Source organism: Kerstersia gyiorum, from assembly GCF_004216755.1.
Taxonomy (GTDB): Bacteria; Pseudomonadota; Gammaproteobacteria; order Burkholderiales; family Burkholderiaceae_B; genus Kerstersia; species Kerstersia gyiorum.
In genome coordinates, this window is record NZ_SGWZ01000004.1 from 148,158 (window position 1) to 205,828 (window position 57,671).

A 57,671-nucleotide genomic window follows, 5' to 3' on the forward strand; every position below is an offset into this window, starting at 1 on the left:
CAAGACGACGGCTGCCAACGGCATCGAGATCGAACTGGCGAAGAACCTGGACCTGGGCAGCGCCGGCAGCATCAAGCTGGGTGATACGACGGTCAACAATGGCGGCCTGAGCATCGTTGGCGGCCCGAGCGTGACCAAGACCGGCATCAACGCCGGTGGCGCGAAGATCACGAATGTGGCTGCCGGTTCGGACGACACCGATGCCGTGAACGTGAGCCAGCTCAATGATGTTGCCGCCGTGGCCAACAGTGGCTGGAACCTGAGCGCGGAAGGCGGCAATCAGTCGAACGTGGCGCCGGGTGCAAGCGTGGATCTGTCGTCCTCGGACGGCAACATCGACATCACCAAGGGGGCAGCCGACGGGAACGTGACGTTCGCATTGGCGGATACGCTGGAGCTGGGCACGGTCAATGTCAGCAACAACCTGACGGTGGCAGGCACGACGAACCTGGGCGACAGCACGCTGGTGGTGAACAAGGGCAATGTGACCTACGCACCGAACACCACGATCAACATGGGTGGCAACAAGATCACCAATGTGGCCGAAGGAACGGATGGCACGGATGCCGTGAACAAGGACCAGCTGGACCGCCTGGCGGATACCCCGCTGACCTTCGTGGCGGACTCCGGCACGCCGCTGGACCGCAAGCTGGGCCAGCAGGTGGCCTTTACCGGTTCGAACGCCAATCTCAGCACGACGACCACCGCCAACGGCGTGGAAATCGCGCTGGCTGACGACCTGGACCTGAATAGCGTCAAGACGGGCAATACGCTGATCAACAACAGTGGCGTGCAGGTGGGCCAGAACGTGCACCTGGGCAATACCGGCCTGGTGATCGCGAATGGCCCGAGCGTGACGAACAGCGGCATAGACGCTGGCGACAAGATCATCCAGAACGTGAAGGCCGGCGTGGCCGACACCGACGGGGTGAACGTGAGCCAGTTGAAGGGCGTGGAAAACGTGGCCAATATGGGCTGGAAACTGTCGGCTAATGGCGCGGACACGACCAATGTCAAGCCGGGCGATACGGTAGACCTGACTGACGCCGATGGCAACATCGTGGTGAAGAAGGGTAGCGCGACCGATCCGCATCAGGTGACGTTCGGCCTGTCCGACACCCTGAACCTGGGCACGGTCAACGTCAGCAATAACCTGACGGTGGGCGGTACGACCAACCTGGGTAACAGCACCCTCATCGTCAAGGAAGGCGATATCAAGGTGGCAGGCGGCACGACGGTCAACATGGGTGGCAACAAGATCACCAATGTGGCCAAGGGCACGGATGGTTCGGACGCAGTCAACAAGGACCAGCTGGATGAACTGGCTAACACGCCGCTGACCTTCGTGGCGGAATCGGGCGCACCGCTGGATCGCAAGTTGGGTCAGCAAGTGGCCTTCACGGGGTCGAACGCCAATATCAGCACGAAGACCACCGCCAATGGCGTGGAAATCGCACTGGCCGACAACCTGGACCTGGGCGCCAATGGCAGCGTGACGACGGGTGATACCGTTGTGAACAACGCCGGCGTGAAGGTGGGCGGCGATGTGACCTTGAACAATACCGGTCTCATCATTGCTGGCGGCCCGAGCGTGACCACTGGCGGCATCAATGCCGGCGACCTGCAGATCACCAATGTGGCAGCCGGTACGGAGAACCACCATGCGGTCAACCTGGGGCAGCTGAAGGACGTCGAAACCATTGCCAACACCGGCTGGCAACTGTCGGTCAATGGCGATGCACGCCAGGATCAGAGCCAGGTCAAGCCGGGTGATGTGGTCGACTTCTCGACCGATGACGATGGCAACATCATCATCGACAAGACGGGTAACAACGTCGTCGTGAAGATGAGCCGCGACCTGGACCTGGATTCGGTGACTACCGGCCAGACCGTCATGAACAATGACGGCGTGAAGGTGGGCAACGATGTGTTCCTGAGCAGTGATGGCCTGCGTGCCGGTAATGTGATCATCTCTGCAGCAACCGGCATCAATGCCGGCGGCATGAAGATCACCAACGTCGCGGCAGGTACGGACCTGACAGACGCGGTGAACGTCAGTCAGCTGAAGGACGTCGAGCAGCAGGTCGGCAACCTGGATGATCGTGCAGTGAAGTATGACGGTAACGTCGGCGATCCGAAGAGCAAGATCACCCTGGAAGGCGATGTGTCGACGGACGGCGGCAAGACCGGCGGTACCACCATCACTAACGTGGCGCGTGGCGAAATTTCCGAGAACAGCACGGATGCTGTCAACGGCAGCCAGATCAAGGAAATGGGCGACAGCATCGCGGAAGGCATGGGCGGTAACTCGAAGTTCGAGGACGGCAAGCTGGTGACCGAGCTGAACGTGGGCGGCAACACCTACAACAATGTCAATGATGCGTTGAACGGCGTGAACAACGAGCTCAACACGAAGATCGACAATGTTGCGGAAGTGGCCAATGCCGGCTGGCAGATCGACACCAACGGTGAGGGTTCCAGCAAGGTTGCTCCGGGCAAGACGGTCAACTTCGTTGGCGGCAGCAATATCGAGATCTCTCGTGAAACCACGGCTGACGGCAACAACAATGTGACCGTGGGCCTGGCCAAGGACATCACTGTGGATTCCGTGACGGCCACGACCGTGACGGCGGATACGGTGAATGCCAAGGAAGTGGTGATCGAGAACGGTCCGGTCCTGAACCAGAACGGCATCGACATGCGTGACCAGCGCATCGTCAACGTCGCGGCTGGCCAGGCGCCCAACGACGCAGTGAACGTGAGTCAGTTGGAAGCGGCAACCGGCAATCTGCAGAACCAGGTCAACAGCGTGCGCGGCGACCTGCACAAGCTCGACAACAAGCTGAGCGCAGGTGTCGCGGCCGCCATGGCGACCGCAGGCCTGCCGCAGGCTTACCTGCCGGGCAAGAGCATGGCTGCGATTGCTGGTGGTACCTGGAATGGGGAATCCGGCTTTGCCATCGGTGTCTCGACGATTTCCGACAATGGCAAGTGGGTGATGAAGCTGTCTGGCAATACCAGCTCGCGCGGTGACTTCGGTGGCGCGGTTGGTGTGGGTTACCAGTGGTAATCACTGCCGGTTGAGCTTCGAGTGCTCCCGGCTGCGGCCGGGAGCATGCACCGGCAGGCGAGCATGCCTGCCGGTGGATCACCTCCAGACTTCCCGAATTTCAAAGGATATTTTTCATGAAGATCGTTTCTAACCGCCGTGCGCTGTGGGCAGCGCCCCTGGCCGCCGCCGTGCTGCTGGCCGGCTGCGGCACCTTGAGTAACGTCGATCGCGATGGCAAGACCGACGAACCGGTATTCCCGGAAGCAGAGAAGGTAACGCTTCATACCGGCACTTTTCCCAACCTGGCCGACTTGAACCAGGTGCAGGATGGCGTGACGCGCGACCAGATCTATGACTTGCTGGGCCGCCCGCATTTCGCCGAAGGTTTCCAGGTGCGTGAGTGGGATTATCTGTTCCACTTCCGTACCGCCGAAGGCATCAAAACCTGCCAATTCAAGATTCTGTTTGATTCTGACAAGGTGGCGCGCAGCTTCTACTGGGCGCCTGAGGATTGCCGTCCCCAGGCTGACGCGACGCCGTCGCCTGCGCCTGTCGTCGTGGCGCCGCAGAAGTATTCGCTGGGCAGCGACGTCGGTTTTGCCTTCGGCAGCGCGACGCTGACGGCGGCCGGCAGCAGCCGCATCGCGGAAATCGCCCGTGAGCTGAAGCAACAGAAAACCATTGATCAGCTGGAAGTGGTGGGTCATACCGATCGTATTGGCAGCGTGGCCTCCAATGACCTGCTGTCGCAGCGCCGTGCGGACGCGGTGCGCCACGAATTGGTCGCCAACGGCATTCCGGCCGTCAATATCCGTGCCTACGGCTATGGTCCGCGCCAACCGCTGGTGCAGTGCGATCAGGACAACCGTGCAGAACTGATCTCTTGCCTGGCGCCGAACCGCCGAGTGGATATCCAGGCCAGCGGTATCCGTTGAGGCCGCGAAGCGCAGCCGGCGCAGCCATGATGGTCTGCAGCCGCGCCGGCTGTCCTGCTGGAATCAACAGAAAACAGTCTCAGTGATGTATGGGCGGAAGCAACGGCATCGAGCAGGTCGCCGGTGGCTTCCGTTTCTTTTTTCCGGCAACGGAATTGAACAGAATTTTTTGCGGCTCGCGTTGAGGCGCCTGCCGTGTCAATCAGTGGAGTCTAGCGATGACGATGGCGATGAAAACGATTTTTTCCAAGCGAGCGGCCTGCCGTGGCCTGACGGTGCTGGGTGCTGTGTTGCTGGCCGCCTGCCAGCAGACCGCTCCGGTGCGTCAGGACGCGCAGCCGGATGCCGCCCAGCAGGCGGCAGCACAGCAACAACAGCAGCAGGCTGCCAGGGCAGCGGCCCAGGCGCCGGCAGCCAATAGCGCGCCTGCCGTCAGCTTCTTCCTGGCACAGGCCCAGCCTGCGGAAGGGCTGTCCGAGGTCGTGCTGAACCCGAATACCCGCCTGTATGCCTTGCCGCAACCAGTGTTTACACAGCAAGATCTGCAGCAGGTCCTGCCGGTGCGCAACAATCAGGGCCAGGTGTTTCTGCGTTTCGACTTCAATGAGCAGGGCGCGCAGAAGCTGGCAACGGTGACCAGCCGGGCGCAAGGCAACTACCTGATCCTCAGCATGCGCGACCAGATTGTGGCAGTGCCGCAGATCAATGCCGTTTACGACCAGGGATTCCTGCCGGTTCCGGTGCAGAGCGCCGAAGCTGCGCAGGCCATGCTGCAACTGCTGCGTCCCGCAGCGGCCCAGCAGTAAGCCGTTGCTGCGCTGACGGGGGAAATCTTGCCTATTCGCGTGTGCTGGGGCTCCAGAAGGCCTGGCGCACGCCGTGCACCGCAGCCAGGCGCTGCACCAGTGTATCGAGGATTTTTCCGTCTACCGAAGTCGAGGCCAGCGTGGCCTCGATTTTGACTTCATCCTGCCCGAAAGGCTCGATTTCCAGTTCCTGCTTCGGGAAGCTGCAGCGTGCCAGTTCATCCTTGAGATGCTGCATGACGTGCTTCTGGTGGGCACGGTCGACGATCATTTGTAGCGAATTGGTGACTTCCACGGATTCGGTATCGAGCGGCTGCCGGTTGATGGAGTCGACGACCGGGCGCAACAGTGTGTTGGCCGCCAGGACGAAGACCGTGCCCAAGATCGCTTCGATCAGCAGGTCCGAGCCTGCAGCTGCGCCGACGGCGGCCGAACCCCACAATGTTGCCGCGGTATTGAGCCCGCGTACATTGCCTTCTTCGCGCATGATGACGCCTGCGCCCAGGAAACCGACACCCGAAACCACGTAGGCGATGACGCGTACTGCGCCGTCCGCGTCGTGCAGCCGGAACGCCACGTCAACGAATAATGCCGCGCCGACCGCAACCAGGACATTGGTGCGCAATCCGGCGGTGCGCTGGCGGTACTGGCGTTCGATCCCTATGATGCTGCCCAGGATGAAGGCAGCACTCAGGCTGACCAGGGTATCGAGCAGGGAAGGCAGGTTGATATTCTGAATGGCGTTCATGGTTTCCGTCTGGGGCTCTCTTTACGGCGCCTGCTCAGGTGCCTGTTGGGGCGCACTTGCTGGCAAGCATGGCGCGATTCTAGCCGCAGCGCATGTTGCCCATGTTGCAGCCGGCTGACATCCTCCATCTAGGCCTGCGGAGTGCGCTCGGTTGTGCCGGCGCTGCCTTGCGGCGGGATATGGAAGCGGTCGTTGCCGTTGTCAGGGCAAACCAGCTGGCGCAAGGTCGGCAGCAATGGCGACGGGTTGTTTGCCCGATACGCCATGATCAGGTCGATTTCCGGGGCATTGTTTTCGAACTGGCGCACGCACACGGAATGTCCGGCCATTGTGGCGGCATAGGCGGGCAGCAGGGCATAGCCTATCCCGGCACCCACGAGATTCACGTTCAACAGAATGTTGGAGGCCTGCTGGACGATGGGGCTCCTGACGCCATGACGTTCCAGAAAGGTTTCCACCAGGTCGTACAGCGGCCGGGTGAATGCCGGATCGGAAGCAATGCGCGGCTCGCCGTCCAGCATCTGCGGCGTGATCCGGCGCATGGCGGAAAGTGGATGGCTGGCGGGCAGAAAGACCTGCAGCGGTTCGGTATAGACCAGATGAGTGACCAGTTCGCTGGATTGCAGCGGCGGGCGCAGGAAGGCGACGTCGATATCGCCGCGTAGCAGCGCCGGTTCCTGTTCGTCGTTGATCAGGCTGTGCAGGCTGATGTTCAAGGTCGGATAGTGCATGCGCAGCTCTGGCAGGATGGACGGAAAGATCCGGATCTCTGCTGATGGCACAAAACATATCTTCAGGGTCTGTTCGGTGTGCCGGCCAGCGCGGCGGGCGCGGGTGACGGCATTGTCTACCTGCATCAGCGCCTGGCGCGCCTCGGTCAGGAAAACTTTGCCGACCTCGGTCAGTTCGACGCGCCGTTTAGTGCGCTCGAGCAGTGGGAATCCGATCTCTTCTTCCAGGTGGATGATTTGCTGGCTCAGTGAAGGCTGGGAGGTGTGTAGTCGTTGTGCGGCGCGAGTGAAGCTCAATTCCTCAGCCACGGCAATGAAATATCTTAGATGTCTTAGTTCCATGGCTGTATTAATAGGTTATGCGTCTTAATAGAGATGAAACAACTATTTTACAGAGACTGCAGCTTTGCTGACAATTTGCCCTCAAGTGCTGCACAGATCAGCACTGGGAACCATGCAGAACAAGGAGACAAAGCATGTCCAATAGCACGCTGCGGGATATAGAGGCCTTGGTAGATGCGCAAAACGGCCGCGTCACCCCGTCCATCTATACCGATCCCGAGATCTATGAACTGGAATTGGAAAGGATTTTCGGGCGCTGCTGGCTGTTCCTGGCGCATGAAAGCCAGATTCCCAAGGCCGGCGATTTCTTCAATACCTATATGGGGGAAGACCCGATTGTCGTGGTGCGCCAGAAGGATGGCTCCATCAAGGCCTTCCTGAACCAGTGCCGCCATCGGTCCATGCGCGTCAGCTTCGCGGATTCCGGCAATACCCGCGCCTTTACCTGTCCGTACCATGGCTGGTCCTATGGTGTCGATGGTGCCTTGGTGGAAGTGCCGCTGGAATCCCGTGCCTATCCGCAGGGCCTGTGCAAGGAAAAGTGGGGATTGCAGGAAGTGACCCGCATCGAGACCTACAAGGGCCTGATCTTCGGCAACTGGGACGCGAGCGCGCCCGGCCTGCGGGAGTACATGGGCGATATCGCCTGGTACCTGGATGGGGTGCTGGATCGCCGCGAAGGCGGCACCGAGATCATCGGCGGTCCGCACAAGTGGGTGATCGACTGCAACTGGAAATTCCCGGCAGAGCAATTCGCCAGCGATCAATACCACGCATTGTTCAGCCATGCCTCGGCCGTCCAGGTGCTGGGCGCCAAAAGCGAGGCCGACAAGGCGCTGGGTGCAGGCCAGACGGCCAGGCCGGTCTGGGAAACCGCCAAGGATGCGGTGCAGTTCGGCCAGGATGGACATGGTTGCGGCTTTTTCTTCACGGAAAAGCCGGATGCCAATGTCTGGGTCGACGGCGAAGTGTCGCAGTACTTCCGTGATACCTACCCGGAAGCGCTGGCGCGCCTGGGCGAGGTGCGTGCCCTGCGCCTGGCCGGCCACAACAACATGTTCCCCACGCTCTCCTGGCTCAACGGCACGGCAACGCTGCGGGTCTGGCACCCGAGAGGCCCGAACCAGGTGGAAGTCTGGGCTTTCTGTATCGCCGACAAGGCGGCGCCGGACGACGTGAAGGCTGCGTTCGAACGCAGCGCAACGCGCGCCTTCGGCCCGGCGGGTTTCCTGGAGCAGGATGATTCCGAAAACTGGGTGGAAGTACAGAAAGTCCTGCGCGGCAAGCGTGCCCGCAACAGCAAGCTTTGCCTGGAAATGGGGCTGGGACGCGAACGCCTGCGGGAAGATGGCATTCCCGGGGTAACCAACTACATTTTTTCGGAAACCGCAGCGCGAGGCATGTACCGCCGTTGGGCCGACCTGCTGTTGTCGGCAAACTGGGAAGAAGTCCAGGAGCGCACCCGCCAATACACCGAGGAGCTGGTGAAATGAGCACAACCGTGGAAACCATGGAACAAGGCAAGGTGGCCTCGCTGGCGTTGCACCATGAGATCGGGCAGTTCCTCTACCTGGAAGCGGAATTGCTGGACGACTGGGAGTTTCGCGACTGGCTCGATCTGCTGGCCGAAGACATCGAATACACCATGCGCACGACAGTCAATGCACAGACGCGTGATCGTCGCCGCAGTGTCCAGCCGCCTACAACCTGGATATTCAATGACACCAAGTTCCAGCTGGAGCGACGCATCGCCCGCCTGGAGACCGGCATGGCCTGGGCCGAGGAGCCACCGTCGCGCACGCGCCATTTGATTACCAACTTGCGGGTGCGGGAATCGGCACTGCCCGACGAGTACGAGGTGAGGCTGAACTTCATCCTGTACCGGGCGCAGAAGGAGCGCGACGAGGTGTTCTACGCCGGCATGCGGCAAGACCGGGTGCGCAGGGCGCCGCATGCCGCCGGCTGGCAGCTGTGCCGTCGCCATATCACCCTGGACCAGGTTGTGATGACTTCCCATAACCTCAGCGTTCTGTTCTGAACTGTGCGGGCCCGGCGTGCAAGTGCAAGCCGGGGCCGGCCGGATCTGTGACGCATTCTGGCGCCGCTGGCCTGCCGGGCGGCTGGCGCCATATTCTTCAAGACGAGATTGCCTCATGCCACGTATTGCCGTTTGTCCTGACGACGCCTTGCCCGAAGGGGAGGCCGTCAAGATAGATTCGCCAGTCAGCCATATTGCCGTGATCCGTTCCGCCGGCGAGCTGTATGCGGTGACGGACCGCTGCAGCCATGGCAATGCCTCCATGTCGGAAGGCTATATCGAAGACGATGGGACCGTGGAATGTCCGCTGCACGCGGCGCGTTTCTGTCTCAAGACCGGCGTGGCGCTGTGCCAGCCCGCGACGGAGCCCTTGAATACCTATCCCGTGGTCGTTGATGCAGGCACGATCTACGTGGAAATTCCGGAGACGGCGTGATGGGCTGGTTGAAGAATGAATCCATCCTGGTGACAGGCGGCGGCTCAGGCCTGGGGCTGGCGCTGGTACAGCGCTTCGTGGACGAAGGCGCGCAGGTCACGGTGCTGGAACTGAATGCCGACAAGGTGGCTGCCCTGCAGTCCTGTTTTGGCACGGCGGTCGTGGCAGTGCAGGGCAATGTGTGTTCCGGAGCCGATAACCAGAGAGCGGTGGAGGCGGCCATGGCGCGCTGGGGCAAGCTGGATTGCTTTGTCGGCAACGCGGCCATCTGGGACCACGGCCTGAGTCTGATGGGCATGACGCAGGAGCAGCTGGAAAAGGGCTTCGACGAGTTGTTCTCGGTCAATCTCAAGGGCTACCTGCTGGGTGCCAGGGCAGCGGCACCGGCCTTGCTGGCTTCCGGCGGAAGCATGATCTTCACGTTGTCCAACTCGGCCTTCTATCCGGAAGGCGGCGGGCCGCTCTATACCGCCAGCAAGCATGCCGCAGTGGGCTTGATCCGCCAACTGGCCTTTGAACTGGCACCCAAAGTGCGCGTCAACGGCGTCGGGCCGTGTGGCATGGCCAGTGACTTGCGCGGGCCTGCGGCCCTGGGGCAGCAGGAAATGCGCATCATGGATTCGCGGACGCCGGACGCCATCGCCGCCATCCTGCCGCTGCAGTTTTTTCCGCAAGCCGAGGACTTCACCGGCCCGTATGTATTGCTGGCATCGCGCGCCAACAACCGGGTGCTCAGCGGGGTCATGATACAGGCCGACGCCGGCCTGGGCATACGGGGCATACGTCACGTGGCCGGCGGGTTGGATCTGTAGAGGCAGCTTGTCGGTACAGGCGTGTGCCGCAGAGGCAGGGCGGGTACCGAAAATGCGGGCCTGCAGGATGGCAGTAGCCGATGCCCCAGAGGCCGGCACCAATACAAGAAAAACAGGGACAGGAGACAAAAATCATGAAAGAAACAGGCATCATCATTATCGGTGCGGGGCAGGCCGGCGCGATGGTTGCGGCGCAGTTGCGCCAGCTCGGCCATACCGGGCGGATCACGCTGGTGGGCGATGAACCGCATGTGCCTTACGAACGCCCGCCACTTTCCAAGGACATGTTGCTCCAACCGGCGTCAACGCCTTGCGCTATCCATGCAGACGGCTTTTATCGGCAACATGGCATCGAGCTGCGCCTGGGAGTTGCCGTCAAGTCGCTGGATATCCAGGCAAAGACGGTCAGCCTGGATGATGGCGAGACGCTGGCATACGACCAATTGGTACTTGCAACAGGCGCCAGGGCGCGGCGCCTGCCTGTGCTGGATGCGCTGGGCGAAGGTGTGCACACCCTGCGCACACTGGAAGATGCTGCCGCGCTGCAAGCCGCATTGCAGGCTGGCCGGCGCCTGATCCTGGTGGGCGCTGGCGTGATCGGCCTGGAGCTGGCCTCGACAGCCGTGGATCTCGGGGTGAAGGTAGCGCTGGTAGACCCGGCCGAGCTGCCTATGATGCGCGCCACTCCTCGCTTGCTGGCCGAGTTCCTGTGCGAAACCCACCGAGAGCGCGGCGTGGCCCTGCACATGCGAGCGCAGGTGGTGTCGGCCGAACGCACGGCCGTCGGCCTGCGGTTGGCCTTGTCTGACGGCACCTGCCTGGAGGGTGACGTGATTGCCTATGGCGTAGGTGTTGAGCCAAACGTCGAATTGGCCTGTGCCGCCGGCCTAGCGGTCGAGAACGGCATTCTGGTTGACCGGGCTTGCCGCAGTTCTCATGCGGATGTTTATGCCATCGGTGACGTGGCAGCACGCCAGGCGCAAGCCGGGCTGCCATACCTGCGCCGCGAAACCTGGGAGAACGCCAACTGGCAGGCAGAGCTGGCAGCACGCGGCATTCTCGGCCTGGCGCTGCCCGAGGATATCGTGCCCTGGTACTGGACGGACCAATGTGGGCTGAATATTCAGCTGGCCGGCGATATGCACGCCGAGCGTTGGGTCGTGCGCGGCGCCCTGGGCGCCGGGCCCTGCATGTTGCTGGGCCTGCGTGGCGATGAGCTGGTGGCTGCGATTACGGTCAACCAGGGCAGGGAGATGCGTAGCGCCAGGGAACTGATTGCGCGGCGTGCCTGCATCGAGCCGGCGGTATTGGCCGATACCCAGCAAAGCCTGCGCAATCTGAGTCGGGCCTTGCCCGCCTGATACGCGCCGTGCCTGCCTCTGGCGGTAGCCGGAAAGGCCATTTCCACCATTCATCCCGTTCATTGTCCTGAAATTGACGCTGCCGCCGCGCTGTGGTGTGGCGGCTAGCCCTGGCCATGTGGCCGGTATCGGCTCGCCTGATTGTTGCCTGCGCGCTTGCCATGCTGGCCCAGCGCTACGGGTGGTGCGCGGCATAAGGACCGATGCACAAGCCTGCCTTGCGGCCGTGCGGGCTCCTCTTCTGTAAGGGGCCGCGTAGTTCAAGGCAACGGCAGTCCGGCGGAAGGGGGGAGGGCGTCCGGTGTCGCCATGGCCGGCATGGTTCAACAACGACGATTTCTTTGCAGCGACTGACAGTTCGCATCGCCATGGCTGGTGGCAGTCCGGGCGTGCAGGCTGCCAGCCCAGGTGTCTGCGTATGCCGGCCGGTTGCCGGCAGCCATGCCATGCACGGCCCAAGTTGTTCAAGCCTTCATAACGAAAACCGTTTCAACGGGAGACATTCCTATCATGCAAGCACGAGTGCAATGCCTGTCCCATACGCCGCTGGTTGGCCATGTCGATCCGCCGGTCTGCGTCCTGGACGAAGTCCAGGGCGTCATCGCCCAGGCGCGCGAGGCGATCGCTAGTTTCGACCCGGAACTGGTCGTGTTGTTTTCGCCTGATCACTTCAATGGTTTTTTCTACGACGCCATGCCGCCCTTCTGCATCGGCATGCAAGCCCATGCCATTGGGGATTTCGTCACCCCTGCAGGGCCGTTTGACGTGCCCCAGGCATTGGCGCTCGACTGTGCCCAGGCCGTGCTGGAGGCAGGCGTGGATGTGGCCATGTCCTATTCCATGCAGGTGGATCATGGCTTTTCCCAGCCACTCGATTATCTGCTGGGGGGCATTGCGGTGCGTCCGGTCATTCCAGTGTTCATCAACGCCGTAGCAGCGCCTTTGCCGACTTTCGCCCGTGCGCGGGCCTTGGGTGCTGCGGTGGGACGTTTCATCCGCGATACCGGCAAAAGGACGCTTTTCATCGGCTCTGGCGGTTTGTCGCACCAGCCGCCGGTGCCGGAATTGGCGACGGCCGACGCCCACATCCGCGATCGTCTGTTGGGCAGCGGCCGGCATTTGCCGGCAGCGGAGCGTGCCGCGCGCCAGCAAAGGGTGATAGACGCGGCCCTGAGGTTCGTCGAAGACCAGAGCAGCCTGCATCCGCTCAATCCGGCGTGGGACCGTGCGTTCATCGACACGCTGGCGCAGGGCAGGGCGGCCGAGCTCGACGGGCTGAGCAATGCGGATGTCTCGCGCCAGGCCGGGAAATCCACCCATGAGGTGAAAACCTGGGTGGCTGCCTTTGCCGCGTTGTCCGCCTATGGCGGTTACGAGGCGCTGGATGCCTATTACCGACCCATCCCGGAGTGGATTGCCGGCTTCGGCGCCCTGGCGGCCCGGCCGATGGCAGCCTGATTTTTCCCCTTGCTGTTTTTCCATCCGTTTTTATGTTTCTTCCCCCGGGGTTTGCCCATGAGGTCCCGGGGTGGAACACCTAGGCCCTCGGCCGACATTCTTCACTGGAAAGGAGTACCGAACATGATGGCTTCCGCAACGAACTACACCGAAGCATCCAGTAGCCGTTTTGCCCGCATTCAGGACGAGGGTACTGCGCTGCAGATCCATTACAACGATATCGGCCAGGGAGCCGAAACCGTCGTGATGCTGCATGGCTCGGGTCCGGGCGCGACTGGCTGGGCCAACTTCAGCCGGAATATCGACCCACTGGTGGCTGCCGGCTACCGCGTCATCCTGATGGACTGTCCGGGGTGGGGCAAAAGTGATTCGGTGGTCTGTACCGGGTCGCGCTCGGATCTCAATGCCCGTGTGCTGGACCGCCTGCTGGAAGCGCTGGGACTGGAGCAGGTGCATATCCTGGGCAATTCCATGGGTGGACACAGCGCGGTGGCGTTGGCGCTACAGAACCCGCAGCGGGTCGGCAAACTGGTGTTGATGGGAGGCGGCACTGGTGGCATCAGTTCCTTCGTGCCCATGCCGGCCGAAGGCATCAAGCTGCTGCAGGGGCTGTACCGCGAGCCCACGCTGGAGAACCTCAGGAAGATGATGGCGGTATTCGTCTTCGATTCCAGCGACCTGACCGAAGAACTGTTCCAGCAGCGCCTGGAGAACATGCTGCGCCGGCGCGACCACCTGGAGAACTTCGTGGCCAGCCTGGATGCCAATCCGCGCCAGTTTCCAGATGTCGGCCCGCGCCTGGGCAGTATCGAGTCGCACACGCTGATCGTCTGGGGCCGCAATGACCGTTTCGTCCCTCTGGATACCGGGCTGCGGCTTGTGGCGGGCATTCCCCATTCGGAACTTCACATCTTCAATCACTGCGGCCACTGGGCGCAATGGGAGCACGCCGAGCGATTCAACCGCCTGGTGCTGGATTTCCTGCGCGATTGAGTCGCCCGAACCCGGTTTCCCTGCTGTTCATATCCATAACAACCCGCTGAAGCGGGAAGGAGACAAACCTTGAATCCACAACAATTGCGGATATACCGCAACCCCAAGCTCGCGCAACTGGTGCGCAGCCGCCAGCGTCTGGCGTGGACGCTGACGCTGCTGGTGCTGGGCAGCTTCTTCTGCTACCTGATGGCCGGCATCTTGCGGCCGCACTGGCTCGCCAGGCCGCTGTATGACGGCACGCTGCTCAATGTCGGAGGCCTGCTGGGCGCCGGCATCATCGTCATGGCATGGCTGGCGACCGGCGTCTACGCCTGGTTCGCCAACACCCGGTTCGATCGCCTGAGCCAGGAAATCCTGCAGGAGTCCGTGCAATGAAACCCGCCAAGCTTGCTATTCCTGCCGCGCTGGCGGCGCTGCTGCTGCCAGGGGCCGCGCTGGCCGCTGCCGGAAGTCCCGGCCCCAATGCCTCGGCGATCGCCATCTTCCTGGCGTTCGTGGGCATTACATTGCTGATCACCTGGTGGGCTGCCCGCCGCACCAGCAGCGCATCGGATTTCTACACCGCTGGCGGTGGCCTGTCGGGCTTTCAGAACGGGCTGGCGATCGCAGGCGACTATATGTCCGCGGCGACGCTGCTGGGGATCTCCAGCATTGCCTATTTCCGGGGCTATGACGCGCTGCCTTTTGCCGTTGGCTTTTTCATCGGCTGGCCCATCGTGCTGTTCCTGCTGGCCGAGCGCCTGCGCAATCTCGGGCGCTTCACTGTCGCGGACATTATTTCCTACCGGCTGGACGAAACCCGCATGCGCATCCTGACGGCGCTGGGTTCACTGACGGTGGTGCTGTTCTACATGATCGTGCAGGTGGTCGGGGCCGGGCAACTGATCCAGTTGCTGTTCGGGCTGGACTACAAGTACGCGGTATTCATCGTCGGGGCGCTGATGGTGGTCTATGTCATGTTCGGCGGCATGATTGCGACAAGCTGGGTGCAGATCATCAAGGCAACACTGCTGCTGGCCGGGGGAACTGTCATGCTGCTGCTGACCATGCAGCATTTCGATTTCAGCCTGGGCCAGATGTTGCGCGACGTCGTGACTGCCAGCAAGCAGGGCGCCGCGATCCTGGAGCCGGGGCGCATGCTGTCCGATCCGATTTCCACGATTTCGCTGTCCCTGGGCATGATGTTCGGCATTGCGGGCCTGCCGCATATCCTGATGCGCTTCTTTACCGTGACCAACGCCAAGGAAGCCCGCCGTTCGGTGTTCTATGCCACGGGCTTCGTGGGCTATTTCTTCCTGATTGTCGTCGTCATGGGGCTGGCTGCCATCGTGATCGTCGGCGGCAATCCGGTCTATTTCGTGGATGGCAATCTGTCGGGCGCGCTGCTTGGGGGCAGCAACATGGTGATCATGCATCTGGCCAACGCGGTCGGCGGAAATCTGCTGTTGGGTTTCATGTCTGCGGTGGCTTTTGCCACTATCCTGGCGGTGGTCTCCGGCCTGGCACTGGCGGGAGCGTCGGCGATATCGCACGATCTGTATGCGATGGTATTGCGCCGGGGCAGGGCCAATGAGCAGAGCGAAATCCGGGTATCGAAAATCGCCACGCTGTGCATAGGCCTGGCGGCCATCGTGCTCGGGCTGGTATTCGAGAACATCAATGTTGCGTTCATGACGGCGCTGGCCTTCGGCGTTGCGGCTTCATCCAACTTCCCGGTATTGATCCTTGCCATGAGCTGGAAGGGCCTAACAACGCGTGGGGCGCTGTGGGGCGGGCTGACGGGCCTGGTGGTGGCGGTGGCACTGGTCATTCTGTCGCCCGCCGTGTGGCAGAGCGTGCTGGGCTTCCCCGCGGCTATCTTCCCCTATGAGCACCCGGCGCTATTCTCCATGCCGCTGGCTTTCCTCGTGTGCTATGTGGTGTCCAGGCTGGACCGCAGTGCCGGTATCGCCAGGGAACGCGAAGGGTTCGAGCGCCGGTTCATTCAGGCCCAGACCGGATTCGGCATCAACGAAGCGGCGCGGCATTGACTGGCCGGTGGCCGTAGCTGCCATCCGTACCGCCCTTGCGGGGCGGTGACGGGTGATAATCGAAGCTTGTACCCGGGCCTGTGCCGTACGGGTCGAATCAGGGCGGTGGCTCCATCGGGCGCCGCCGGCCCGCGCTCAGGAGAGAAACATGGACGCGCTGCTTTGCTACAAAACCCTGCCGGTCTGGGACGCCGGGACCTTGCCCGAAGCGTTTCAGCGGAATCACAATACCAAGGCGGGAACCTGGGCGAAGCTGACGATCCTGCGCGGCTCGCTGGATTTTGCCCTGACGGATGGGCAGGGTGAGCTGTTGGAAACCCTGCACTGCACGCAGGACGCCCAGCTGCCGCTGATCGAACCACAACAATGGCACAGGATTGCCGGCTTCAGCCCGGACATCCAGTGCCAGTTGGCATTCCTGTGCGAGCCTGCGGACTACCTGTCCAAGAAACATGGGTGGACCCGCACGCATTCCGAGGTGCTGGAAGCCGCGCAACACCTTCCCGCTCGTGCCTGCAAGGTATTGGACCTGGGGTGTGGCAAAGGGCGCAATACCTTGTACCTGGCCATGCAAGGGCATGAGGTTACAGCCTGGGACAAAGATGCAGGCAGCATTGCACAGTTGCGCGAAGTTGCCGGGCAGGAAGGCTGGGGTGGCGTAACGGCGGATGTCGCGAATCTGGACGAGCCGGGGCTGGCGCTGGGCGGTGCGTACGACTTCATCCTGTCCACCGTTGTGATGATGTTCCTGCAACCCGAAACCGTGCATCCGCTGATTGCCCGAATGCGTGAGGCGACTGCTCCTGGCGGTTTGAACCTGATCGTCGCGGCGATGGATACTCAGGATTGCCCGTGCCCGGTGCCGTTTCCCTTCACCTTCCGGGAAGGCGAACTGGCGGGGCTATACGCAGATTGGGAAATTCTGAAATCGAATGAGGATCTGGGTACGCTGCATCGGAAGGATGCGGAGGGCAAGCGCATTCAACTGCGCTTTGCCACTTTGCTGGCTCGCCGTCCGGCCTGAGGGCCCGGACGGCGGCAGCTTGCCTGTTGCTGCCTCAGGCGCCGGAGGCGCGGGCGTTGCCTTGGGGGGCCGGACGTATCGAGAGGGTGTAGCGGCTGTCACGCGAGGAGGAACCGAATTGGCCCGCGTGCAGCTGATATTGACCGGCTTCGAGATACAGCGTGATCTGCGCATCCAGGTTGCCGCCGCTGTCATCGTCTTCCGCGATCAGGATGCCATTCTGGTAGAGCCAGAGATAGGTGTCCAGGGAAGGCGACTTCATGTCGATGACGTAGGTACCCGTGCGCGTGATCGTGAAGTTATAGGTGTCGTAATCCAGGCCACCTAGCAGTACTGCGGGGCGCGGCTCGTTCACGGCCAGGGTGCCGCCGCCTGCATTGGCCGGAACTGCCTGGCTGCGTGCGTCCAGAACGAACAGGCCGCTCTGGCTGCCGCCGTCGACACCGACGGTGTAATTGCCTGCCTGCAGGATGGTGCGTATGCGTTTCTTGCCGTTGTCGCTGTTGGACAGCATCAGGTTCTGGCCGGTCAGGCTGAGGTTACCTTCAAAGCTCTGGGTATTCAGTTCCAGTGTGACCAGGGCAGGAGCCTCGAGTGAGAGCGGATATTGCAATTGGTCGCCCGTATAAATGCCGCTGGCGGGCTTGCTGTTGAGCGTCAGTGGGGTGCCGCTGGGCAGGCGGTTTTCGTCCAGGCGGCTTAGCTGCTTGATTTCCAGGTCGAAACTGCCTTGGAAGGAACTGGTGTCCATGGCGGAGTCGGCGCGCAGGGTGTATTCACCAGCGGCCAGGGGAATCTGGATACGGGCATCGAGGTTGTTGCCGCCGTCGTCATCGCTGGCCAGCTCCATACCATTGCTGTCGAGCAAGGTCAGGTATGGATCCAGATCGCTATGCGTGGCGATCATGTCGATGCGGTAGAGGCCATCGGTGTCGATATGCACGCTGTAATCCAGCGTTTCGCCTGTGCCCCAGTCAGAAATACGCTGATTGCTGCCGATAGGCTCGCCGGAATAGGCCTCCTGGATTTCAGCAGAAAGGCGGAATGGGCCATAGGCGCGGGCGTCGGTGCCGCTGACGGCGACCAGGTAGCTGCCGGTTTCACTGGCCTTGAAGGTCAGGGAGGTGTCATTTGCCCTGCGCGAACCGCAACTGTTGCAATCGTCCTGGCTGCGAGCAAGCAGCTGGCCATCCCGGTAGACGCTGATTTGCGAACGCAGCGCACCGTTGACGGCCAGTTTGATGATCTTGTCCTTATCCGCATTCAGCGAGAACAGGGTGCTGCGCACGCCGCTGTTGTAGTTCAGCAGACTGGTGCTGGTTAGCTCGCCGTTGGCGTTCTGGCCTGGAACCAGGGGGGCTGCTTGGGGCAGCGGAACGTTGGGCGTATCGTGAACCGTGAAATAAACGGCAGCACCTGCCACGACTGCGCCAGCAATGGCGGCAAGCGGGGTAGAGAGATTCATGGGGTCAGGACCTTTTCAATGCAAACAAATAACGGTCAACCACTGCTTGCAGCGCGGATGGCTGCATCTGTTCAGGGGCAGATAGGGGCTGGCTTGCGGGAGGTTATACCCCGCAAAGCCTGGCAACGCAGCAAAGGGTTTCCGATGCTAACGATTTAGTGGAAATTTCATCCTATGAAAATAGCCTTCAATTTCTTTCATCAACGTTCAATTTTCATCAATTAAGACTCAATTTGAGTCATCTATATTTTTGTGTTTCAATAAAAGCGTCTGGCCTACGGCCATTCTTCCGGTTGCGCAGCATAAATGCCTTGCTGCGCAGCTTGCGTCTTTCGGAGTCTCGCTGGCTATTTCGGCGGGCTCCGCATGCCGGGCCTGGGCTACCTGCAGGTGGCCCAGGCCTTCCGTCCGCTTCGGGCGGAACCAGATTGTGCCGGCTTTCCGCCGCGCTCAATCGGGGTGATCATCCGGACATTTGCTCAGGCCCTGATTGGCTCTACGCTGATCATTGCCAGTGCTTTTGTCCGTCCATCAACGACATGAGAAAAGAGGAGCAATCCATGACGATGCGCATTGGCATTATTGGCGCGGGCCCGAGCGGCCTGGCGCAACTACGCGCTTTCGAGTCCGCCTTCAAACAGGTATCCGAGCCTATCGAACTCGTATGTTTCGAAAAGCAGGATAACTGGGGCGGCTTGTGGAATTACACGTGGAGGACCGGTCTGGATGAATACGGGGAGCCGGTGCATGGCAGCATGTACCGCTACCTGTGGTCCAACGGACCGAAAGAAGCCCTGGAGTTTGCGGACTATTCCTTCGATGAGCACTTTGGCCGGCCGATTCCGTCCTACCCGCCACGCGAGGTCCTGTTCGACTACATCCAGGGACGCATGCGACGCAACAACCTGCGCCAATACATCCGTTTCCAGACGGTTGCCCGCTGGATCGAGTTCGATGAGCAGGAGAACATTTTCCGCGTCACCGTGGAAAACCTGGAAAAGCAGGAAACCTATACCGAGGAGTTCGATTATCTGGTTGTCGCGTGCGGCCATTTCTCGACGCCCAATGTGCCGCACTTCGAAGGCCTGGAGCAATTCCCCGGTACCGTGATGCACGCCCATGACTTTCGTGGCGCCGACCAGTTCATCGGCAAGGATCTGCTGCTGGTCGGTGGCAGCTACTCGGCGGAGGACATAGGCGTGCAGTGCCACAAGCATGGTGCTGCTTCCGTGACGATCAGCTATCGCAGCCGCCCGCATGGTTTCGGCTGGCCGGAGGGCATCAGCGAAGTGCCGCTGCTGCTGCGTTTCGATGGGGAAATCGCCTATTTTGCCGATGGCTCGACGCGCCGCTTCGATGCCGTCATCCTGTGCACCGGTTATCAGCACAAGTTCCCATTCCTGGCGGACAACCTGCGTCTGTCCACGCACAACCGCCTGTATCCGGGCGGCCTGTACAAGGGCGTCGCATGGATAGAGCAGCCCCGCCTGTTCTATCTGGGCATGCAGGACCAGTACTACACCTTCAATATGTTCGATGCGCAAGCCTGGTTTGCGCGTGACGTGATGCTGGGACGCATCAGGCTGCCGGGCAAGGAAGACATGGTGGCGGACAGCCTGGCCTGGCAGGAGCGCGAGGCCACGGTGCAGGATGGTTTCGATGCGGTCGATTTCCAGACGGCATACGTGCGCGACCTGATGGACCGTACCGACTATCCGGGGTTCGAGGCGGAGCAGGTGGCGGTGCTGCTCAAGCAATGGCTGCGAGACAAGCAGAAGAACATCCTGACCTACCGCGACCGTTGCTATGTGTCAGTTGTGACAGGAACCAAGGCACCCGCGCACCACACGCCATGGATGGAAGAACTTGATGACAGCATGGAACGTTTTCTTTCTATTGAAGTAGAAGAAAACTCACCGATTTAGATTAAAATTGCATCTAATCGTGACATAAGTTGCCGTCCCTTATGTGCGTCATGAGGGACGGCAATTTTTATATATGTCATTTTGAATGCTTGTCATTTTCACGGCCTTTACGCTTGGGTGCGTCCAGGGTGCGGGCTCTAGGGGAACACAGATAATGCAGTCCGGAATTTGGTCTTGGTTGTTGGGGCTGGTGGCGATGCTGGTGGTACCCGTCGCGCTGGGCGAGATACTGTGGCGGCGCTTTTCCGATAGCATCCGCAATCCGGAACGCAAGCCGGGCGTCCTGCCGTTTTCCCTGCTGTTCGGCTTTGTCGGCCCTCCGGTCGGCATGGCGGCATTTCTGATGGTGGCCTCATGGCTTGAGCGGGACATGCCCAATTCCCGTCCGGCCAACGATATGCTGATCGTGCTGTTTTTCTTTTCATATGTTGCTGGTGGAATCCCTGCGCTTATTTGCGGCGGCGTCATGGGGGGCTTGCGCAAACGCTTCAAAGGTTGGGCAGGTATTGGGGGCGCGGTGCTCCTGGGCGGGCTTCTGGCGTTCATCTTCTTCACCATGACCGGCCTGTATGCAGACTTCCAGGAAGGCTGGCGTGCCATCGTGTGCGGTGCAGTCGGCGGGCTGGGCAGTGCCTCCATTGCCTATGGTGTCTGGCGGCGCGAGATCAGCGACTGAAATACGGGGCTGCCCCGTTGCGATACGGTTTTTTGCGAGGAGCCTGGATGTTGCCGATGGGGCACTATTCCAGGCCGGGGGCTCAGCGGCGTGATGCCGAGCGAGTACAAGTTGTCGCGGCTGGGTCGGCTGAACGGTTTCCTGTATTCAGTCATTTATCCATCATTTGAAATTTTTATTTGATATTTTTATTTGATATTTTTTCAAATGATGGATTTTTTGCGTTCATTTGATATGATGTGGGCATCCATGGATCCGTTGCAGGAGACGATCATGCCGGCCACTCCCCACGCTGTTCCCGATGCTGCTGTCGTGCTGACGAAGGCAACGTTGCGCGCTGCCGAACAATTGGGGTTGAACAATTCAGCGCTGGCATCGGTGATCGGTGTCAGCGAACCCACGATCTCGCGGCTCAAGGCGAATGGCCGCACCATCAGCCCGGACTCCAAGGAAGGGGAGCTTGCCCTGATGCTCATTCGGGTATTCCGCTCGTTGGATCCGCTGGTAGGGGGCGACGCGCACAAGCGAAAGTTGTGGATGGAAAGCCATAACAACGCTTTGCTGGGCAGCCCGATACAGCTGATCCGCAAGGCCGAGGGCCTGGTCCGCACCTTATCGTATCTGGATGGTATGCGGGCTGCGACATGAATGGGGCCGCCTGGAACCCCGCCTGGTTACAAGATCACGCAGGCAGCCTGGCGATGGAAAATGCCTGGCGCGGCGTGGAAACCCAGTACATTGCGGCCTCCATGAAACTGGTGGACTCCCTGGAAGAACAGGGCCTGCTGGAAATTCTCCTTGAAGAAAGCAAGCCGCCGGCTCAGAGGAAATCGCCAGGTCAGCATTATTTGTTGCTGAGCCCGTTCCGTTACTTTCCCCAGCATGATTCACGTTTCCGGCCAGCACGCCAGAGTGGCCTGTGGTATGGCTCGTCCACGCTCGATGGGGCCTGTTCCGAAGTTGCGTACTGGCGCATGCGTTTCCTGCTGGATAGCGAAGCGCTGGCAGCCGATGGTGAGCTGATCACCGAGCACACTTTCTTTCAGGCGTCCGTGCGCGGCAATGCAATCAACCTCATGGCTGAACCCTGGGCGGGGTTGGCGCATCTGTGGAAGCATTCCACGGACTACCGGGCTACCCATGCGCTTGCTGCAGCGGCCATGGCAGCATCCATTGAATGGATTCAGTATGAATCCGTTCGTGCGCCTACCTGCGCGTTGGCGGCCGTCCTCACGCCCACGGCTGTTCACGCCGCATCGGCGAGACTGGAGCGTTCCAAGCAGGAATGGGTGTGCAAGGCAACCTTGGCTGGCGTCATGATGATCCGCAAAAACGGGCAGGGCAGATTCGAGTGGCGTCCGGAGTGAGGCGAAGCAGCTTGCAATTGGTCGGATTGGGCTTGTCGTGCTGCCTGGGGGTGTCAGACTGCCTGACGGGATGCCATGCGGCAACTCACAAATCGTTGACGCCAACCAGCTTGGTATGACTCATGCAGTGGGCGGAAATCTTGTATAGAAACACCAGGTAGCCCAGGCCCAGCGTAACAATGCTGATGATTGCCCACAGGACGATATTGCCAATAATGCTGGCCAGGTCGATGGTGCAGACCAATCGTCCCACGCGTTGCCCCTGCGCATCATAGGCATAGGTTTTGCTGATGATGAACTTCTGCATGTAGTAGGGAAACACGAACATCGCCAGCCCTAATGTGACGATTGTGAGCAGAACCCAAACGATCATATGCCCGAGGGCTTCCATGAAGCCAAGTTCTGACTTGAGCTGCAGATTATTGAAGGCGCTGGGCATTGTGCAATCCACTGGGCGAGGCAGCTGTCAGCGCGCCCGGGCCGTGCGACGCGTGAGCGTAACAATTGCCATCGGAGTTCCAACTGCCATGAACACGGCTCCCAGGATCATAAATGTAGGGCTGTTGAGCGCCAGCCCGGAAGACAGGAAGGTAACGCCGGAGCACAACAAAGCGATGGACGCGGGGATGAATGCGGTCATAGTCATGGTTGGATTGTGGCACAGGTTGCGCATGGCAGGTTGGGGGCGTGAGGTAAACCACAAAACAAAAAAGCCACCGTGTCGGGTGGCTTTGATCGCTGTAACTGCTTGAATTCTTTGGCGGACAGGGTGAGATTCGAACTCACGATACGCTTGCACGTATACCGGATTTCGAGTCCGGCGCATTCGACCACTCTGCCACCTGTCCTTAGGTAACCGCCGCGGTACGTGTTAAACGCCGCAGTGGAAGAAGAAAGTAATTATATCTGGTGTTTTTTTTCTTGGCAAGCGAGGTGGGTTTGCGCGTGGCTCGCCGACTGGTCTGTCAGGTTGCACAGTGCTGTTGTTTTACCTGTCCAGCCTGGGAAACCGGGAACGGGATGACTGGCAACAATCGGGGAATGCCTTGGCTAAGGTGTCGCGGTGGTGTCGTGGCGGTGGCGTTGTGTTGCAAAGAAGATTGGATGAGACATATTGCCTGGCATCGCCGGCATCCTGGATTCATCTACATCATTTATTTAGATTTTAATAATTGAGATTGAGTTTACTTTCACATTTTTCTGTTTTTTTGCGAATTTGTGATTTGGAAATTAGGCTGAAATATTTGGTGATTGACGATGGGTGATGAACAGCGGGATAACGCTGCTTATTTAAAAGTTTTGGTAGCTAGAGTATGACAGTGCTGTCCATCTTGTGTGCAAATAGTGATCAAAGAAGTGCTTTTACAGAGGGTGAGGCTAGTGTTTTCCCGTGGGGTTCAAATAAAATGATTTTGTTTCGAATGGTTTCTTTGTGATGATTATATGTCATGTATTTGTTTCATTTTTGGTTGGAATGGTATGCCGTAATATTGCTGAAATAGGTGATGTCTGGTGCTGTTTTGAGGCGAGCTCCTCGCTGAAGGGAATGCCCTGACTGATGTCTGGCTGCCTGCTGTGGTTCTGTTTATATATTTGTTTTTAATATATTTTTTGGTGTTTTTGTTGCCCAGTCAAGCATGTTTTTACTAGCGGCCCAGGCGAGATGCCCGTTGTGCTTTATTCCTCCATATTGTTCTGGTACAGGCGATAAATGTAACTTGTAGGTTGGGTCTGTGAGTGTGAATTTGACTATCGCTATAAGTGAATTCGGAATTTTGCTGAATTCTGTGTTTATCGGTCTATTCATGGTTTTCTTTCATGCCCCATACTTAAGCAAAGAGTTCTGGCAAGTGTGGCGTTGGGGGAAATATGGAAACCTATCAGGCCGTAAAAGAAGAGATACCGGGAATATTGCGTCATGGTATCGGTACTGGTGCAGCGTTGGATGCGGCAACTTTGTTGTTCTATGCCCATGGCAGCTCGTTCAAGATACTTTTGTCCGGCGTTGCAGATGAGTTTATTTCTACCAGCGATTTGCTGGGAGATGGCAGCGGAATGATGGTGCACAGATTTGCCAGTGCCGGGATGGCATTGCACCATCTGGTGAAGGATGATTCCTGGCTACTGGTGCGTGCAGATCGCAGGATCAGTATTTTCTTTCGAGACTCTTTGAAAATTCTTCCTGAGGGAGAACTGGTCTTGTTTAAGGGTGAGGATATCAATGCCGCTGCATTTCAGGATTTCAAGGGAATTATCCTGATGATGTCGGGGTCATCAATGTCGCCCTACGATCGCAGCCTCCTTACTCGTCATGCCAGTACCGCATGTTTCAAGAGTGGCTGGGGGCGGCTGTTGGGCTCTTATCTGGAAAGCCTGGATTGCAAGACGCTTTGCGTGGTGACCAAGGATGCATCGGGGCGCAATGTCATTGAACAGCAGATCATGGCGATGATGCGCCGTGCGTTGCTGGAACGGCTGAACGGCGTCCGTTCCTGGAGCAAGAAGGATGGTGATGGCAGCGGCGTTCAGAGCCGGGGCGAGCTGCTTTTCAAGAAGATTTGCTCCTGGATTTCAGAGAATCATTCCAATCCTGAGATGAGCTCTGAGTTTGTTGCTGAGCATTTTGGTATTTCGTCACGTTATATCCAGAATCTTTTCTCGAAATATGGCAAGGGTTATACGTTCGTGTCCTTTTTGCGAGAGAAACGTATGCAAAGAGCCTGGGACATGATCACTGGTGTGGAGCACGCGCATCAGAATATATCGGAAATTTGCTGGAATTGTGGATTTTCCGATCCTGTCTATTTCGGTAAAACATTCAGGGCCTATTTTGGCATGACGCCAGGCCAGGCGCGGCGCCAGGGATTGCGTGATGCTATTCCTTTGCGACACAGGGAGAATGCGGCAAGCATGTATTAATGGTTGTATCCCAGTGCTTGTTTTTTATCTTCCATCCGTGTTGGTCGGTACCTGAGATTTTTTTAACTTACTGTTTGCGAGGCGAAATATTTCGTCTTGCTAGAGCGCATTATTGCTATTTTTTGTGATTGATTTACTCATAGATGTTGATTTGGGGTGTAATTGGATGTAATTGGTTTTGCCTCAAGAGGGATTGACGAAATTTTTTTCCGAGTGTTCGTCTGTTTAGTGATTTTGTTCGGAATACAGCTAATTGGCACGTTGTCATGACACCGATAATCAGCACGAGTTTGGATAGGTTCGAGGTATTTTGCCTATCAACTTAATTGGGGCCGTGTAAGCGCTGTCCCGCCTTGTTTTTATGACAAGGTGGGGCGAGCTTGTGTTTTTGGAAATATGTGACTGGCTGGTAGCCATGTATTTTCAATAGCAGCGCGGCACATCGACGGCTTCACAACGTGACGCCTGATTAACCAGCTGATTTCTTGGTTAGGTCAAATTATGCCAATATCAATTCTTAGCAAAGTGAATGGCAGCACAGAGGAAGTTCCTCTGGGCGACATTCGCTTGGCTCAGCCCAGCGTGGTGAAAATACCGGTCAGCCCGCAGCAGGTTGCTAGCTTGCAGCCTGCCGGAACCGACCTGGTTGTCACCCTGCGCAATGGTGAAAAAATCACCATTCGTAATTTCTTTTTGGTCGACGAAGAAGACCGCCGCAGCGAACTTGTTCTCGAAGACGAGAATGGCGTTCTGTGGTGGGCTCAATATGCTCAGCCGGGCGCTGAGTTCTCTTTCGTTGAAATCTCCGCTCTTGAAGACGTCCTGGCTATTGCTCAGGCCGGTAACTCCATTCCTACCTGGCTGGCTGCCGGCCTAGCCATTCTGGGCCTCGGCGGCATGATCGCAGCGCTTGGCGGTAGTGGTAGCTCCAGCGATGACTCCGATGCGGATGCTGACGCTGACGCCGATGCGGATGCCGATGCGGATGCGGATGCGGATGCGGATGCGGATGCGGATGCGGATGCAGATGCCGATGCAGATGCTGACGCCGATGCAGATGCTGACGCCGACGCTGATGCGGATGCTGACGCAGATGCCGATGCTGACGCCGACGCCGATGCCGATGCCGATGCTGATGCGGATGCGGATGCTGATGCGGATGCTGATGCGGATGCGGATGCGGATGCTGATGCTGATGCGGATGCGGATGCGGATGCGGATGCGGATGCGGATGCGGATGCCGATGCAGATGCTGACGCTGACGCTGACGCTGACGCCGATGCCGACGCTGATGCTGACGCCGACGCGGATGCCGACGCTGATGCTGACGCCGATGCCGACGCGGATGCTGACGCCGACGCTGATGCTGACGCCGATGCCGATGCCGATGCCGATGCGGATGCAGACGCCGATGCTGATGCAGACGCCGATGCTGACGCCGATGCGGATGCTGACGCCGATGCGGATGCTGACGCCGATGCGGATGCTGACGCCGATGCGGATGCTGACGCCGATGCGGATGCCGATGCAGATGCCGATGCCGACGCGGACGCTGATGCTGATGCTGACGCCGATGCCGACGCCGATGCGGATGCTGATGCCGACGCTGATGCCGACGCGGACGCCGACGCCGACGCCGACGCTGATGCGGACGCTGACGCTGACGCGGATGCCGACGCCGACGCTGATGCGGACGCCGATGCTGATGCTGACGCCGACGCCGACGCCGACGCCGACGCCGACGCTGATGCGGACGCCGATGCTGATGCCGATGCAGACGCTGACGCTGACGCTGACGCCGATGCTGATGCTGACGCCGATGCTGATGCTGATGCTGACGCCGATGCGGATGCTGACGCCGATGCTGATGCTGATGCTGATGCTGATGCTGACGCTGACGCTGATGCTGACGCTGATGCTGATGCTGATGCTGATGCTGATGCTGATGCTGATGCTGACGCTGATGCGGATGCTGACGCTGATGCGGATGCTGACGCTGACGCCGACGCGGACGCCGACGCCGACGCCGACGCCGACGCTGACGCGGACGCCGACGCGGACGCCGACGCCGACGCCGATGCAGATGCCGATGCAGATGCTGACGCCGATGCCGATGCCGATGCTGATGCCGATGCCGACGCCGACGCCGACGCCGACGCTGATGCGGACGCCGATGCTGATGCCGATGCAGACGCCGACGCTGACGCTGACGCCGATGCTGATGCTGATGCTGACGCCGATGCTGATGCTGACGCTGATGCGGATGCTGACGCTGACGCCGACGCTGACGCGGACGCCGACGCGGACGCCGACGCCGACGCCGACGCTGATGCTGATGCTGATGCTGATGCTGATGCTGATGCTGATGCTGATGCTGATGCTGATGCTGATGCTGATGCTGATGCTGATGCTGATGCTGACGCCGACGCGGACGCCGATGCTGATGCTGATGCTGACGCCGATGCCGACGCTGATGCTGACGCGGATGCTGATGCTGATGCCGACGCCGATGCCGATGCAGACGCCGATGCTGATGCCGACGCTGATGCTGACGCCGATGCGGATGCTGACGCCGATGCTGATGCCGACGCGGATGCCGATGCAGATGCAGATGCCGATGCCGACGCGGACGCTGATGCTGATGCTGATGCTGACGCCGATGCGGATGCTGACGCCGATGCGGATGCCGACGCGGATGCCGATGCAGATGCCGATGCCGACGCGGATGCTGATGCTGACGCCGATGCGGATGCCGACGCCGATGCGGACGCCGATGCCGATGCGGACGCCGATGCAGACGCCGATGCGGATGCGGATGCTGATGCCGACGCCGATGCGGATGCTGATGCTGATGCTGATGCTGACGCTGACGCTGACGCTGACGCTGACGCGGATGCCGATGCCGATGCTGATGCTGATGCTGACGCCGACGCCGACGCTGATGCGGACGCCGACGCCGACGCCGATGCTGATGCCGATGCTGATGCCGATGCTGATGCCGATGCTGATGCCGACGCGGATGCCGATGCTGACGCTGACGCTGACGCGGATGCCGATGCCGACGCTGATGCGGACGCCGACGCCGACGCGGATGCCGATGCCGATGCCGATGCCGATGCCGATGCGGATGCTGACGCCGATGCTGACGCTGATGCCGACGCTGATGCTGACGCCGACGCTGATGCTGACGCCGATGCTGATGCAGACGCTGACGCGGATGCGGATGCTGATGCTGATGCGGATGCAGACGCCGATGCAGACGCCGATGCAGACGCCGATGCCGATGCCGACGCGGATGCTGACGCCGACGCTGACGCCGACGCTGACGCCGACGCTGACGCCGACGCTGACGCCGACGCTGACGCCGACGCTGACGCGGATGCCGACGCTGATGCTGACGCCGACGCCGACGCTGATGCTGACGCCGATGCTGATGCTGACGCCGATGCGGATGCCGACGCGGATGCGGATGCTGACGCCGACGCAGATGCCGATGCAGATGCTGACGCCGACGCCGATGCAGACGCCGATGCAGACGCCGATGCGGATGCTGATGCGGATGCTGATGCCGACGCGGATGCCGATGCCGACGCGGATGCTGACGCTGACGCTGATGCCGACGCTGATGCCGATGCAGATGCAGATGCCGATGCCGATGCCGACGCTGATGCCGATGCCGATGCCGACGCTGATGCAGATGCAGATGCAGACGCCGATGCAGATGCTGATTCCGACACTTCGGACGACTTCTACACCGCCAAGGTAGATATCGAGCCGACAGAGCTCGATACGCAGGTACAGAGCGATAGCCGTCTGTCGATTATCGACATTGGCGGGCTGTGGGATGCATTCTTCGACGGGGCTCCCCGGTTCAGTTTCACGGTTGGGGAAGGCGAGACGGCGACGAGCGAGATCAGCGTTTCTTCCGGCTCGGCGATTTCCTTGCTGGATAACGTCAAGGTTCAGCTGCGTGTCAAGGATGAGAACGGGAACTGGAAGGTGCTGGAGGAATCCGGCTCCGGTGGCCTGATTGATATCATCGGTATCTTCGGTGGCAAGGCCAAGTTCACGATCAATGACCTGCCCCCGGGTGAGTACCAGGTGATCGCAGCGGTACGCGGGCTCAGCGTGCTGACGACGACCAAGGTCGAAGGCACGACGACGTTCTACGACCACACTGAGGTGGGTTCCTACAAGGTGACGCCGGTATCGGGCAATGTGCTCGACAACGACGCCGCAGGCGAGGGCGCCAAGGTTACCCATATCGACGGGGAACAGGTTGGCGCGAACGGTACGACGACGTTCGAAGGCGAATATGGCAGCCTGACCATTGGTGCGAATGGCGAATTTACCTATACGCCATACGATACGAATGGCTTGGGTATTGGCAAGGTCGAGACGTTCGAATACACGATCAAGGCAGCTGACGGTTCCGAGAGTACGGCCGAGATCCATATTCGTATCGACAGCGATGGTCAAGGCCTGATCTGGCCCGAGGATCCGTCGCAACCCGCCGAAGTTGATCTGGTGGCCAATAACGATACGGGTGAGACCGTTATCAATAGTGACTACCTGGTGACCCAAGGTGGGCCTAGCGAGCAGGCTCCCAGCCAGACGATTGGTGGCATTTTTGCCGGGGCAGTGACTAAGACAAGCTCGGTCAACTTTACGGTTGATCCGGACAGCAAGGCTGATGTCAAGATCACGGCTTCTTCACCTGATGAGCTGCTTGTTTCCGATAGCTTGAAGGTGACGGTGACAGGTCCTAATGGCTACTCCAAGACCTACACCGGTACGGGCGGGTTGTTTAGCAACCTGAGTGTTCAGGAGATGTTGCAAGGCCTTGAGGCTGGCAACTACACCGTCACGGCCACGTATCAACGTAGCGGTACTGGAACTGGCGGTAAGTTGGAGCTGGCGTACGAGACTCAGTCGGTCACGCACCTGGATGAATACGTCGTCAAGGACATTCAAGCCGCAACCGGCAATGTGCTGGCTGACGATCATCTGGGCTCGACCTACACCAAGTTCCTGGTGGAGAACGGAAGCGGTCAGTTCGTTGCGGTTGCCAATGGCACGACGGTCACGGGCCTGTATGGCGTGTTGACCATCAATACCGATGGCAGCTACTCGTACGCGCCGACGTCCTCGCTGGCCGCTATTGGTAAGGAAGATGTCTTTACCTATCGTCTGGAGCACCCGAACGGTACGGTCGAGGAAGCGACGCTGACGATAGCGGTAGAGCACGGTACGGGTCCGTTCGAACCTGACGCGCTCGATTCCGCTGACGAGTTCTCTGCGTTCGCCGATACCGATGCGTTCGAGGACGAGAGCGATGACCACGACAGCGATGTGGTGGCATTGCGCGGCCTGGACGCTGAAGACGGTACCGATGCTGAACCGGCAACAGAAGTTGCCGAGCTGAATCTGGACGACTTGCTGTACGAGCCGTCCGAGGAAGGCGATGTCGACCTGAGCGCGTTGTCGGAAGACGGCGAAGATCAGGAAGACGCGGCAGCCGAGGCGCAGGAGAGCGTGACCGCAGCAGTCGAGACGGACGAACCGGTGGTGGATGTGCCGCTGGTCAATCCGCTGGATGACGATCTGAATCAGCCGCAGGTGTTTCTTGGCTAATTCAGGCTAGTCACAGCTGATAGAAAGCCGGGCCTTGCAGTTCGAGGCCCGGCTTTCCTTACTCGAATGACTATCGTCAGCTCGTTCCAATCCAGGGATTCAAAAGGATGTGCGCAATGCCAGCTTCTTGGTCACTCAGATATGCCTTTTTTTCTGTTTTTGCCACATATGTATTCGTTACTCCGGCGCATGCGGAAACGCTTGCCCCGCCGGAGGTAGTGCCGGCGGCCCCAGCCACCGTGATGACGCCGATGGCGGGAAGCGGAGCCCAAGGGGGAATAGATGCCGTTTGGAGTACGCTCGCACCCGAGGGGGGAGCGCATTGGGAAGCTGCGGCCGGGCCGCAGGAAGGAATGGACATGCTGTCTGCCGTGCGGCAGACGGTCGAGGGGCATCCGTCGGTACGGAATGCTGTCAGTAATCTGCAGCGTTCGGAAGAATATATCGGTGTTGCCCGTGCTGCCTATTACCCGCAGATCAAGGGCGGGCTCAGCAGTGAGCTGAGCAATCGGGATATCGGCCGCTTTGAGAACAAGCGTGTGCAGAAGTTGAGCGTTTCGGCATCGCAGATGCTGTATGACTTCGGTAAGGTGCGCAGCAATGTTGACCAGGCCCAGGCAGGGCAGGCCGTGGCGCGTGCCAGGCTATTGGCCACCGTGGACCAGATGGGACGGGAGGCCGCGCAATCGTTTATTGAGGTGCAGCGCTATGAGGCGCTGACACGCATTGCCGACGAGCAGATCAGGGGAGTGGCTGCCATCGCCAGGCTGGCGAAAGAGCGCCGCGCGCTTGGCGCGAGCACGCTGTCCGATGAAGTTCAGGCGCAGTCGCGCGAGGACGCCGCCCGGGCAACCAGCGTGCAGATGGTGTCGCAATGGGAGCGCTGGCGCGCCAATTTGCGCAACTTGCTGGGGCAGCAGCAGACGCCGGAGGTGGAGGGTGAGGTTCCGCTCGGTTTTTCCGGGGCGTGCCAGGTGGGGGAACCCAATTGGCAGGCCATCCCGTCCGTCATGCTGGCCCTGGCAGAGCAGCGTGAAGCCGAGGCCGCACTGGACGGGGCGGCCGCGCAGACCTTGCCCACGATCTCCTTGGAGGGGTCAGCCAGCCGGGCATTGAATGTTTCCAACAGTGATTCCCGCAACGACGCGACGGTAGGCCTCAATTTTTCCATGCCGTTCTATCAGGGCGGGGGGTTGCAGGCCCAGAAGCGGGCAGCCAGCCATGGCCTGCAGGCCGCGCAAGCTGCCAATGCCAATGCCATGAGAACTGTCACGCAAGGGTTGCTGGATGCGCGTGAACAGGCACTGGGCTACGAGTTGCGCGCGCCCATCCTGGCGCAGCGCACGCAGAGCAGCCGTCAGACTCGGGATTTGTATCGTCAACAGTACCTGGACCTGGGCACGCGCACGCTGCTGGATCTGCTCAACGCAGAGCAGGAGTTTCACCAGTCCAAGGTGGAGGTCGTCAACAATATGTATGACTTATATCGTTTGCAGCTGGATTGTCTCTTCTATACCGGGCAGGTGCGTTCGGTATTCGGCCTGGATGGCAGCACCATCGCGGGCGTGGAGATCCAGCCATGAGTGCCGTGCCGGAAGAAACAATCAGTGCTGCGCCGGACGTCGCGCAGGCTGGACCTGATGAGCAGAGCGTACCGGGCGCGCAGCCTGACCTGGGTGCGTGGCTGGACGCGATCCTGAAGGTGGCGGCCCACTACCGTATGGAGTGTTCGGAAGAAACCATCCGTCTGGCAACGGCCTGGAACCAGGGGCGAACCTTGACCTTGGCTGTACGTCAGATGGCCAAGCAGGCCGGGCTGGTCATGCGCCAGGTTGAGCCGGATATTGCGAAGATCACACCATGGCGGCTGCCGATGGTCGTGCAACTGCGTGACGGTCAGGTTGGTGTACTGACGGCAATCAGTACCGAGAACCGCTACAGCATTCTGTTTAGCGGTGACGCGGGATTGGCCTCCACCCTGGAGCAGGGTGAGCTACAGGTGCAATTGGATAGTCTGGTGGTCTTGCGTCCGGCAAGGGAGGCACCGGATGTTCGGGTGGACGAGTACATCAAGCCGGTCGAGAAAAACTGGCTGCGCCAGATCGTGCTGCAGGATTGGCGGCCATACCGTCATCTGATGCTGGCGTCGCTGGTGATCAATGTGTTGGCGCTTGCAGGTATCTTTTTCTCGCGGCAGGTTTATGACCGTGTCATCCCGGCCCAGTCCTATCCGACCCTGTATGTCCTGTTCGGTGGCGTGGTGGTGGCCTTGATATTTGCTTTCGTGATGCGCCTGGCGCGCACGCATATTACCGATGTTGTGGGCAAGCGCGCTGATCTCAGGATATCCGACCGGGTATTCGGCCATGCGCTGCGAGTACGCAATGCCGCCAGGCCAAAGGCCACAGGCACCTTCATTTCCCAATTGCGGGAGTTGGAACACGTACGCGAAATCCTGACGTCCACAACCGTGACGGCTGTCGCGGACCTGCCGTTCTTCCTTCTGTTCTGCGTCATTTTCTGGTTCATCGCGCCACCGTTGATCTGGCTGCCATTCGTGGTATTCCTGCTGTTGCTGATCCCCAGCCTGCTGGTACAGGGGCGCTTGCGGGACCTGGCCCAATCCAGCATGCGCGAAGCGTCGCTGCGCAATGCGATGCTGGTGGAATCGGTGCAGGGCATGGAAGACATCAAGGTGCTGCAGGCCGAGCAACGTTTCCAGAACCAATGGAACCACTACAACGCCGTCAATGCGGAATCCAGCCTGAAATTGCGGGCGCTGACGCAGAAACTGTCAGCCTGGACACAGACGGTACAGGGCGCCGCGTTCGCAATTGTGGTGTTTGTCGGCGCGCCGCTGGTGATGGATGGCGACCTGACGACTGGCGCGTTGGTGGCGGCGTCCATCCTGTCGTCGCGGATGATCGCACCGCTGGCCGGTCTCACACAGATCATGAATCGCTGGCAGCAGGCCAAGGTAGCGATGCAGGGCCTGAATAACGTGATGAGGCTGCCGGTCGACAATCCTGAAAAGGAGAAGCGGATACATCGCGCCTGCCTCAATGGCAATTATGAGATCAACCAGGCCGTCTTGAGCTATGACGGTGAAACGCCGGTGCTGCAGGTCGGCAAGCTGGTGATCCGTGCGGGCGAACGTATTGCCGTTCTGGGCAGCAATGGCGCTGGCAAGTCCTCGCTGTTGCAGGGGCTGGCAGGGCTGCTTGAGCCGATGACCGGCAGCGTGATGCTCGATGGTGCCAACCTGGGTCACCTGGACCCTGCCGATGTACGGCGCGATGTTGGCCTGGTCAGCCAGAATGCCCGTCTGTTCCACGGCACGTTGCGTGAGAACCTTTTGCTGGGTGCGCCTGGTGCCAGCGACGACGAGCTGGAAGCCGCCCTGCAGGCCACAGGGGCCTGGGCCTTCATCCAGCGTCTGCCGGCTGGCCTGGATCACGTAGTGCTCGAGGGCGGGCATGGCCTGTCTGGCGGGCAGCGCCAGAGCCTGCTGTTGGCGCGCATGTTGATCCGGCAGCCGCATGTCCTGTTGCTCGATGAACCCACCGCGTCGCTGGATGAAGCGGCTGAACGTCATCTGATCTCTGTGCTGGCGGGCATGGGGCCGGAACGTACCATGGTGATCGCCACGCACCGCATGTCGGTGCTGGGGCTGGTGCAGCGCATCATCGTGCTGGCCAACGGCCGGGTGGTCATGGATGGGCACAAGCAGGAAATCCTGGAAAAGCTGCGCGGCAAACCGGCCGCCACGAGCCCGCGCACGACACGGGCCAGGACGGAAGGAGCGACGGAATGAGCGTGTCCAGGAAAGATAATGAGCGCGACCTGACAGCCGTGCTGCTGACTCAGTCGCACAACCATGACAGCAATGACCACGATGCGTTCGATGAGTCCAGGGCAAGCCGTTCCTACCGAGTGGTCTGGATCATCCTGATCATGCTGGCGGCCTTTTTCACCTGGGCCTGGCTGTTCACGATAGATGAAGTTTCCAGCGGCAGCGGCAAGGTAATCCCGACTTCGCGCGAACAGGTCATCCAGTCGCTGGAAGGCGGGATTCTCACTGAACTGCTGGTGTCTGAAGGAGACATTGTCGAGAAAGGGCAGGTGCTGGCGCAGCTGGACCCGACCCGCAGTGAATCCAATGTGGAGGAAACCGCAGCGCGCTACCGTGCTGCATTGGCGAGCTCCGTGCGCCTGCAGGCCGAAGTGAGCGGACGCAGCAAACTTGATTTTCCCGAGGAACTCAAGCCTTATCCCGCCCTGATCGCGGCGGAGACGGCCTTGTTCGAGTCACGCCGCAAGGGCTTGCAGGAATCGTTGTCGGGCCTGAATCGGTCGTTGGCGCTGGTAAACCAGGAACTGAACATCACGCAGTCGCTGCTGAAGACTGGTGCTGCCAGCAACGTGGAACTGATCCGGCTGCAGCGCCAACGTTCCGAGCTGGAGCTGAAAATCACCGAAATGCGGGCGGATTACATGGTCAAGGCGCGCGAGGAACTGTCCCGGGCCAACGCGGAAGTGCAATCGCTGCAGTCTGTGGTGCGGGGCCGGGCCGATACCTTGACGCGCCTGACGCATCGTTCGCCGGTGCGAGGCGTGGTGAAGGACCTGGCCATTACGACCATGGGAGGCGTGGTGCCGCCCAACGGCAACCTGATGGCAATCGTGCCACTGGATGAAAAGTTGCTGATAGAAGCGCGTATTTCGCCGCGTGATATTGCGTTTATCCATCCTGGGCAGCGGGCCCTGGTCAAGATCACGGCCTATGACTATTCGATCTACGGCGGGTTGGAGGGGGTGGTGGCGACCATTGCTCCGGACACCATGCGTGATGAGGTCAAGCAGGACGTTTTCTATTACCGGGTCTATATCCGGACGGATTCCGATGCGCTCGTCAATGAAGCCGGGCAGCGCTTTCCCATTGTGCCGGGGATGATCGCCACGGTCGATATCAAGACTGGCAGCAAGACGATCTGGGATTACCTGGTCAAGCCAGTGAACAAGGTCAGGGAAGCCATGCGGGAACGCTGACGGTTGCGTCCGTCGTTCGCATGGGGGAGGCGCTGGGCGCCAGCCGATCAAGTGATGAAACAGGAAAAAAGATGTCGATAGAAACCTTGTTGGCGGCAGCTCGGCCGCGCTTGTCCAATCTGCTGGCCACGCTGCCGGCCCGGCCCGGCCCTTCGGCGATGCCAGCATGCGTGCTGTTTTTCAGTGTCTGCAATGGTCAGGAACGTGCCACCGTGCATACCGCTACGGGAGCCGACGTGGCGCAGGCCTGGGAGGCTGGCGCGGCCTGGCTGGCTGAGTGGGAGCCACAGCAAGTCCTGCCGTCGGTGTGGTTGCGCGTCGATGCCGTGCATGAGGTGGAACAATTGAGCTGGCTTCAGTTGAAGCAGGTGCTGGGTCTGACCAAGCGCAATTATTTCCGTTATGGCTTGGCCTGGTCCGCCGATTTTTCCCAGGCGCTGCTGGAACAGGAACTGGCGGGCAATGCCATTCTGTATGACGGCACCCATGGCGTGGCAACGCCCAATGCCAGGAATCTGGCTCATTATTCCCGGCGGCGGTTCGGCCAGCCGCTGAATTGGCCGGACAATGATACTACCGTTATCTGGCGCTTCAAGACGCTGGCGGTGTTCACCGATGGCGCGCAGACACATGAAATCGAAAAAAATGGTCGCAACAGCGGCTATCGAGTCGTGGAGGATTGGGGGCCGGCGCGCGTGTCGCAGACCGTTGCTGCGGCGTCGCAGTATCTGGCCGAGCAGGTGCAGGGTAGCGGGCAGTATCACTACGGCTGGTTCCCGTGTTTTGACCGGGCGATTCCTACCTATAACGCGTTGCGGCATGCCAGTTCTACCTATGCCTTGCTGGAAGGCTGGGAGATCACGCAGGATGCGGCCCAATTCCAGGCGATAGAACGGGCGCTGGCCTACCTGACGCAGACCCTGATAAAACCCGTCAGGTTGCCAGGCGGCAAGCGGGCGGCATTTCTGGTGGACCAGGGCAATGAAATCAAGCTGGGTGGCAATGCGGTGTGCCTGCTGGCACTGGCCAAGTACACGGAACTGAGCGGGGACGGGCGCTATCTGCCGCTGCTCGATCAGCTGGCGACCGGCATATTGCATATGCAGCACCCGGATACGGGGGCATTCTCGCACGTGCTGAACTATCCAGAGTTGTCGCTCAAGGCAGAGCATCGCATTATTTATTATGACGGCGAGGCGGCCTTCGGCTTGATGCGTTTGTATGGGTTGACCCAGGACGCGCGCTGGTTGCAGGCCGTAGAACGGGCTTTTGAGCATTTCATTGCCGCACGCCACTGGCAGGCGCACGATCACTGGCTGAGCTATTGCGTCAATGAATTGACGCGCTATCGGCCGGATCCGCGCTATTACCAGTTTGGCCTGGACAATGTCCGCGATTACCTGGGGTTCGTGCGGGACCGCATCACGACATTTCCTACCTTGCTGGAATTGATGATGGCTGCGCAGGCGATGATAGAACGCATCCAGGCTGACGAGCAGATGCGCGGCTTGTTGGAAGGCTTTCCGTTGTCGGAGTTCTATGAAGCGCTCGAAGCTCGGGCCAGGCATCTGCTCAACGGTTTCTTCTGGCCCGAATTGGCAATGTTCTTCCGCAATCCGGAGCGCATACTCAATGGATTTTTCATTCGGCACCATAGCTTTCGCGTGCGTATCGACGACGTAGAACACTATCTGTCAGGCTACGTTGCTTATCTGAGATACCGACAGCGCCATGCCGCGCCCGTACCGATGCCGGGCAGGCAGGCGGAACAAGCTGCCACGCAGGAGAAGAGCGTGGCCCAGCCGGCAGCCGAGCACGGTGATTCACCTTATTTCAACGGCCTGCCCGTCATTGGCGTGTTGAGCTATCCGGCTCGCCCCGATGGCTTCCGGGAGGTACAGGCACTGGCGCGCGCGGCCTGGAAGAAGAAGGCTGCCGTGTTCTATTTGTCATATCGTGATCAGGCGCTGGTCGACGGTGAGGCGACCGGTTTCGTGTTTGATGGCGGCGGCTGGCGTCGCCAGCGTCGCACCTTGCCGGCCGTGATCGACAATGCGCCGCCCAATACGCGCAGGCAGATGGCGCTGGCGGAGCAATTGGCTCAACACAGCAAGTTGCTGTGCCATCGCCTGGGTGGCAAGGGAGTGACGCTGGATCTACTTGCCAGGCATAAGCAGGCAAGCAAGTTGTTGATTCCGTCGGCGCCATTGGCGCTGGAGGCCTTGCAGGACATGCTGAGGCAGTTTGGTGCCGTTGTCGTCAAGCCCTATCGCTCGAACCGGGGACGAAATGTCTTCCGCCTGAGCGTGCACGACGCGGGAGCTTACCTGCTGGAAGAGGATCAGGGCCGCCAGTTGCTGGATGACGCGGGCCTTGCGGCATTCTGCGCTGGCAAGGCGGCAGCGCTCTGGATGGTGCAGCGCTATATAGATAGTCGATCGGCAGAGGGCAAGCCCTTCGATATCCGGGTGCCGATTTTCCGCGCCAAGCAAGGGGCCTGGAAGGTGGCGCGCAAGTATGTGCGCATTGGCGCAGGTAATCTCACGTCGAATTTGGCAACGGGCGGCGTGGCGGCGGATGCCGATGAGTTTCTGGCGCAACACTACGGCAAGGCGGCCGGCTCGAGTATTGCACGGCGCCTTTCGCTGGCAGCCCGGCGCATCGCCGATGCCTTGCAGGAACACTATGACTTTTCCATAGATGCCTTGGGTTGTGATTTCGGTGTCCAGGATGGGGAAATCTTCCTGTTTGAAGTCAACAGCTACCCGGGTATGAAAGGCTGCCTGGACACGGCGGTTGCGGCAAAAACGGACTACTACATACACCAGCTTGAACTGCTCGGCCTGGCCGGGCAGCCGGTGCCGGAGATCCGGATTGCCGCGGCCACTCCCGAAAACCAGGCCTTGCTGCAGAAGGTGATGGCGGGTGGGCAGAATGATTTTTCTGCGTCGCCCTATCTGCGCAAGGGCATCGGCAATCCGGTTTACCGGATGCTGGGCTCCGAAGCCAGAAAGCATGGCTGCAGCGTCCGGCTGCGTAATAACACCTGCCTGGAAGTCCGCGACGCTGCCGGCTGGGTCGCCGTGTTTTCTCCCAATTCTCCGGATTTGTCGCTGGCGACACGGAGAATTGCGAATAACAAGGTATTGAGCAAGTTGTTTCTTCAGCGTGCGGGCATTGCCGTGCCGTCAGGGCGAGCATTCGCCAGTTTTGAGCAGGCGCTCGAGGCATTTCGCACCCGCCGGTGCCCGCAGGTGGTCAAGCCCAGGGTCGGGAGCGGCGGCAAGGGCGTGACGGCAGGCATTGACGATGAAGCCCTGTTCGCGCAGGCCTGGCAGCGGGCTCAGCGCTTGTCGGCCGAAGTCATCGTTGAGGATTTCGTCGAAGGTGACGAAGTACGAGTGTTTGTCCTGGATGGCAAGGTGACGGCAGCAGTGTGCCGGGTGCCGGCCTATGTGGTGGGTGACGGGCAGCATTCCGTGGCCGAACTGGTGACACGCAAGAATGAAGACCGTGCAAGAAATCCATTGCTGCGGCGTTATCCCATCAGCAATTTCGATTATCTGCAGCAAGTGCTGAAGAAGGATCAGACGTTTATCCCGGGCAGGGGCGAGTATGTGCGGCTGGCTCAGGTCTCGAACGTGACGCTGGGAGGAGAAAGCGTCGGCGTGCTGAAGTTCCTGCATCCGTCCATCAGGAAAATGGCCGAGCGCGTGTGGCAGGCCGTGCCGCATGCAACCCAGCTTGGCCTTGACATCATGGCGCGGGATTTCCAGGCGCCGGCCCAAGGCAACGCCTATGTCATCGAATTCAATGCAGACCCTGCAGTCGCTACGCCGGCATTTGCCGCCTATGGCGAGGCTGCGCCTCAATTGCCTGGCAGGTTGATGGAGTATGTCCTGGCACGGCGGAAAGCCTCCGGCCAGAAGGCGCCGGCGCCTGTTCTGGCACCAGCGCCGGCCTACGTGCTTCCTTGCGCCGGGCGGTCGTTTGCAAGTAATAGCTTGCTGATACAAATGCGTTTGCTGCGTCAGGCAGCCTATGCCAGGAATCTGGATGTCTTTGCTGTGGATAGGGCCTTGACCATCCTGGACGATGGACAGGCGCGGGTTGCCTTTTTGCAGGGCATGTGCGGGCTGACACGCCTGGCCACGCCGCAGGCGACGACGAATAAGCAGTGGACCAAACAACTGCTTGAGGAAGCCGGTGTCAGGACGCCGGCCGGCCGCAGTTTCGCGCTGGACCAGCAGGAAGAAGCCTGGGCCTATGTGGCTGCGCAGGGGGGGACTTTCGTTTTGAAACCGCTGGCTGGCTCTGGCGGCGCGGGCGTGACGACTGATGTGCGAGAGCGGGAGCATTTCGATGCCGCCTGGCAGATCATCGCGCAGCTCAATGCCAGGACGGTGATCTGCGAAGAACAGATTCCCGGCAAGGACTATCGCTTGATCGTGATCGGTGATGGCTTGTGCGCTGTCACGCAGCGTGTACCTGCCTATGTGGTGGGCGATGGCAGGCACGACATCAGCGGCCTGATTGCCGTGAAAAACCGGCAGCGGGCTGCCAATCCTTATCTGGGGTCCAAACCGATCGAACTGACCGGGATGATGTTGCGCAATCTGGCGCTGGCCGGATTGACGCCCGCCAGCGTGCTGCCTGAAGGGCAACACCTGCAACTGCATGCGGTGGCGAATATAGGTTCCGGTGGTGAAAGCCATGATGTGACTGAACACGTGCATCCCGAGTGGGCGTCAGTGGCGGTGCAGGCGCGCAGGGCGCTCTACGATGCCGTGCATGTGGGGCTGGATTTGCTGGCCGAGGATATTTCATTACCGCCTTCGGCCCAGAAGTGGGCGGTGATTGAAGTCAACAGCAATCCGGAATTCGGCTTGCAGCATTTTGTGCAGCATGGACAGGCGCGGGACGTCGCCGGCATGTTGATTGATCATGTTTTTCCTGGGGCGGGCAGGGCCCGCGCTGTGACGAAAAGAATGACCTTGACAGGCGCCGTGCAGGACGTGGGTCTGCGTCGCTGGATCTGGGGGCAGGCGCATTTGCACGGCGTGTCTGGCTGGGTGCGAAATGGCGCTGACGGCGCGGTGGAGGCGCTGTTCCATGGGGCGCCGCGTGCCGTTGCCCAATTGATGGACAAGTGCCGCGATAACGCTCCCAGGGCCAGGGTGGCCAACTGCGTGGTGGAAGATTGCGCCGCGCCTGGGGCTGATGCGCAAGGGCGCTTTGTGATTGCAGCCACAGTGGCGGAGGCGCTGGGCTGACATGCGGCGAATGTTGAACTTAATGTGGCGGGCGTTGCAGGGTGGCCTGCTACTGGCCGCTCTGGCGCATCCGGCGCGGGCGGAGGATGGCGGCTGCCGGCCATTGCTGTTCAAGGCCCAGGCGCAATTGCCGCATAGCGTTACGCGTGGGGATTTCAAGGTCTGGTATGCCACGCAAGGGGAACACGCCCTGGCTCGCCAGGAGGATACGGATGGCAATGGCGTGCCGGATAGGGTGGACGACTTGCTGACTCAACTGGAGGCGGCCAATCGTTTCTATTCCGAGGTGCTGGCGCTGACGCCGCCCCTGGCGCAGCCGCGCTACGCGCGCGCCGAAGTGATCAACGTCTATGTGCTGGCCATGCAGCGAGGCAATGGCCTGGCATTTCACGAGGTCGTACAGGAGCGGCCAGCACGGCGTGCCGCTGCAGGCCCTTGTGGATTGCGCATGTACGTGAATCGTTCGCTGTCGCCCAGCCATAACCTGACGCCAGCGCATGAGCTTTTCCATCTTTACCAGTACGGCTATGCCATGTTCAAGCGGGCGTGGTACCTGGAAGGTATGGCCAGGCTGGCAGAAACGGCTTTTGCGGGCCCGGCCAGGCTGCAGCGTCATGTGGCTGGGGCAACCGGACAGCCACGTTGCGAGGATGTTTGGCAGGAATCCTATTCGGCGGTGAGGTTCTGGTGGGGCCTGGGCGCCGACGATGGCAGTGACGACGTTCCCATTCCGGCCGAATTGCGGGCCTTGCGCTATCACGATGGCTCGGCCGTCTTCGGGGTAGAGCGTTTTCAGCGGGGCAACATTGTGAAGCCCGTGCTGGAGCAGCTGAGGCAGCGCAGCGAGGTGCTTGCCGGACAACATGGGCTGGCGCCTTACCGCTGGCCGTCGCGCATGCAGGCCAATGCCTTGTTTGACCCCGAAATCTGTGGTGCCGTCGAGGATGCATTATGAGTTTGAGCAGGGAAGTGAGTGCGGCGCAGGCCTGGAAGGCCGTGCCGGAGTGCCAGCCGCTGTTCGTGCCGGAAGGCCTGTCCGTGTCAGATAACGGACGCTTGCCGGACGAGTGTTTGCAGGAAGTGGCGCCAGCATGCCGGCTGTATCGCGACGTGGCACAGTCCTGGCTGCAACTGACCGAGGCAGCGGTTCGCGATGGCGTGGTGATCCGCTTGATGAATCGGCGTTCCGCCTATCGTTCGTTGCGCACACAAATGCGGATTTTTCACGAACGCTACGACGTTGCAGAACCCGGGAATACCGGCGCATTGTTTTGGGCCGGGCAATTCTGGGTGCAGAGGCCGGGCATGAGGCCTGCAGCCATTCCCGGAACGTCGCCCTATGGCCTGGGGCTGGCTGTCAGTGTGGCGGGCGTGCGGCAAGGGTCGAGTGAGTGGCAATGGCTGGTGCGCCATGCGGCCCGTTTTGGCTGGAGCTGGGAGCGCAAGGATAGCCCGTGGCACCTGATCCATACCGGCAGGCCGGTGCAGGATGTGGAGCCAGGGGCACAACAGGTTCCGGAGGGAGCGGCCGCCGTGGCTCAACGCCTGGGCGGCGAGTGGCAGCCAGGCCAGAGCGTGATGGGCAGGCTCTTTTCCGGCTTGGCCTGCAACCTGGCGGCTGCATCGCCGGAACGTCTACTTGTCATCAAGTCCACCAGGGAGGCCTATTCACCGGGCGCCAGGTGGGCCGGTGTGCTCAAGCGGGGTTTGGATCCGGCTGTAGCAGTGTTGACGGACAGGACGCTGAACGACGGGAAGTTGCCCAACCCGGTATTGCGTGTCGCATCCGTGACGCAGGCGGTAGAGGCAGGCCTGCGGCAGGTGCGGGCGAGGTTTAGCGGCAAGGTGTTCACTGTCACAGGCAGTGCGGGCAAGACCACGACGACGACTTTCCTCGCTCGTGCGCTGGCCTCGCAGGGAACCTGCCTGGCCAGTATCTATAACAATGTCATGGATGGCATCTATCCGGCTGCCTTGAAACTGGCGGAGCAGCACTTCGCCGTCTTTGAAACGGCACAGCATTCTCTGCCCCGCAGCGCCGAAACCCTGTCTGCGGATGTCGCCATCCTGGTTTCCATTGCGCCCGCGCATATGGAGCGGCACGCCACGCTGGCAGACCTGGTGCGTTGCAAGGCAGGGGTGTTTGCCGGCGCTGCGCCGGGGGCCGTCGCTGTCATCAATCGGGAGATTCCCCACTTCGAGATGGCGCGCGATATTGCCCAGGGCTACGGGCGCCGTGTCGTCACGTTCGGCAAGGCGGTCGATGCGGATTTCCGTTTGCTGGCTTACGATAGCCAGCGCCTGTGCTTCGAGTTTTCATGCAAGGGCAGGCGCTTTCAGGCGCGCCAGGCCAGTACGGGGGAACATATTGCGCTCAATATGCTGGCGGTGTTTGCGGCCATGGATGCAGCTGGTCTGAACTGGCCTTTCCTGCTGGGCCGTTGTGCGCACATAACCCAGGCGCCGGTTGGCCGGGGGGATGAACATGTCTTGGCGGTGCCAGGCGGCACATGCCGGTTGATCAACCATGCCTATAACGCAAATCCCGCCTCCATGAAGGTGGCCCTGGCTGCGCTGGCGGATTTTCCGCTGCATGGCGCTGGACGACGTGTGGCGGTGCTGTCCGACATGCTCGAACTGGGGCAGGATTCGGATGCCTTGCATGCAGGCCTGCTTGACGCCGTCGTGGCCGCGAAGCTGGATTTGCTTTTGCTGGCAGGCAAGCAAATGGGTCACTTGCGCGACCGTTGCCCCGAAGATTTGCCGGTTATCGGATTTTCTTCCGTTGGGCTGTTGTTCGAATATCTGCGGCAACTGCTGCGCCCGGGAGATGTCCTTATGTTCAAGGGATCCAATGGTACTGGCCTGAACGCAGGCCTGCAGCAATTTCTCAAGGCCTGAGGTGAGGCTTGCAGCCATGAAGGCCAAGCGGCAGGCGCTTGGGGCTGCCGCTGGCGGGCTGGCGGCTGTTTATGGAGCCTTGTTCAGGCATGCCGGAGTCTGGATGGCGGCGGTGGCCTTGCTGTCATTGCTGTCGCTGGTATTTCTTTTGATCAGCCTGGTACTGCCCTGGCAGATCCTGGCGGTGGTCGATGGTCGGGCCGGCGCACGCTGGCAGTGGCTGGGGCCGGATCGTGCCGTGACGGTGCTGGGCCTGGCGGTGGCACTGGCCTTTACCTTGCATTTGCTGTGCGACTGGGGCATGCGCGGCGCCTGCCGTTGCGGCGTGGATGCCGTGTTGCAGCGTTACCGCAAGACCGGCCTGGAAGGCGCCTATCGCGAGCAGGCGGGCAAGTATTTCACGGCGCTGGCGCGCAGCCTTGCGGCACTGGTGCTCTGGCTGGCGGTCACGCTGGGGCAGTGCCTGGTATTGCCCGTGCTGGCGCTGGGCATGCATCTGTACCTGGCAGGCTGGTGTCTGGCCGCCTATTGGTTCTGTTTCAGGCTGCCCGTGGCGCGTCGCCAGGCGCTAGCGGAACTGGTGCGCATTGGCGGATATCTGGGCCTGATGTTCATGCTGGGCTGGACAGTGCTCACCTACCCGGCGGATGCCGGGTTGCGTCTGATCTGGGTGATTGTTTGTGTCATCGCCGCACGCCAGGCCCTGTTGCAGGCCATGCAGTCCGTGTTGCGGTATTGCTGGCTATGGCGCATGCGGCAGCAGGTCGTGCAGTTTTTCCTGCCGGAAGTCGTACCGGTGACGGTAGGCGCCCGTGAAGTGTCGGGGCTGCAGCAGAAGTTGTTGGGGCTGGATGCTTCTTCCGGATGGTTGGCCGAAGTGTTGCATGCCGCAGGCGGCGAGTCGTCGCCGGACGGCGAACCGCTCATCTGCTGCCGTATGACGGAGCGGGGCCATGCTGCCTATCTGGAGGTCTTGCCCCAGGCCAGTCATGGGCAGGCCTGGCTGGTGCGGCTGTTTGATGCCGCCCGCATTGCGGTGGCTGAACATGAGTTCTCGTTGTTGGCCCATGCGGAGCCCGGCTGGCCCATGCCCGCCATGCAGTACCAGCATGTCGGGAAGGAACAGGCGGTAGCCGTTTTCGATTGGGCAAAGGACTGCGCATGGCTGGCCAGCCATTGTCGTGGACGGGAGCTCTTCGAACTGCGTATGCAATTGCTGGCTTGCTCCATTCCAGATGACCTGATACGCAGCTACCAGGCAACGCATCTGGGGCTGGCTGATCGCTGGGCACGACAGCTGCACTGGGAAAATCTGCTGATCAACGCCAGCCAGCCGGTGCAGCGCCGCCAGATCGAAATCTTGCAGGAACGGCAGCAGGAGGTGTCACAGCGGTTGCGTGCGCTGCCCGGACAGGTCGTGTTGCCAGAGTTGCCGCAGCGGCGCATGGCAAGGCGGCCTGACGGCAGCCTGCTGGTGGTGAACTGGTCACGCTGGCAGTGGGCAGCGGTGGGGTCAGGCTGGTCGCTTCGGACACCCATGCCATGGGTGAGCCAGGCCTTGGCCGAAGCGGGAAGACGCCGGCCGGAATTGTTGGGTATCTCTGCCAGTGACGTGATGCTGGCCGCCGGCGCCCATTGCCTGTCGGCCCAGAGCGCCGGGGGCCGCTATGCCGAGGCCCTGAAAACGGCGCTGCTGTGTCTGCATTGGCTGGATGCCGAGGCGCCATCCACAAGCACAGCCGTGCCAGTTATCTAGCCCGGGCTGCGGGTGGATGGTGTCGGGGGCATGTCTTCCTCGGCTTGGGATTCCAGTGCCGCCAGTTCGCGCCGCGCCAGCAGGCCAGCCTTGAGCAGCTGGCGCATGGGGAAGGTCAGGTTGGCGGTATCGGCGTCGGTGTCCGCCGCCGACGGCGCCAGCGTGATGTCGGCGGCCGGTCGGTTGGGGTCGAGCAGGCCGAAGAACTGGTCCAGCGCTTGCTGGATGGCCGGCGGCGTCGCGGGCAATTCCGCCAAGGCGCCGATGATGGATGCCATCTGCGAGGCCAGGATGTGGTTCTGGATCACCAGGTTGTTGACCTCAGGCACCAATACCTGCCGCGAACGGGGTTCGCGTGTCATGCGGTAGAAGGCTTCAGCCATGTTTGCCAGGGCTGTATGCAGGTTTTTCCGTGCCAGCATCCAGTCCAGCCTGGCCTGTTCCAGTTCCGTGTCGTGCTCGTCGCTGGGGTCTGCCGCCGCGGTGCGGCTGGCATCCACGTAGGCCAGGCCGGTGCGCAGATATTCGCGGTTGGCCTTCAGGCTGGCGCGCGCCATCGGCGCCATATAGCGCTGTTCCCACCAGGGTAGGATATAGCTGCAGATCAGCGCGATGATGCAGCCCAGAAAGGTGTCCAGCGCCCGTTCGCTTACCATGAACAGCGAACTGGGCGATACCAGGTGGAACACGATCAGCACGTAGATCGTGATGAACAGCGAGCTGGCCATGTAGTTGAGCTGGATCAGGCTGTTGCCCAGGACGCTGGCCACGAACATGGCGGCGATCAGCGAGACGTGAGAATCCAGGACGTTGAACAGCGCCAGCGCGATGATGCAGCCCAAGAGCGTGCCGATCAGGCGCAGCGAATTGCGCTGGCGGGTGAGGGCGAAGCCGGGCTTCATGATGGCGACGATGGTCAGCACGATCCAGTAGCCATAGGGGCGCAGGACTTCGACCGAATAGCTCAGTGTCATGGCCATTGCTGCAGCGCAGGCCACCCGAATGGCATAGCGGCAATGTGGAGAATCCAGCCTGAGGTTGGAGGTCAGCATGCTGAGGCGAAAATCCTGGCGCGAGAGGAAGTGGCTCAGAGATTTGTTGATGCGCAGCGAGCCTTCGGGCTTGGCGCTGCGTGCCGAGCGTGTGTGCGCATACAGCCGTTCCACCAGGCGTGCGGCGCCTCGCAGGCGGCGCTGGACCTGCAGCAGTACGCCATATAGTTCGGCATCCCGCTGGGGCAGGCCTTGTTGGCGCAATTGCTCCATTTCATAGTCGATGGCGCGCAGCTCGGCTTTCACGCTGGTGCGCTCCATGGCGGGGCGCCCCTGTGACACCGCCAGCGCAATGCGTTCCAGGTCGCGGGCGAGTTTTTCCAGGCAGTCGCGAGCGAACAGCATGATGTCGGCGTCCCGCAAATTCCGCCGCAGCAGGATGTAGTCCGTGTGCGTGGCCAGCATGGTGTCCAGGATGGCGATCATGTCGCTGAAGATGTTCCACAGCATGGAGCGCTCGGAGGTGCGGCGGTCTTCACCCGGCAGCGAGCGCAGGACGATGTCGCGGGCGTCCTGGTGCTGTTCGATCATGGCTGATTGGCGGCGGATCAGCGTGCTGTAGCACTGTTCGAGGTCGCGGTTGACGTCATAGAACGCAGATCGCGCGGCGATGTAGTCGGCCGTGGCAAAAAGCGCGACGGAAAGGGATTGGCGGGTTTCGCGCAGCGCCAGCAGATAGCTGATGCCCAGGCTGAACGCTGTATAGAACAGGCCGCCGCCGGCGGTATAGAGCATGGCGGCGGGAATCTGGGCGGGAGTGAGCGGCGCGTGCATGGTGACGCTCATGAGCAGCAGGCAGCCCATGCTGATCAGGTTGCCTTTCTTGCCATAGACGGAGAACATCGAAAATACGAAGCACTGCGCCACGACTGCAAGCCAAAGCAGGGCGGGGAAGGTGCTGGACAGCCCGGTAATGGCGACCACCAGCGTGCTGAGCGCGCAGCAGGTCAGCATTTCGTTGCGGCGGTGGCGGTGCGGTCCAGGCTGGTCGATGATGGCGGTGCCCAGTGCGCCGAATGTGGCGGCAATGCCTGCCGAGAAATCCCCCAGCAACAGGCCCAGAATCAGCATAGGCGTCAGCATGCCTATGCTGCGGCGCAGGCCAAGCAGGAAATAGTGGCTGTAAAGAAACCTGTTCAGCGATTCTAGGCGGATGTCCATGGCGGAGGTGATGCTGGTGCCGGAGGCAAGTCTGTTTCTGGCGGGGTTTGCCGGCGGCTATCTGCCGTTCCCGGGGCTGCTTGGGATGGTGTCACAGGCGCCTGTTCCTCAGGGCTGGCGCCTTGCAAGCGAAAGTATAAGGGCAGGCAGCCAGTGGCGGATGATGCCTGTGCACAGGCTGTCGGCAGCAGGTGCGAAAGCCCTTGGAAGTCCCTGTTTTTCCTTGAGGAAAATCGTATCAGTGATGTGTAAGAAACACTGTTTCATTGGCGTGTAGACAGTTCCTGTGCAAACGGGTAAATTCCAAAACTTGTCCTGTTCCGCTATCAGGGGCGGGACGAAGGCAGTCAGAGTCTCCGGGTCATCCGCCCGGGCCAATGCGCCGTTATACCGTCGCGGGCCGCGTCACAAGCGCAGGCGTTGCGGCATCCGTTTCGATCCAGAGCATCCCATCCGGGGTGCGTGCGAAACGTTGTCGATGATTGTGCTGCCAGGGGGCAGGGCAGGTGGGTGGAGCGGTTCCGTGAATCGCAAAGCGCCACAGTGTTCTGTCAGTTTCTGGGGGTGCATCCGGCTAGCCGCCGTTACCCGGGCGGGCAGCGATCGAGGACGTTTTAGCCGGTACAGAAAGGAATATTCATGGAACTCAATGGCGCAGATATCCTTGTGCGCTGTCTTGCCGACGAAGGCGTGGAACACGTTTTCGGTTATCCCGGCGGGGCGGTGCTCTATATCTACGATGCAATTTTCAAACAGGATGCTTTCCAGCATATCCTGGTCAGGCATGAACAGGCGGCGGTTCACGCTGCGGATGCCTATTCCCGTTCGTCCGACAAGGTCGGTGTCTGTCTGGTGACCAGCGGTCCCGGGCTGACCAATGCCGTTACCGGTATTGCCACCGCCTACATGGACTCGATCCCGATGGTGATCATCAGCGGCCAGGTGCCGACGACGGCCATTGGCGAAGATGCTTTCCAGGAGTGCGACTCGGTCGGTATTACCCGCCCCTGTGTCAAGCACAACTTCCTGGTGCGCGACGTCAAGGACCTGGCCGAGATCATGCGCAAGGCCTTTCATATCGCCCGTACTGGCCGGCCTGGCCCCGTGCTGGTGGATATTCCCAAGGACGTGACGGTTGCCCGCGCGCGCTATGCGCCGCTGAAGGGTGAAGTCAAGATGCGTTCCTACGCCCCGGTGGTCAAGGGGCACCAGGGCCAGATCAAGAAAGCCGTGCAGATGCTGCTGGCCGCAGAGCGCCCGATGCTCTATACCGGCGGCGGCGTGGTGTTGTCCGACGCCAGCGCCGAGTTGCGCGAGTTCGCGAGCCTGATAGGTGCGCCGCTGACTAGCACCCTGATGGGGTTGGGCGCATTCCCGGCCAACGAGGGGTTGTTCGTGGGCATGCCGGGCATGCACGGCACGTATGAAGCCAATATGGCGATGCAGCACAGTGATGTGCTGATCGCGATCGGCGCGCGTTTTGATGACCGCGTTATCGGCAATCCCAAGCATTTTTCGCAGAACGCCCGCAAAATCGTTCACATCGACATCGACCCTTCGTCGATTTCCAAGCGTGTGAAGGTCGATGTGCCCATCGTGGGCAACGTCAAGGACGTGCTGCAGGAAATGATCGCCCAGTTCAAGGAGCTGGCGCCTTCGGCTCGCCGTCCGTCGCTGGACAAGTGGTGGCAGCAGGTGGAAGGCTGGCGCGGCCGTCAATGCATGAAGTATGAGCTGTCCGATGAGTTGATCCGGCCGCAGTATGTGGTCGAGCAGCTGTGGGAAGAAACGGGCGGCAACGCTTTCGTGACGTCGGACGTCGGCCAGCACCAGATGTGGGCAGCGCAGTACTACCACTTCAACGAGCCGCGCCGCTGGATCAATTCCGGTGGCCTGGGCACGATGGGCGTGGGCCTGCCATATGCCATGGGCGTGCAGGCAGCGCATCCCGGCGCCGAGGTGGCGGTGATCACTGGAGAAGGCTCCATCCAGATGAATATCCAGGAGCTGGCCACCTGCAAGCAGTATCACTACACCCCCAAGATCATCTGCCTGAACAATCGTTTCCTGGGCATGGTGCGCCAGTGGCAGCAGCTGGATTATGGTTCGCGCTATTCCGAATCCTATATGGATTCGCTGCCGGACTTCGTCAAGCTGGTAGAAGCCTACGGCCACATCGGCATGCGTATCGACAAGCCTGCAGATGTCCGTCCCGCATTGCGTGAAGCATTTGCGGCGAAGGATCGTCTGGTCTTCCTGGACTTCATCACCGACCGCGGCGCCAACGTCTGGCCGATGGTCAAGGCCGGCAAGGGGCTGACTGAAATGCTGCTGGGTTCCGAGGATCTGTAAGGTGGCTGATATGAAACACGTGATTTCCGTCCTGATGGAGAACGAGCCGGGCGCCTTGTCGCGCGTGGTGGGCCTGTTTTCCGCCCGTGGCTACAACATCGAGACCTTGACGGTGGCGCCGACCGAAGATCCTACCCTGTCGCGCCTGACGCTGGTAACGGCTGGTTCCGATGCCGTGATCGAACAGATCACCAAGCACCTGAACCGCTTGATCGACGTCGTCAAGGTCGTCGATCTCAATGAAGGCCCGCACATCGAACGTGAGCTGATGCTCATCAAGGTACGCGCGGTGGGCAAGGAGCGCGAAGAGGTCAAGCGCATGGCCGACATTTTCCGTGGCCGCATTATCGACGTGACCGACAAGAGCTACACCATCGAGCTGACCGGTGTGCAGGAAAAAATCCAGGCGTTCATTGATGCGCTGGACCGCAGTGCCATTCTTGAAACCGTCAGGACCGGCGTTTCCGGCATCGGCCGGGGCGAGCGGGTACTGAAAGTCTGATCCTCGCGCCTGGCCAGGGGGTTGGGCGCGTTCCAAATTGATTTATTGCAATCCAAAGAATTCCTCAGGAGATATACATGAAAGTTTTCTACGACAAGGACGCCGATCTGTCCCTCATCAAGGGCAAGACTGTCGCGATCATCGGTTATGGTTCGCAGGGCCACGCCCATGCGCAAAACCTGAATGACTCGGGCGTCAAGGTCGTGGTCGGTCTGCGCAAGGGCGGTTCGTCCTGGAACAAGGCCGTCAACGCCGGCCTGGAAGTCAAGGAAGTGGCTGAGGCCGTGCGCGCCGCCGACGTGGTCATGATGCTGCTGCCGGACGAGAACATCGCCCAGGTCTACAAGGAATCCGTGGCTGACAACATCCAGTCCGGCGCCGCCCTGGCTTTCGCCCATGGCTTCAACGTTCACTATGGCCAGGTCGTGCCGCGCAAGGACATCGACGTCATCATGGTTGCGCCCAAGGCGCCGGGCCACACGGTGCGTGGCACCTACTCGCAAGGTGGCGGCGTTCCGCACCTGATCGCCGTGCACCAGGATCACTCCGGTTCCGCCCGTGACATCGCCCTGTCGTACGCCAGCGCCAACGGCGGTGGCCGTGCCGGCATCATCGAAACCAACTTCCGCGAAGAGACCGAGACTGATCTGTTCGGTGAACAGGCCGTGCTGTGCGGCGGTACCGTCGAGCTGATCCGCATGGGCTTCGAAACCCTGGTGGAAGCCGGTTATGCGCCCGAAATGGCTTACTTCGAGTGCCTGCACGAACTGAAGCTGATCGTCGACCTGATCTACGAAGGCGGCATCGCCAACATGAACTACTCGATCTCGAACAACGCTGAATTCGGCGAATACGAGACCGGCCCGAAGGTGGTCAATGAGGGTTCGCGCGCAGCCATGCGCCAGGCCCTGAAGGACATCCAGACGGGTGATTATGCCAAGCGCTTCATCCTGGAAAACGCGGCCGGCGCTGCTTCGCTGACGGCCCGCCGTCGCATCATCGCCGACTCGCAAATCGAGGAAGTGGGTGGCAAGCTGCGCGCCATGATGCCCTGGATCGCCAAGAACAAGCTGGTCGATCAAAGCAAGAACTGATCTACCCGAGGCTAACGGTCGCCACGTCTCGAGCAGGGGCGTGGCGGAACGAGTCAGGCAAGGGCGCAGGCCGGGAAACCGGTCTGCGCCCTTGTTGTTTCCGGTGCTGGGGCAGCGCGAGTTTCGCCATGCTTGCGCGTATTCGGTTAATCTTCGTCTGAGAGACCATTCGTGGATTCGGGCGTGGTGCGTATGTTGCCCGCCCCTGCTACGGTGGAAACCTGGTCCGCTGCCAGATGCCAGCAGGTCCGATGCCGGGTGTTGCGAGGGCTTGCCTGCATGGCAGTGCTGGTCGCCGGGCGTCCCCGATGGCAGTACACTTGCGCGCGGAAGGGGGCTGCACGCATCTGTGTATCTGCCTGCCCTGCACTTTTTTTCAGCGGGATGCGCTGCCAGATCATTGCGCTGGCGCTCAATGTGAAACATCTTCCTGTCCTGGCCGATCCGGCCATTTGAACCAACGGAAAATCCTGAATTATGCCGAACCTGCGTTTTCGTGATGCCGATCACCGACACCGCAGCATTTACCTGTTGCCCAATGCTTTTACGACGGCGAATCTGTTTGCCGGGTTTTATGCCATCGTCCAGGCCATGGGGGGCCACTTCGAGGCCGCTGCCATTGCCATCTTCGTTGCCATGGTGTTCGACGCCATGGATGGGCGCGTGGCCCGCATGACCAATACCCAATCCTCGTTTGGCGAGCAATACGATTCGCTGTCGGACATGACGTCCTTCGGCATCGCGCCGGCGCTGGTGATGTATGAATGGGCGTTGCACGACCTGGGGCGCTGGGGCTGGCTGGCGGCGTTTGTCTATGTCTCTGGTGCGGCGTTGCGCCTGGCGCGCTTCAACGCCAATATCGGCGTGGTGGACAAACGTTTCTTCCAGGGGCTGCCCAGCCCTGCGGCTGCCGCCCTGGTGGCGGGATTCATCTGGCTGGTGGTCGACAACAAGCTGGCGATCGCGCCGGAAAGCCTGGCCTGGATCAGCTTCGGGCTGACGCTCTATACCGGCATCACCATGGTGACTGATGCGCCGTTCTACAGCGGCAAGTCAGTCATGGTGGGGCGCAGCGTGCCTTTCTGGGTGATCTCGGTCTTCGTGGCGGGCTTTGTCTTCATTTCCAGTGACCCACCTGTGGCGCTGTTCGGCTTTTTCGTGCTGTACGGCCTGTCGGGCTGGGTGATCTGGATATGGCGCTGGCAACGACTGCGCCGCCTGAGTTCTGGACGACGCGAAGGCTAGCAGGCTTTTGAAGCTTGCATGCAAAAAGGGGCATGGCGCCCCTTTTTTTTATTCCATGCGAATGTCAGGGCAGGGCAGGCCTGCCGCAGCGGCGCTCAGAAGTCGAAGTAGTTCCAGGGCGCGTTGTCGTCGAAGCGCGGGTCCGGGCCAGGGTAGAAGCGGGTGACTTTCTCGCCGGTCATGCCGAAGAAGACGTACATCACGGAATTCCAGACGCCGTTCTCGCGGTAGCGGTAGCCCCAGACCTGTTCGCGCAGCGAAGGCAGGCCGACCCAGCCGGTGCGGGCAGGGGGGCCGAAGGCGCAGGTGACATCCTGCTGGGTCCAGGTGCCGGTGCGCAGGCGTTCGAACGATTCATTGGTGAGGACCGGTTCGCGCTTGGTCAGGCGACCCTCGGCGTCGAAGTCCATGGCCCAGGCATATTGGCCCTGGGGTTGCTGCGACCAGACGGCGCGCAGGCCGCCGTTGGCTAACGGGCAACTGCTGGTGGGCGCGCCCAGCGTGGTGGTGGCGCTGTCCAGCGTGGTGTCCGCCGGCAAGGTCATGGGCGTGGAACAGGCGCCCAGCAGCAGGGTGGCGAGCGCCAGCGGCAGGCTGAGACGGGCAAGGCGAGGAGTGGCAAGACGTTTGGTTTGCATATCTGGCAGGTGTCCCGGCATGGATGACACGGGAGAATCAGTGATGCGTTGGAAGGAAAATGGTTGATTGCTATTGTGCACTGTTTGCGGCTTTCCTGCGTTCAGGCAGCGCGGGTGGCTTTTTTGCAGCTAGGGCGAATTGTTGCGCGACAGTTGGGGTGGATCTGGGTTATTATCAGCGGCTATACGGAAACGTATTGAATTGTGTGGCGCAGCCGTAATGGCTGTCTGACCGATGGTTAAAGTATCAGTCCGGACAATCAGGCGGGTGCGCGTTTTTTCAGCTCACGCCAGGGCACCTCGGTCCTGGCGCATGTCCGAGAGGAATAAATCATGTCTGTAGCAGATATCAAGAAGTCCGAAATCGTTTCGCAATTCCAGCGCGCCCAAGGCGACACGGGTTCCCCCGAAGTGCAAGTGGCACTGCTGACGGCTCGCATCAACGAGCTGACGGGCCACTTCAAGGAACACGTCAAGGATCACCACTCGCGTCGTGGCCTGCTGCGCATGGTCAGCCGTCGCCGCAAGCTGCTGGACTACCTGAAGGGCCGCAACCCTGACGCTTACCGCGCCCTGATCGAAAAGCTCGGTCTGCGCAAGTGATCGAAGTCAACGGGGCTGGTTCCCCATGATGCCGACCGTGGGCGATGCAACGCTGTGTGCGCTGCATCGCCCACGGTTTTTTTACTGTCGGGCAAGCGCATGGCTGCAACACCGTTCATTGAGGGCGGCAGGCTGGACGCTGGGCATGGCGGCAAAGGCATTTTTTAAATAGTAAGGATTCATAGACAATGTTCAATAAAGTGACCAAGTCGTTCCAGTACGGTCAGCATACGGTGGTGCTGGAGACGGGCGAGATTGCCCGCCAGGCCTCCGGCGCCGTGCTGGTGTCCATCGAAGATACCGTCGTGCTGGCAACTGTTGTCGCAGCGCGCAAGGCCAAGGCCGGTCAGGACTTTTTCCCGCTGACTGTCGATTACATCGAGAAAACGTATGCGGCCGGCCGCATCCCCGGCGGCTTTTTCAAGCGCGAAGGCAAGCCTTCCGAAAAGGAAACGCTGACTTCCCGCCTGATCGACCGTCCGCTGCGCCCGCTGTTCCCGGAAGGTTTCTACAACGACGTCCAGGTCATCATTCATACGGTTTCGGTCAATCCTGAAATCGACCCGGACATCGCCGCCATGATCGGCGCTTCTGCCGCGCTGGCCATCTCTGGTATTCCGTTCAACGGTCCGATCGGTGCCGCACGCGTTGGTTACATCGACGGCAACTATGTGCTGAACCCGACTGCCAGCCAGCTCAAGACGTCTGCGCTGGATCTGGTCGTGGCCGGTACGGAAAACGCCGTGCTGATGGTCGAGTCCGAAGCACAGCAGCTCAGCGAAGAAGTGATGCTGGGCGGCGTGGTCTATGGCCACGAGCAAATGCAGGCCGTCATCAATGCCATCCATGAGTTGGTGGAAGATGCTGGCAAGCCGGAATGGGATTGGCAAGCTGCGCCGCGCAACGAAGCGCTGATCGCGGCCGTGACTGCCGTGGCCGAAAACGGCCTGAAGGCGGCTTACTCCATCCGCGAAAAGCAGGCGCGCACGGCGCAACTGCGCGAAGTGTACGCTGACGTGCATGCCAAGCTGGCCGAACAGGCTGCACAGGCAGGGACTGCTGCGCCCGATACGGTTGAAGTCGAAAACATTCTGTTCGACCTGGAAGCTCGTATCGTCCGTTCGCAGATCCTGAGCGGCGAGCCGCGTATCGACGGCCGTGACACGCGCACGGTGCGCCCGATCAGCATCCGCCTGGGCGTGCTGCCCCGCGCGCACGGCAGCGCGCTGTTCACCCGTGGTGAAACGCAGGCGCTGGTGGTTGCCACGCTGGGCACCAAGCAGGACGAGCAGATCATCGACGCGCTGATGGGCGAGTACCGCGACCGCTTCATGTTCCACTACAACATGCCTCCGTTCGCGACCGGCGAAACGGGCCGCGTGGGCGTGCCCAAGCGTCGTGAAATCGGCCATGGCCGCCTGGCGAAGCGTTCGCTGGTGCCGCTGCTGCCCGCTCATGAAGACTTCCAGTACAGCATCCGTGTGGTGTCGGAAATCACCGAATCCAATGGTTCCTCGTCGATGGCTTCGGTTTGCGGCGGTTCGCTGGCCATGATGGATGCCGGTGTGCCCGTGAAGGATCACGTGGCTGGCGTGGCCATGGGCTTGATCCTGGACGGCGGCAAGTTCGCCGTGCTGACGGACATCCTGGGCGACGAAGATCACCTGGGCGATATGGACTTCAAGGTGGCGGGTACCGAAAACGGTGTGACCGCACTGCAGATGGACATCAAGATCCAGGGCATCACCAAGGAAATCATGCAAGTGGCGCTGGCTCAGGCCCGCGAAGGCCGCCTGCATATCCTGGGCAAGATGAAGGACGCTCTGGGCGGTTCGCGCCAGGAGCTGTCGACCTTCGCACCGCGCATGCTGCAGATCAAGATCAATCCTGAGAAGATCCGTGACGTGATCGGCAAGGGCGGCGCCACCATCCGTGCGCTGACCGAAGAAACCGGTACGCAGATCGACATCTCGGACGATGGCAGCATCACCATCTCCAGTGCCGACCTGGATCGCGCGAAGGAAGCCCAGCGCCGCATCGAAGAAATCACGGCGGACGTGGAAGTTGGCCAAGTATATGAAGGCAGCGTACTGCGCCTGCTGGATTTCGGTGCCATCGTTCAGGTGTTGCCGGGCCGCGACGGCCTGCTGCACATTTCCGAGATCGCGAACTATCGCATCGCCAACATCAACGATGTGCTGAAGGTTGGTCAGGCAGTGCGTGTTAAGGTGATCGAGGCCGACGAAAAGGGCCGTCTGCGCCTGTCGGTGAAGGCGATCGGCGGCATCGAACAGCAGGGCGGCCCGGCCGCTCCTGGCGCTGCCCAGTAAAGTCCAGGTGTTCCTGTGCCGGGCGCCTGAGAGGGTGCCGGCAACGGGAGGCAGTGACTTGCATGCCCCAGTGGCTGGAGAAAATCCGGCGACTGGGGTTTTTTACATGATGGATGAGGGATGGTGCGGGCAGGTTGAGCTGCAGCTGCGTCCTTGGACTCGCATAGGTGGTACCAGAGTCAGTACCTTGGGAAGGAGTTGGGGTGTCCAGCGCTATCGACGAAATTATCGCGGGTCGAGAGCCCGGCGGGCATGAGCAACCCGCGCACCATCGCTATGTCGTCACGGTGTTCGGTATCTATGGCCGGCCGGCAGGCAAGGCCATTCCTGTTGCTGCCCTGGTGCGCCTGTTGTCCGAACTGGGCTACGAGCCTGCCAGTGTGCGTTCGTCTATTTCCCGTCTGAAGAAAAAAGGCGTGTTGATCAGCCGCAAGGTGGGCGGCGCCAGTGGCTATGCCCTATCCGATGGCCTTGAATCACATATGCTGGCAGGCGATGAACGTATCTTTTCGCCTCAGACGGCACGCTTGGCGGATTCCTGGCTGTTGGTGTCCTATTCCGTGCCGGAAAGTGAGCGGAAAAAACGTCACAAAATACGGGCGGGCCTCTCGCGCATGGGGTTTGGCAATGTGGCTCCAGGCCTTGGGATCGCTCCGGCTCGGATGCAGGCCGAGGTCGAGGCTTACATCCGCGAGCATGATCTGTGGCCGTATGTCGAATTTTTCGTTGCGGAACCCGTGGGGTTTGGCGATTTGCGCGACAAGACGGCCCAGTGGTGGAACCTGGCTGCCATTGAGGCCGAATACGAGGCGTTTGTACAAACCTACGGGCCGGAAAGCGAGCGCTGGCTGGGTTCTGTGCGTGAAGACCCGGATGTCTTGCGCGAAGCGTTCAGGCTCTATGTGCCCATGGTGACGCAATGGCGGCGCCTGCCGTTCCTGGACCCGGGGCTGCCGCCGG

General features: G+C 60.6%; 39 protein-coding genes and 1 tRNA gene (1 of these 40 only partly in view). 33 read left to right on the plus strand and 7 right to left on the minus strand.

Annotation, left to right across the window (positions count from 1 at the left end; translation table 11 throughout):
• The 3 genes from EV679_RS12650 to EV679_RS12660 form a co-directional block, all read left to right on the plus strand.
• Window positions 1-3,070 (plus strand): YadA-like family protein (locus tag EV679_RS12650; RefSeq protein ID WP_165390049.1); only part of this gene is annotated, 3,070 nt, incomplete at its 5' end.
• Window positions 3,071-3,186: 116 nt separating this feature from the next.
• Window positions 3,187-3,987, plus strand: coding sequence for an OmpA family protein (locus EV679_RS12655; RefSeq protein WP_068370701.1), 801 nt, complete (start codon window positions 3,187-3,189; stop codon window positions 3,985-3,987).
• A 230-nt stretch (window positions 3,988-4,217) separates the two neighbouring features.
• Window positions 4,218-4,793, plus strand: a complete 576-nt coding sequence (locus EV679_RS12660) for a SecDF P1 head subdomain-containing protein (protein ID WP_130487416.1) — start codon at window positions 4,218-4,220, stop codon at window positions 4,791-4,793.
• 31 nt (window positions 4,794-4,824) lie between these two features.
• On the opposite strand, the gene EV679_RS12665 is transcribed toward EV679_RS12660, so the two are convergent.
• A complete protein-coding gene (locus EV679_RS12665; protein WP_068370708.1) occupies window positions 4,825-5,541 on the minus strand; it encodes an MgtC/SapB family protein in 717 nt (238 codons plus the stop codon).
• Window positions 5,542-5,669: 128 nt separating this feature from the next.
• Window positions 5,670-6,614 carry a LysR substrate-binding domain-containing protein gene (locus EV679_RS12670; RefSeq protein ID WP_068370711.1) on the minus strand — a complete coding sequence of 315 codons (945 nt, stop codon included), beginning with the start codon at window positions 6,612-6,614 and terminating at the stop codon, window positions 5,670-5,672.
• A 134-nt stretch (window positions 6,615-6,748) separates the two neighbouring features.
• Between EV679_RS12670 and hcaE the strand changes: the two genes are divergently transcribed.
• The 10 genes from hcaE to tehB all read left to right on the plus strand — a co-directional run bounded on the left by hcaE (window position 6,749) and on the right by tehB (window position 16,769).
• Window positions 6,749-8,107 (plus strand): 3-phenylpropionate/cinnamic acid dioxygenase subunit alpha, encoded by a 1,359-nt coding sequence (gene hcaE / locus EV679_RS12675; RefSeq protein WP_068370714.1) that lies wholly within the window; start codon window positions 6,749-6,751, stop codon window positions 8,105-8,107.
• Complete coding sequence (gene hcaF / locus EV679_RS12680) at window positions 8,104-8,652, plus strand: 3-phenylpropionate/cinnamic acid dioxygenase subunit beta (protein ID WP_207224930.1); 549 nt, start codon at window positions 8,104-8,106, stop codon at window positions 8,650-8,652. The genes hcaE and hcaF overlap by 4 nt, the downstream gene beginning before the upstream one ends.
• A 115-nt stretch (window positions 8,653-8,767) precedes the next feature.
• The gene (gene hcaC / locus EV679_RS12685) at window positions 8,768-9,088 is read left to right on the plus strand and encodes a 3-phenylpropionate/cinnamic acid dioxygenase ferredoxin subunit (protein ID WP_068370720.1); all 321 of its coding nucleotides are present in this window, start codon (window positions 8,768-8,770) and stop codon (window positions 9,086-9,088) included.
• The gene (hcaB, locus tag EV679_RS12690; protein ID WP_068370723.1) at window positions 9,088-9,900 is read left to right on the plus strand and encodes a 3-phenylpropionate-dihydrodiol/cinnamic acid-dihydrodiol dehydrogenase; all 813 of its coding nucleotides are present in this window, start codon (window positions 9,088-9,090) and stop codon (window positions 9,898-9,900) included. The genes hcaC and hcaB overlap by 1 nt, the downstream gene beginning before the upstream one ends.
• 134 nt (window positions 9,901-10,034) lie before the next feature.
• Complete coding sequence (hcaD, locus tag EV679_RS12695) at window positions 10,035-11,261, plus strand: 3-phenylpropionate/cinnamic acid dioxygenase ferredoxin--NAD(+) reductase subunit (RefSeq protein ID WP_130487417.1); 1,227 nt, start codon at window positions 10,035-10,037, stop codon at window positions 11,259-11,261.
• A gap of 510 nt (window positions 11,262-11,771) precedes the next feature.
• Window positions 11,772-12,719, plus strand: a complete 948-nt coding sequence (locus tag EV679_RS12700; RefSeq protein WP_130487418.1) for a 3-carboxyethylcatechol 2,3-dioxygenase — start codon at window positions 11,772-11,774, stop codon at window positions 12,717-12,719.
• A 126-nt stretch (window positions 12,720-12,845) separates the two neighbouring features.
• Window positions 12,846-13,712: an alpha/beta fold hydrolase gene (locus EV679_RS12705; protein WP_068371037.1), complete on the plus strand. Its 867-nt coding sequence runs from the start codon at window positions 12,846-12,848 to the stop codon at window positions 13,710-13,712.
• Window positions 13,713-13,781: 69 nt separating this feature from the next.
• Window positions 13,782-14,090 carry a DUF485 domain-containing protein gene (locus tag EV679_RS12710; protein WP_068370731.1) on the plus strand — a complete coding sequence of 103 codons (309 nt, stop codon included), beginning with the start codon at window positions 13,782-13,784 and terminating at the stop codon, window positions 14,088-14,090.
• Entirely contained in the window at window positions 14,087-15,745 is a 1,659-nt protein-coding gene (gene actP / locus EV679_RS12715; protein ID WP_130487419.1) for a cation/acetate symporter ActP, read from the plus strand. The genes EV679_RS12710 and actP overlap by 4 nt, the downstream gene beginning before the upstream one ends.
• 148 nt (window positions 15,746-15,893) lie before the next feature.
• Window positions 15,894-16,769 (plus strand): SAM-dependent methyltransferase TehB, encoded by an 876-nt coding sequence (gene tehB, locus EV679_RS12720; protein ID WP_130487420.1) that lies wholly within the window; start codon window positions 15,894-15,896, stop codon window positions 16,767-16,769.
• A 34-nt stretch (window positions 16,770-16,803) separates the two neighbouring features.
• Here the strand turns inward: tehB and EV679_RS12725 are convergent, their stop codons facing one another.
• Window positions 16,804-18,234: a pre-peptidase C-terminal domain-containing protein gene (locus tag EV679_RS12725; protein ID WP_068370740.1), complete on the minus strand. Its 1,431-nt coding sequence runs from the start codon at window positions 18,232-18,234 to the stop codon at window positions 16,804-16,806.
• Window positions 18,235-18,794: 560 nt separating this feature from the next.
• Between EV679_RS12725 and EV679_RS12730 the strand changes: the two genes are divergently transcribed.
• The 4 genes from EV679_RS12730 (at window position 18,795) to EV679_RS12745 (ending at window position 22,202) form a co-directional block, all read left to right on the plus strand.
• Window positions 18,795-20,159 carry an NAD(P)-binding domain-containing protein gene (locus EV679_RS12730; RefSeq protein ID WP_068370743.1) on the plus strand — a complete coding sequence of 455 codons (1,365 nt, stop codon included), beginning with the start codon at window positions 18,795-18,797 and terminating at the stop codon, window positions 20,157-20,159.
• Window positions 20,160-20,244: 85 nt separating this feature from the next.
• Window positions 20,245-20,835: a hypothetical protein gene (locus EV679_RS12735; protein ID WP_127774546.1), complete on the plus strand. Its 591-nt coding sequence runs from the start codon at window positions 20,245-20,247 to the stop codon at window positions 20,833-20,835.
• Between the two features lie 207 nt (window positions 20,836-21,042).
• The gene (locus EV679_RS12740) at window positions 21,043-21,483 is read left to right on the plus strand and encodes an antitoxin Xre-like helix-turn-helix domain-containing protein (RefSeq protein WP_242611488.1); all 441 of its coding nucleotides are present in this window, start codon (window positions 21,043-21,045) and stop codon (window positions 21,481-21,483) included.
• A gap of 53 nt (window positions 21,484-21,536) precedes the next feature.
• Window positions 21,537-22,202 carry an RES family NAD+ phosphorylase gene (locus EV679_RS12745; RefSeq protein ID WP_130487421.1) on the plus strand — a complete coding sequence of 222 codons (666 nt, stop codon included), beginning with the start codon at window positions 21,537-21,539 and terminating at the stop codon, window positions 22,200-22,202.
• Window positions 22,203-22,287: 85 nt separating this feature from the next.
• Here EV679_RS12745 and EV679_RS12750 read toward each other — a convergent pair whose 3' ends face one another.
• Window positions 22,288-22,641 (minus strand): DUF6693 family protein, encoded by a 354-nt coding sequence (locus EV679_RS12750; protein ID WP_068370752.1) that lies wholly within the window; start codon window positions 22,639-22,641, stop codon window positions 22,288-22,290.
• A gap of 319 nt (window positions 22,642-22,960) precedes the next feature.
• Window positions 22,961-23,050 (minus strand) — tRNA-Ser (locus tag EV679_RS12755).
• 1,021 nt (window positions 23,051-24,071) lie between these two features.
• Here EV679_RS12755 and EV679_RS12760 point away from each other — a divergent pair.
• From EV679_RS12760 to EV679_RS12810, 9 genes are all read left to right on the plus strand, one after another.
• Window positions 24,072-25,121 carry a helix-turn-helix transcriptional regulator gene (locus EV679_RS12760; protein ID WP_068370975.1) on the plus strand — a complete coding sequence of 350 codons (1,050 nt, stop codon included), beginning with the start codon at window positions 24,072-24,074 and terminating at the stop codon, window positions 25,119-25,121.
• A 501-nt stretch (window positions 25,122-25,622) separates the two neighbouring features.
• Window positions 25,623-30,755: a BapA/Bap/LapF family large adhesin gene (locus EV679_RS18010; protein WP_165390050.1), complete on the plus strand. Its 5,133-nt coding sequence runs from the start codon at window positions 25,623-25,625 to the stop codon at window positions 30,753-30,755.
• A 359-nt stretch (window positions 30,756-31,114) separates the two neighbouring features.
• On the plus strand, window positions 31,115-32,338 hold the full coding sequence (locus tag EV679_RS12780; RefSeq protein ID WP_165390051.1) for a TolC family outer membrane protein: 1,224 nt from the start codon (window positions 31,115-31,117) through the stop codon (window positions 32,336-32,338).
• Window positions 32,335-34,569 carry a type I secretion system permease/ATPase gene (locus EV679_RS12785; RefSeq protein ID WP_130487422.1) on the plus strand — a complete coding sequence of 745 codons (2,235 nt, stop codon included), beginning with the start codon at window positions 32,335-32,337 and terminating at the stop codon, window positions 34,567-34,569. The genes EV679_RS12780 and EV679_RS12785 overlap by 4 nt, the downstream gene beginning before the upstream one ends.
• Before the next feature lie 2 nt (window positions 34,570-34,571).
• Window positions 34,572-35,804, plus strand: coding sequence for a beta-barrel domain-containing protein (locus EV679_RS12790; RefSeq protein WP_415777772.1), 1,233 nt, complete (start codon window positions 34,572-34,574; stop codon window positions 35,802-35,804).
• Window positions 35,805-35,875: 71 nt separating this feature from the next.
• Complete coding sequence (locus tag EV679_RS12795) at window positions 35,876-41,077, plus strand: YheC/YheD family protein (RefSeq protein ID WP_130487423.1); 5,202 nt, start codon at window positions 35,876-35,878, stop codon at window positions 41,075-41,077.
• Window positions 41,078-41,087: 10 nt separating this feature from the next.
• Window positions 41,088-42,032 (plus strand): peptidase, encoded by a 945-nt coding sequence (locus EV679_RS12800; protein ID WP_130487424.1) that lies wholly within the window; start codon window positions 41,088-41,090, stop codon window positions 42,030-42,032.
• Window positions 42,029-43,978: a Mur ligase family protein gene (locus tag EV679_RS12805; protein ID WP_130487425.1), complete on the plus strand. Its 1,950-nt coding sequence runs from the start codon at window positions 42,029-42,031 to the stop codon at window positions 43,976-43,978. The genes EV679_RS12800 and EV679_RS12805 overlap by 4 nt, the downstream gene beginning before the upstream one ends.
• A 16-nt stretch (window positions 43,979-43,994) precedes the next feature.
• A complete protein-coding gene (locus EV679_RS12810) occupies window positions 43,995-45,734 on the plus strand; it encodes a hypothetical protein (protein ID WP_068369985.1) in 1,740 nt (579 codons plus the stop codon).
• On the opposite strand, the gene EV679_RS12815 is transcribed toward EV679_RS12810, so the two are convergent.
• Window positions 45,731-47,947, minus strand: coding sequence for an FUSC family protein (locus tag EV679_RS12815; protein WP_068369982.1), 2,217 nt, complete (start codon window positions 47,945-47,947; stop codon window positions 45,731-45,733). The genes EV679_RS12810 and EV679_RS12815 overlap by 4 nt on opposite strands.
• Window positions 47,948-48,586: 639 nt before the next feature.
• On the opposite strand from EV679_RS12815, the gene EV679_RS12820 reads away from it, so the two are divergent.
• From EV679_RS12820 to pssA, 4 genes are all read left to right on the plus strand, one after another.
• Complete coding sequence (locus EV679_RS12820) at window positions 48,587-50,299, plus strand: acetolactate synthase 3 catalytic subunit (RefSeq protein ID WP_068369976.1); 1,713 nt, start codon at window positions 48,587-48,589, stop codon at window positions 50,297-50,299.
• Window positions 50,300-50,309: 10 nt separating this feature from the next.
• Window positions 50,310-50,801 carry an acetolactate synthase small subunit gene (ilvN, locus tag EV679_RS12825; protein WP_068370122.1) on the plus strand — a complete coding sequence of 164 codons (492 nt, stop codon included), beginning with the start codon at window positions 50,310-50,312 and terminating at the stop codon, window positions 50,799-50,801.
• Between the two features lie 77 nt (window positions 50,802-50,878).
• Complete coding sequence (gene ilvC, locus EV679_RS12830) at window positions 50,879-51,895, plus strand: ketol-acid reductoisomerase (RefSeq protein ID WP_068369973.1); 1,017 nt, start codon at window positions 50,879-50,881, stop codon at window positions 51,893-51,895.
• Window positions 51,896-52,372: 477 nt separating this feature from the next.
• A complete protein-coding gene (pssA, locus tag EV679_RS12835; RefSeq protein ID WP_068369966.1) occupies window positions 52,373-53,140 on the plus strand; it encodes a CDP-diacylglycerol--serine O-phosphatidyltransferase in 768 nt (255 codons plus the stop codon).
• Between the two features lie 95 nt (window positions 53,141-53,235).
• On the opposite strand, the gene EV679_RS12840 is transcribed toward pssA, so the two are convergent.
• Window positions 53,236-53,778: a hypothetical protein gene (locus EV679_RS12840; protein WP_068370119.1), complete on the minus strand. Its 543-nt coding sequence runs from the start codon at window positions 53,776-53,778 to the stop codon at window positions 53,236-53,238.
• 333 nt (window positions 53,779-54,111) lie between these two features.
• On the opposite strand from EV679_RS12840, the gene rpsO reads away from it, so the two are divergent.
• From rpsO to EV679_RS12855, 3 genes are all read left to right on the plus strand, one after another.
• Window positions 54,112-54,381 (plus strand): 30S ribosomal protein S15, encoded by a 270-nt coding sequence (gene rpsO / locus EV679_RS12845; protein WP_068369963.1) that lies wholly within the window; start codon window positions 54,112-54,114, stop codon window positions 54,379-54,381.
• A 188-nt stretch (window positions 54,382-54,569) separates the two neighbouring features.
• Window positions 54,570-56,711, plus strand: coding sequence for a polyribonucleotide nucleotidyltransferase (pnp, locus tag EV679_RS12850; protein ID WP_068369960.1), 2,142 nt, complete (start codon window positions 54,570-54,572; stop codon window positions 56,709-56,711).
• Window positions 56,712-56,914: 203 nt separating this feature from the next.
• Window positions 56,915-57,671 carry the 5' portion of a PaaX family transcriptional regulator gene (locus EV679_RS12855; RefSeq protein ID WP_083969545.1) on the plus strand. Its footprint extends 119 nt past the window's final position, so 757 of the gene's 876 nt are visible here — the first part of the coding sequence; it begins with the start codon at window positions 56,915-56,917; its stop codon lies beyond the right edge, outside the window.

Bases quoted from the DNA above. Each gene is read 5' to 3' on its own strand.
- EV679_RS12655 (WP_068370701.1), top strand. From the start codon at position 3,187: ATGAAGATCGTTTCTAACCGCCGTGCGCTGTGGGCAGCGCCCCTGGCC.
- EV679_RS12660 (WP_130487416.1), top strand. From the start codon at position 4,218: ATGAAAACGATTTTTTCCAAGCGAGCGGCCTGCCGTGGCCTGACGGTG.
- EV679_RS12665 (WP_068370708.1), bottom strand. From the start codon at position 5,541: ATGAACGCCATTCAGAATATCAACCTGCCTTCCCTGCTCGATACCCTG.
- EV679_RS12670 (WP_068370711.1), bottom strand. From the start codon at position 6,614: ATGGAACTAAGACATCTAAGATATTTCATTGCCGTGGCTGAGGAATTG.
- hcaE (WP_068370714.1), top strand. From the start codon at position 6,749: ATGTCCAATAGCACGCTGCGGGATATAGAGGCCTTGGTAGATGCGCAA.
- hcaF (WP_207224930.1), top strand. From the start codon at position 8,104: ATGAGCACAACCGTGGAAACCATGGAACAAGGCAAGGTGGCCTCGCTG.
- hcaC (WP_068370720.1), top strand. From the start codon at position 8,768: ATGCCACGTATTGCCGTTTGTCCTGACGACGCCTTGCCCGAAGGGGAG.
- hcaB (WP_068370723.1), top strand. From the start codon at position 9,088: ATGGGCTGGTTGAAGAATGAATCCATCCTGGTGACAGGCGGCGGCTCA.
- hcaD (WP_130487417.1), top strand. From the start codon at position 10,035: ATGAAAGAAACAGGCATCATCATTATCGGTGCGGGGCAGGCCGGCGCG.
- EV679_RS12700 (WP_130487418.1), top strand. From the start codon at position 11,772: ATGCAAGCACGAGTGCAATGCCTGTCCCATACGCCGCTGGTTGGCCAT.
- EV679_RS12705 (WP_068371037.1), top strand. From the start codon at position 12,846: ATGGCTTCCGCAACGAACTACACCGAAGCATCCAGTAGCCGTTTTGCC.
- actP (WP_130487419.1), top strand. From the start codon at position 14,087: ATGAAACCCGCCAAGCTTGCTATTCCTGCCGCGCTGGCGGCGCTGCTG.
- tehB (WP_130487420.1), top strand. From the start codon at position 15,894: ATGGACGCGCTGCTTTGCTACAAAACCCTGCCGGTCTGGGACGCCGGG.
- EV679_RS12725 (WP_068370740.1), bottom strand. From the start codon at position 18,234: ATGAATCTCTCTACCCCGCTTGCCGCCATTGCTGGCGCAGTCGTGGCA.
- EV679_RS12730 (WP_068370743.1), top strand. From the start codon at position 18,795: ATGACGATGCGCATTGGCATTATTGGCGCGGGCCCGAGCGGCCTGGCG.
- EV679_RS12735 (WP_127774546.1), top strand. From the start codon at position 20,245: ATGCTTGTCATTTTCACGGCCTTTACGCTTGGGTGCGTCCAGGGTGCG.
- EV679_RS12740 (WP_242611488.1), top strand. From the start codon at position 21,043: ATGATGGATTTTTTGCGTTCATTTGATATGATGTGGGCATCCATGGAT.
- EV679_RS12745 (WP_130487421.1), top strand. From the start codon at position 21,537: ATGGAAAATGCCTGGCGCGGCGTGGAAACCCAGTACATTGCGGCCTCC.
- EV679_RS12750 (WP_068370752.1), bottom strand. From the start codon at position 22,641: ATGCCCAGCGCCTTCAATAATCTGCAGCTCAAGTCAGAACTTGGCTTC.
- EV679_RS12760 (WP_068370975.1), top strand. From the start codon at position 24,072: ATGGAAACCTATCAGGCCGTAAAAGAAGAGATACCGGGAATATTGCGT.
- EV679_RS18010 (WP_165390050.1), top strand. From the start codon at position 25,623: ATGCCAATATCAATTCTTAGCAAAGTGAATGGCAGCACAGAGGAAGTT.
- EV679_RS12780 (WP_165390051.1), top strand. From the start codon at position 31,115: ATGCTGTCTGCCGTGCGGCAGACGGTCGAGGGGCATCCGTCGGTACGG.
- EV679_RS12785 (WP_130487422.1), top strand. From the start codon at position 32,335: ATGAGTGCCGTGCCGGAAGAAACAATCAGTGCTGCGCCGGACGTCGCG.
- EV679_RS12795 (WP_130487423.1), top strand. From the start codon at position 35,876: ATGTCGATAGAAACCTTGTTGGCGGCAGCTCGGCCGCGCTTGTCCAAT.
- EV679_RS12800 (WP_130487424.1), top strand. From the start codon at position 41,088: ATGTTGAACTTAATGTGGCGGGCGTTGCAGGGTGGCCTGCTACTGGCC.
- EV679_RS12805 (WP_130487425.1), top strand. From the start codon at position 42,029: ATGAGTTTGAGCAGGGAAGTGAGTGCGGCGCAGGCCTGGAAGGCCGTG.
- EV679_RS12810 (WP_068369985.1), top strand. From the start codon at position 43,995: ATGAAGGCCAAGCGGCAGGCGCTTGGGGCTGCCGCTGGCGGGCTGGCG.
- EV679_RS12815 (WP_068369982.1), bottom strand. From the start codon at position 47,947: ATGGACATCCGCCTAGAATCGCTGAACAGGTTTCTTTACAGCCACTAT.
- EV679_RS12820 (WP_068369976.1), top strand. From the start codon at position 48,587: ATGGAACTCAATGGCGCAGATATCCTTGTGCGCTGTCTTGCCGACGAA.
- ilvN (WP_068370122.1), top strand. From the start codon at position 50,310: ATGAAACACGTGATTTCCGTCCTGATGGAGAACGAGCCGGGCGCCTTG.
- ilvC (WP_068369973.1), top strand. From the start codon at position 50,879: ATGAAAGTTTTCTACGACAAGGACGCCGATCTGTCCCTCATCAAGGGC.
- pssA (WP_068369966.1), top strand. From the start codon at position 52,373: ATGCCGAACCTGCGTTTTCGTGATGCCGATCACCGACACCGCAGCATT.
- EV679_RS12840 (WP_068370119.1), bottom strand. From the start codon at position 53,778: ATGCAAACCAAACGTCTTGCCACTCCTCGCCTTGCCCGTCTCAGCCTG.
- rpsO (WP_068369963.1), top strand. From the start codon at position 54,112: ATGTCTGTAGCAGATATCAAGAAGTCCGAAATCGTTTCGCAATTCCAG.
- pnp (WP_068369960.1), top strand. From the start codon at position 54,570: ATGTTCAATAAAGTGACCAAGTCGTTCCAGTACGGTCAGCATACGGTG.